General features: G+C 33.2%; 57 protein-coding genes and 2 tRNA genes. 45 read left to right on the top strand and 14 right to left on the bottom strand.

The window, feature by feature from the left end; translation table 11 throughout:
- Window positions 1-45: 45 nt before the first annotated feature.
- The 15 genes from DXU93_RS14310 to DXU93_RS14240 all read left to right on the top strand — a co-directional run bounded on the left by DXU93_RS14310 (window position 46) and on the right by DXU93_RS14240 (window position 15,007).
- Entirely contained in the window at window positions 46-1,869 is a 1,824-nt protein-coding gene (locus DXU93_RS14310; RefSeq protein WP_116881991.1) for an ABC transporter ATP-binding protein, read from the top strand.
- Between the two features lie 195 nt (window positions 1,870-2,064).
- Window positions 2,065-3,009, top strand: a complete 945-nt coding sequence (locus DXU93_RS14305) for a DUF6089 family protein (RefSeq protein WP_123776150.1) — start codon at window positions 2,065-2,067, stop codon at window positions 3,007-3,009.
- A gap of 80 nt (window positions 3,010-3,089) precedes the next feature.
- On the top strand, window positions 3,090-4,112 hold the full coding sequence (locus DXU93_RS14300; protein ID WP_116881989.1) for a quinone-dependent dihydroorotate dehydrogenase: 1,023 nt from the start codon (window positions 3,090-3,092) through the stop codon (window positions 4,110-4,112).
- Between the two features lie 21 nt (window positions 4,113-4,133).
- Window positions 4,134-4,988 (top strand): hydroxymethylglutaryl-CoA lyase, encoded by an 855-nt coding sequence (locus tag DXU93_RS14295; RefSeq protein ID WP_116881988.1) that lies wholly within the window; start codon window positions 4,134-4,136, stop codon window positions 4,986-4,988.
- A 9-nt stretch (window positions 4,989-4,997) separates the two neighbouring features.
- A complete protein-coding gene (locus tag DXU93_RS14290; RefSeq protein ID WP_116881987.1) occupies window positions 4,998-5,687 on the top strand; it encodes a GIN domain-containing protein in 690 nt (229 codons plus the stop codon).
- Window positions 5,684-6,400 carry a hypothetical protein gene (locus DXU93_RS14285; protein ID WP_116881986.1) on the top strand — a complete coding sequence of 239 codons (717 nt, stop codon included), beginning with the start codon at window positions 5,684-5,686 and terminating at the stop codon, window positions 6,398-6,400. Before DXU93_RS14290 ends, DXU93_RS14285 begins: the two co-directional genes overlap by 4 nt.
- On the top strand, window positions 6,397-6,831 hold the full coding sequence (locus DXU93_RS14280; RefSeq protein WP_116881985.1) for a hypothetical protein: 435 nt from the start codon (window positions 6,397-6,399) through the stop codon (window positions 6,829-6,831). The genes DXU93_RS14285 and DXU93_RS14280 overlap by 4 nt, the downstream gene beginning before the upstream one ends.
- Window positions 6,828-7,400, top strand: coding sequence for a glutamine amidotransferase-related protein (locus DXU93_RS14275; RefSeq protein WP_116881984.1), 573 nt, complete (start codon window positions 6,828-6,830; stop codon window positions 7,398-7,400). The genes DXU93_RS14280 and DXU93_RS14275 overlap by 4 nt, the downstream gene beginning before the upstream one ends.
- 29 nt (window positions 7,401-7,429) lie before the next feature.
- Complete coding sequence (locus DXU93_RS14270; RefSeq protein WP_116881983.1) at window positions 7,430-8,662, top strand: nucleoside recognition domain-containing protein; 1,233 nt, start codon at window positions 7,430-7,432, stop codon at window positions 8,660-8,662.
- Window positions 8,662-9,237, top strand: a complete 576-nt coding sequence (locus DXU93_RS14265; RefSeq protein WP_116881982.1) for a hypothetical protein — start codon at window positions 8,662-8,664, stop codon at window positions 9,235-9,237. Before DXU93_RS14270 ends, DXU93_RS14265 begins: the two co-directional genes overlap by 1 nt.
- 202 nt (window positions 9,238-9,439) lie before the next feature.
- On the top strand, window positions 9,440-10,918 hold the full coding sequence (locus tag DXU93_RS14260) for a potassium/proton antiporter (protein ID WP_116881981.1): 1,479 nt from the start codon (window positions 9,440-9,442) through the stop codon (window positions 10,916-10,918).
- 131 nt (window positions 10,919-11,049) lie between these two features.
- A complete protein-coding gene (ettA, locus tag DXU93_RS14255; protein WP_116881980.1) occupies window positions 11,050-12,738 on the top strand; it encodes an energy-dependent translational throttle protein EttA in 1,689 nt (562 codons plus the stop codon).
- Between the two features lie 110 nt (window positions 12,739-12,848).
- A complete protein-coding gene (locus DXU93_RS14250; RefSeq protein WP_116881979.1) occupies window positions 12,849-13,202 on the top strand; it encodes a four helix bundle protein in 354 nt (117 codons plus the stop codon).
- Between the two features lie 119 nt (window positions 13,203-13,321).
- On the top strand, window positions 13,322-14,776 hold the full coding sequence (locus DXU93_RS14245) for an aminoacyl-histidine dipeptidase (RefSeq protein WP_116881978.1): 1,455 nt from the start codon (window positions 13,322-13,324) through the stop codon (window positions 14,774-14,776).
- A 15-nt stretch (window positions 14,777-14,791) separates the two neighbouring features.
- Window positions 14,792-15,007 (top strand): DUF3820 family protein, encoded by a 216-nt coding sequence (locus tag DXU93_RS14240; RefSeq protein ID WP_116881977.1) that lies wholly within the window; start codon window positions 14,792-14,794, stop codon window positions 15,005-15,007.
- A gap of 265 nt (window positions 15,008-15,272) precedes the next feature.
- On the opposite strand, the gene DXU93_RS14235 is transcribed toward DXU93_RS14240, so the two are convergent.
- The 9 genes from DXU93_RS14235 to prmC form a co-directional block, all read right to left on the bottom strand.
- The gene (locus tag DXU93_RS14235) at window positions 15,273-16,154 is read right to left on the bottom strand and encodes an FKBP-type peptidyl-prolyl cis-trans isomerase (protein WP_116881976.1); all 882 of its coding nucleotides are present in this window, start codon (window positions 16,152-16,154) and stop codon (window positions 15,273-15,275) included.
- Between the two features lies 1 nt (window position 16,155).
- Window positions 16,156-16,680, bottom strand: coding sequence for an FKBP-type peptidyl-prolyl cis-trans isomerase (locus DXU93_RS14230; protein ID WP_116881975.1), 525 nt, complete (start codon window positions 16,678-16,680; stop codon window positions 16,156-16,158).
- Window positions 16,681-16,690: 10 nt separating this feature from the next.
- On the bottom strand, window positions 16,691-17,701 hold the full coding sequence (locus DXU93_RS14225) for a DHH family phosphoesterase (RefSeq protein WP_116881974.1): 1,011 nt from the start codon (window positions 17,699-17,701) through the stop codon (window positions 16,691-16,693).
- 20 nt (window positions 17,702-17,721) lie between these two features.
- The gene (locus tag DXU93_RS14220) at window positions 17,722-18,189 is read right to left on the bottom strand and encodes a hypothetical protein (protein WP_116881973.1); all 468 of its coding nucleotides are present in this window, start codon (window positions 18,187-18,189) and stop codon (window positions 17,722-17,724) included.
- A 3-nt stretch (window positions 18,190-18,192) separates the two neighbouring features.
- Window positions 18,193-19,059, bottom strand: coding sequence for a hypothetical protein (locus DXU93_RS14215; protein WP_116881972.1), 867 nt, complete (start codon window positions 19,057-19,059; stop codon window positions 18,193-18,195).
- A 130-nt stretch (window positions 19,060-19,189) separates the two neighbouring features.
- Window positions 19,190-20,062 carry a 4-hydroxy-tetrahydrodipicolinate synthase gene (gene dapA, locus DXU93_RS14210; protein ID WP_116881971.1) on the bottom strand — a complete coding sequence of 291 codons (873 nt, stop codon included), beginning with the start codon at window positions 20,060-20,062 and terminating at the stop codon, window positions 19,190-19,192.
- Window positions 20,062-20,508, bottom strand: coding sequence for a DUF6913 domain-containing protein (locus DXU93_RS14205; protein ID WP_116881970.1), 447 nt, complete (start codon window positions 20,506-20,508; stop codon window positions 20,062-20,064). Before DXU93_RS14205 ends, dapA begins: the two co-directional genes overlap by 1 nt.
- Window positions 20,501-22,513, bottom strand: coding sequence for an NAD-dependent DNA ligase LigA (gene ligA / locus DXU93_RS14200; RefSeq protein WP_116881969.1), 2,013 nt, complete (start codon window positions 22,511-22,513; stop codon window positions 20,501-20,503). Before ligA ends, DXU93_RS14205 begins: the two co-directional genes overlap by 8 nt.
- Before the next feature lie 47 nt (window positions 22,514-22,560).
- Complete coding sequence (gene prmC / locus DXU93_RS14195; protein ID WP_116881968.1) at window positions 22,561-23,409, bottom strand: peptide chain release factor N(5)-glutamine methyltransferase; 849 nt, start codon at window positions 23,407-23,409, stop codon at window positions 22,561-22,563.
- Between the two features lie 110 nt (window positions 23,410-23,519).
- On the opposite strand from prmC, the gene DXU93_RS14190 reads away from it, so the two are divergent.
- The 4 genes from DXU93_RS14190 to DXU93_RS14175 all read left to right on the top strand — a co-directional run bounded on the left by DXU93_RS14190 (window position 23,520) and on the right by DXU93_RS14175 (window position 27,949).
- Window positions 23,520-24,362: a transketolase gene (locus DXU93_RS14190; protein WP_116881967.1), complete on the top strand. Its 843-nt coding sequence runs from the start codon at window positions 23,520-23,522 to the stop codon at window positions 24,360-24,362.
- A 68-nt stretch (window positions 24,363-24,430) separates the two neighbouring features.
- Entirely contained in the window at window positions 24,431-25,783 is a 1,353-nt protein-coding gene (locus DXU93_RS14185) for a vWA domain-containing protein (protein WP_116881966.1), read from the top strand.
- The gene (locus DXU93_RS14180) at window positions 25,783-26,739 is read left to right on the top strand and encodes a transketolase family protein (RefSeq protein ID WP_116881965.1); all 957 of its coding nucleotides are present in this window, start codon (window positions 25,783-25,785) and stop codon (window positions 26,737-26,739) included. Before DXU93_RS14185 ends, DXU93_RS14180 begins: the two co-directional genes overlap by 1 nt.
- 7 nt (window positions 26,740-26,746) lie before the next feature.
- Window positions 26,747-27,949 carry an aspartate aminotransferase family protein gene (locus DXU93_RS14175; RefSeq protein ID WP_116881964.1) on the top strand — a complete coding sequence of 401 codons (1,203 nt, stop codon included), beginning with the start codon at window positions 26,747-26,749 and terminating at the stop codon, window positions 27,947-27,949.
- 55 nt (window positions 27,950-28,004) lie between these two features.
- On the opposite strand, the gene DXU93_RS14170 is transcribed toward DXU93_RS14175, so the two are convergent.
- Window positions 28,005-28,700 carry a Crp/Fnr family transcriptional regulator gene (locus tag DXU93_RS14170; RefSeq protein ID WP_116881963.1) on the bottom strand — a complete coding sequence of 232 codons (696 nt, stop codon included), beginning with the start codon at window positions 28,698-28,700 and terminating at the stop codon, window positions 28,005-28,007.
- Between the two features lie 497 nt (window positions 28,701-29,197).
- Between DXU93_RS14170 and DXU93_RS14165 the strand changes: the two genes are divergently transcribed.
- Both DXU93_RS14165 and DXU93_RS14160 read left to right on the top strand, forming a co-directional pair.
- Window positions 29,198-29,614: a hypothetical protein gene (locus tag DXU93_RS14165; protein ID WP_116881962.1), complete on the top strand. Its 417-nt coding sequence runs from the start codon at window positions 29,198-29,200 to the stop codon at window positions 29,612-29,614.
- Window positions 29,615-29,625: 11 nt separating this feature from the next.
- Complete coding sequence (locus DXU93_RS14160; RefSeq protein ID WP_116881961.1) at window positions 29,626-31,674, top strand: PKD domain-containing protein; 2,049 nt, start codon at window positions 29,626-29,628, stop codon at window positions 31,672-31,674.
- A 131-nt stretch (window positions 31,675-31,805) separates the two neighbouring features.
- Here DXU93_RS14160 and DXU93_RS14155 read toward each other — a convergent pair whose 3' ends face one another.
- Complete coding sequence (locus DXU93_RS14155) at window positions 31,806-32,750, bottom strand: glycosyltransferase family 9 protein (RefSeq protein ID WP_240623470.1); 945 nt, start codon at window positions 32,748-32,750, stop codon at window positions 31,806-31,808.
- Between the two features lie 378 nt (window positions 32,751-33,128).
- On the opposite strand from DXU93_RS14155, the gene proC reads away from it, so the two are divergent.
- The 4 genes from proC (at window position 33,129) to DXU93_RS14135 (ending at window position 36,699) form a co-directional block, all read left to right on the top strand.
- Window positions 33,129-33,938 (top strand): pyrroline-5-carboxylate reductase, encoded by an 810-nt coding sequence (proC, locus tag DXU93_RS14150; protein ID WP_116881959.1) that lies wholly within the window; start codon window positions 33,129-33,131, stop codon window positions 33,936-33,938.
- A 55-nt stretch (window positions 33,939-33,993) separates the two neighbouring features.
- Window positions 33,994-34,767, top strand: a complete 774-nt coding sequence (proB, locus tag DXU93_RS14145) for a glutamate 5-kinase (protein WP_116881958.1) — start codon at window positions 33,994-33,996, stop codon at window positions 34,765-34,767.
- 43 nt (window positions 34,768-34,810) lie between these two features.
- Window positions 34,811-36,010, top strand: coding sequence for a glutamate-5-semialdehyde dehydrogenase (locus tag DXU93_RS14140; RefSeq protein ID WP_240623469.1), 1,200 nt, complete (start codon window positions 34,811-34,813; stop codon window positions 36,008-36,010).
- A gap of 302 nt (window positions 36,011-36,312) precedes the next feature.
- Window positions 36,313-36,699 carry a hypothetical protein gene (locus tag DXU93_RS14135; protein ID WP_116881956.1) on the top strand — a complete coding sequence of 129 codons (387 nt, stop codon included), beginning with the start codon at window positions 36,313-36,315 and terminating at the stop codon, window positions 36,697-36,699.
- Window positions 36,700-36,706: 7 nt separating this feature from the next.
- Here DXU93_RS14135 and DXU93_RS14130 read toward each other — a convergent pair whose 3' ends face one another.
- Window positions 36,707-37,219 carry a shikimate kinase gene (locus tag DXU93_RS14130; RefSeq protein WP_116881955.1) on the bottom strand — a complete coding sequence of 171 codons (513 nt, stop codon included), beginning with the start codon at window positions 37,217-37,219 and terminating at the stop codon, window positions 36,707-36,709.
- A 290-nt stretch (window positions 37,220-37,509) separates the two neighbouring features.
- On the opposite strand from DXU93_RS14130, the gene DXU93_RS14125 reads away from it, so the two are divergent.
- The 4 genes from DXU93_RS14125 (at window position 37,510) to DXU93_RS14105 (ending at window position 41,101) form a co-directional block, all read left to right on the top strand.
- Window positions 37,510-37,585, top strand: a tRNA-Lys gene (locus DXU93_RS14125).
- Between the two features lie 53 nt (window positions 37,586-37,638).
- Window positions 37,639-37,711: transfer RNA gene (locus DXU93_RS14120), tRNA-Lys, on the top strand.
- A gap of 454 nt (window positions 37,712-38,165) precedes the next feature.
- A complete protein-coding gene (locus DXU93_RS14110) occupies window positions 38,166-39,443 on the top strand; it encodes a site-specific integrase (protein ID WP_116881953.1) in 1,278 nt (425 codons plus the stop codon).
- 167 nt (window positions 39,444-39,610) lie between these two features.
- Complete coding sequence (locus DXU93_RS14105) at window positions 39,611-41,101, top strand: hypothetical protein (RefSeq protein ID WP_116881952.1); 1,491 nt, start codon at window positions 39,611-39,613, stop codon at window positions 41,099-41,101.
- A gap of 1 nt (window position 41,102) precedes the next feature.
- On the opposite strand, the gene DXU93_RS14100 is transcribed toward DXU93_RS14105, so the two are convergent.
- Window positions 41,103-41,303 carry a hypothetical protein gene (locus DXU93_RS14100; protein WP_116881951.1) on the bottom strand — a complete coding sequence of 67 codons (201 nt, stop codon included), beginning with the start codon at window positions 41,301-41,303 and terminating at the stop codon, window positions 41,103-41,105.
- Between the two features lie 700 nt (window positions 41,304-42,003).
- Between DXU93_RS14100 and DXU93_RS14095 the strand changes: the two genes are divergently transcribed.
- From DXU93_RS14095 to DXU93_RS14025, 16 genes are all read left to right on the top strand, one after another.
- Window positions 42,004-42,288, top strand: coding sequence for a helix-turn-helix domain-containing protein (locus DXU93_RS14095; protein ID WP_116881950.1), 285 nt, complete (start codon window positions 42,004-42,006; stop codon window positions 42,286-42,288).
- Window positions 42,289-42,290: 2 nt separating this feature from the next.
- Window positions 42,291-43,121 (top strand): transcriptional regulator, encoded by an 831-nt coding sequence (locus DXU93_RS14090; protein WP_240623468.1) that lies wholly within the window; start codon window positions 42,291-42,293, stop codon window positions 43,119-43,121.
- Window positions 43,122-43,201: 80 nt separating this feature from the next.
- On the top strand, window positions 43,202-43,828 hold the full coding sequence (locus tag DXU93_RS14085; protein ID WP_116881949.1) for a P-loop NTPase family protein: 627 nt from the start codon (window positions 43,202-43,204) through the stop codon (window positions 43,826-43,828).
- Between the two features lie 73 nt (window positions 43,829-43,901).
- Window positions 43,902-44,831 carry a peptidoglycan recognition protein family protein gene (locus DXU93_RS14080; protein WP_116881948.1) on the top strand — a complete coding sequence of 310 codons (930 nt, stop codon included), beginning with the start codon at window positions 43,902-43,904 and terminating at the stop codon, window positions 44,829-44,831.
- Window positions 44,832-44,954: 123 nt separating this feature from the next.
- Window positions 44,955-46,412, top strand: a complete 1,458-nt coding sequence (locus tag DXU93_RS15240; protein ID WP_262510733.1) for an RNA-binding domain-containing protein — start codon at window positions 44,955-44,957, stop codon at window positions 46,410-46,412.
- 390 nt (window positions 46,413-46,802) lie between these two features.
- Entirely contained in the window at window positions 46,803-47,321 is a 519-nt protein-coding gene (locus DXU93_RS14070) for a hypothetical protein (RefSeq protein ID WP_116881946.1), read from the top strand.
- A gap of 187 nt (window positions 47,322-47,508) precedes the next feature.
- Window positions 47,509-48,357 (top strand): DUF2616 domain-containing protein, encoded by an 849-nt coding sequence (locus tag DXU93_RS14065; protein WP_116881945.1) that lies wholly within the window; start codon window positions 47,509-47,511, stop codon window positions 48,355-48,357.
- A gap of 127 nt (window positions 48,358-48,484) precedes the next feature.
- A complete protein-coding gene (locus DXU93_RS14060) occupies window positions 48,485-51,781 on the top strand; it encodes an Eco57I restriction-modification methylase domain-containing protein (protein WP_116881944.1) in 3,297 nt (1,098 codons plus the stop codon).
- A 3-nt stretch (window positions 51,782-51,784) separates the two neighbouring features.
- Window positions 51,785-52,321, top strand: coding sequence for a hypothetical protein (locus DXU93_RS14055; RefSeq protein WP_116881943.1), 537 nt, complete (start codon window positions 51,785-51,787; stop codon window positions 52,319-52,321).
- Window positions 52,322-52,383: 62 nt separating this feature from the next.
- A complete protein-coding gene (locus DXU93_RS14050) occupies window positions 52,384-53,394 on the top strand; it encodes a DUF2971 domain-containing protein (RefSeq protein ID WP_116881942.1) in 1,011 nt (336 codons plus the stop codon).
- An 11-nt stretch (window positions 53,395-53,405) separates the two neighbouring features.
- Window positions 53,406-53,729 (top strand): hypothetical protein, encoded by a 324-nt coding sequence (locus tag DXU93_RS14045; RefSeq protein ID WP_116881941.1) that lies wholly within the window; start codon window positions 53,406-53,408, stop codon window positions 53,727-53,729.
- Between the two features lie 93 nt (window positions 53,730-53,822).
- Window positions 53,823-53,990 (top strand): hypothetical protein, encoded by a 168-nt coding sequence (locus DXU93_RS15090; protein ID WP_165851429.1) that lies wholly within the window; start codon window positions 53,823-53,825, stop codon window positions 53,988-53,990.
- Between the two features lie 330 nt (window positions 53,991-54,320).
- The gene (gene tnpA / locus DXU93_RS14040; protein WP_116881940.1) at window positions 54,321-54,587 is read left to right on the top strand and encodes an IS66 family insertion sequence element accessory protein TnpA; all 267 of its coding nucleotides are present in this window, start codon (window positions 54,321-54,323) and stop codon (window positions 54,585-54,587) included.
- Window positions 54,584-54,937, top strand: a complete 354-nt coding sequence (gene tnpB / locus DXU93_RS14035; RefSeq protein ID WP_116881939.1) for an IS66 family insertion sequence element accessory protein TnpB — start codon at window positions 54,584-54,586, stop codon at window positions 54,935-54,937. Before tnpA ends, tnpB begins: the two co-directional genes overlap by 4 nt.
- 38 nt (window positions 54,938-54,975) lie before the next feature.
- Entirely contained in the window at window positions 54,976-56,634 is a 1,659-nt protein-coding gene (gene tnpC, locus DXU93_RS14030) for an IS66 family transposase (RefSeq protein WP_205679275.1), read from the top strand.
- Window positions 56,635-56,976 (top strand): M48 family metallopeptidase, encoded by a 342-nt coding sequence (locus DXU93_RS14025; protein ID WP_116881938.1) that lies wholly within the window; start codon window positions 56,635-56,637, stop codon window positions 56,974-56,976. It begins immediately after the preceding gene.
- Window positions 56,977-57,136: 160 nt separating this feature from the next.
- On the opposite strand, the gene DXU93_RS14020 is transcribed toward DXU93_RS14025, so the two are convergent.
- Window positions 57,137-57,571 (bottom strand): hypothetical protein, encoded by a 435-nt coding sequence (locus tag DXU93_RS14020; RefSeq protein WP_116881937.1) that lies wholly within the window; start codon window positions 57,569-57,571, stop codon window positions 57,137-57,139.
- Between the last annotated feature and the right edge of the window lie 100 nt (window positions 57,572-57,671).

Genomic DNA, 57,671 nt, shown 5'->3' with positions numbered 1-57,671 from the left:
GTTCTTACATTAACTTTGTGGTCAAATTATTTTTACCGAACAAGAATGCTTAAGCCAAAGAATAAAAAGAAAGAACGTGTAAAATTAAGTAAAGAGTCAGTTCAAAAGGCAAAAAAAATATTTAGCTATTTAAAACCTTACCGAGCTCATTTTGCACTTGGATGGATTTTCTTAGTTATTTCATCATCTGCATCCCTACTCTTCCCTTATCTTTTAGGCCAGTTACTAGGTAGTGACTTACCTTCTGATACAGCCAGTCCAAATAATCAAGAAATTTTAGAAGGTATAAATTTAGACAACATTAATAGTGTTGCTTTACTTTTATTAGCCTTACTCATTATTCAAGGAGTTTCTTCTTTTTTCAGGGTTGTCATTTTTACAAAAGTAACGGAGCGCACAATGCGTGATATCCGAAAAGATGCTTTCGACAAATTGATATACATGCCTATGGAGTTTTTCAACAAAAATAAAGTTGGAGAAATCACTAGTAGAATCTCTGCAGACATTACCTTAATCCAAGACACCTTAAGAACTACAATCGCCGAACTATTTCGCCAAGTGATCACGATCATTGGTTCAATCATTTTCTTAATGGTTGTAAGTTGGAGATTAGCCTTAATTATGTTAGCTACTGTACCTGTAATGGCAATAATCGCAGTGATATTTGGCCGATTCATTAAAAAATTAAGTAAAAAAGCGCAAGACTACTCTGCAGTCTCAAACTCTATTATAGAAGAAAGTTTAATGGGAATAACCAATGTAAAAACCTTTACAAATGAGTTGTTCATGATCATTAAATACAGAAAATCTATTGAAACAATTAAAAAGCTAAACATCAAAAGTGGAAACTGGAGAGGCCTATTCATCACTTTTATCATTACATGTATGTTTGGAGCAATCATATTTATCATCTGGCAAGGACTCCATATGACACTTGGACCTGATGCAACATTAGACCGTGGCGATTTCTTTTCTTTTGTCATGTTTACAGTATTTATGGGAGCTAGTATTGGATCTATTCCAGACCTTTATGCTTCCATGCAAAAAGCTGTGGGTTCAACAGAGCATTTAATGAATATTATCGCTGAAAAGACTGAAGAAGACATTCACAAAGGAGAAAAATCAACGGAAATCAAAGGAGATGTCGCGTTTAATAACGTTTCATTCCACTACCCACAAAGAAAAGACATTCAAGTCCTAAACAAACTTTCATTCACAGCTAAAAAAGGAGAAAAAATAGCCCTTGTCGGTGCTTCTGGAGCAGGAAAATCAACGATTGCTTCATTGTTACAAAGATTTTACGAGCCTACATCTGGACTATATACTTTAGACGGAATCAATGTAAAAGACTTGGAATTAAAACATCTTCGTGAAAACATGGCTCTTGTTCCACAGGAGGTAATTCTATTTAGTGGATCCATAAAAGACAACATTTTATTTGGAAAGCAAGATGCGACAGACCAAGAAGTTGAAAATGCTGCAAAGAAAGCCAACGCCCTAGAATTTATTCAATCATTTCCAGATGGATTTGACACAGAAGTTGGGGATCGTGGAATCCAGCTTTCAGGAGGACAAAAACAAAGAATAGCTATTGCAAGAGCTATCTTGAAAGATCCAACTATTTTAATTTTAGACGAAGCAACATCAGCACTTGATGCAGAATCTGAAAGTTTAGTTCAAGAAGCTTTAGATCGATTGATGGAAAATAGAACATCATTCATTATTGCTCACAGATTATCCACCATCCGCAAAGCCAACACTATTTTGGTTATGGAAAAAGGAAAAGTTGTAGAACAAGGAACACACGAAGAATTGATTTCAAAACCAAACGGTGTTTATGCGAATTTAAATGAACTTCAAATCAATTAATTTTGTAAATAAGCTCACGAATAAAATTATCAGTTAAACTAAAACGAAGAGCTAAATGAAACAGAAAGGTCTAGCGTAATCAACTTAGTTTCAATTAAAATAACATTAGCTGAATAAAAATTTAATTTGATTATTTTATCATACTTACTATATTTGTATAATTATTACACATTAGAATTGATTAACAAAACAAATATGAGATACCTAATATTGACTATTTTCTCTCTTGCTACGCTATTTTCGTATAGTCAAAGCAATGGTGGTTTTGGTAATTCTAACAATTGGTCCTTAAATAAATCAGAAATTTTCTTCTCTGTAGGAGCTACACAATTCTTGGGTGATTTAGGAGGATTAAATAGAGAAGGAACACAAAACTCAATTGCAGATTTAGATTGGTCAAGTACGCGTTATGGTGCAGGTTTTGGTTATCGATTTAGATTCCATCCTAGATTCGCAACCTCTACACAATTATACGCAGGAATGCTATCAGGAAATGATGCAAATACTGATGAAATCATTAGAAGAAGCAGAAACCTATCTTTCAGATCCATAGTTGTAGAACTTAGTCAAAGATTAGAATATATTATTTATGCTAAAGAAGAAGGTGGAGCTAGATACAATTCCTATGGCACTAAAGGGCGTGGAACTAAAGCAGACATTTTTTATGTTTTCTCTGGAGTTTCTGGTTTCTTTTTCAATCCACAAACAAAAATTAATGGCAGTTGGACAGATTTAAGACCGCTTAGAACTGAAGGTCAAGGACTACCTAACGGTGCTGAAGAATACAAAAGAACAAGTTTATCTATTCCTTTTGGAGTTGGATTTAAATTTGCTATTGGTAAATATTGGAGACTTGGAATAGAAGTTTCTTATAACAAAACATTTACAGATTATATAGATGATGTAAGTACAGTGTATTACGACCCAGAAACCCTTCAAGACAAAGTTGGTGGCAATGCTGTTTACGCTGCTAATCCTTCAATAGAGAACCACACATGGTTTACAGAAGGACAACAAAGAGGGAACCCAGAAGACAATGATGCTTATATGTTTTCGAACATCACCATCATTAGAAATATTACATATCCAAAACCAAAAGGTATGTCTAGAACTCGTTGGAATGGTCGAACAAAGTTCTAGAAAAAATGGATTGAAAAAATTTTAAGGTGAGTCAAAGGCTCACCTTTTTTTATTGCTATTTTTGTGCAAACAAAAGAATTATGTATTCCATTATTAAACGCGTTTTCTTTCTTTTCGACCCAGAAAAGATTCATTATATTACTTTCAAACTTATTAAAAACACACTTGCCATTCCAGGAGTTAAATCGCTTTGGAAAAAACTTTATGTTGTAGAAGACAAAAGGTTGGAAAGAGAATTATTTGGTTTAAAATTTAAAAACCCAGTAGGTTTAGCTGCAGGTTTCGATAAAAATGGAAAACTATTCAATGAATTGGAATATACTGGATTCGGTTTTATTGAAGTTGGAACGGTAACTCCCCTACCTCAAGAAGGTAATCCAAAAAAACGCCTTTTCCGATTGGTAGAAGATGAAGCGATTATCAACCGTATGGGTTTTAACAATGATGGAATTGAAGCCCTTGTTGAAAAGTTAAAAAACAGAAAATCGGATCTATTGATTGGAGGTAATATTGGTAAAAACAAAGTGACACCCAATGAAAATGCAATTGACGATTATGTTAAATGTTTTGATGCACTTTATAAATATGTAGATTACTTTGTTGTCAATGTAAGCTCTCCAAATACACCAAACTTAAGAGCACTTCAAGATAAAGAACCATTAACAGCTTTGTTAAATACTCTTAAAGTTTTAAATGATAGTAAGGAAATTCAACGACCAATTTTATTAAAAATTGCTCCTGATTTAACAGATGATCAACTAGATGATATCATTGAAATTATTGATACCACAAAAATAGATGGAGTAATCGCTACTAACACAACAATTGACCGTTCTGGATTAAAAACAAATGACGTTGAATCTATTGGAGCTGGTGGACTATCAGGGAAACCACTAACAAAAAGATCTACTGAAGTGGTTCGTTATTTACACACAAATTCGAAAGGTAGTTTTCCAATTATTGGAGTTGGTGGAATCCATTCTGCAGAAGATGCAATGGAGAAATTCGAGGCTGGTGCATCACTTGTTCAAATCTATTCTGGGTTTATTTATGAAGGACCAAGTCTTGTTCGAAAGATTAATGAGGCTATCTTAAAATCATAAGCTTTTTGTATATTCGTGAATATGGAAAATCTGAAAATAATCGAATGTCCAAGGGACGCAATGCAAGGAATTAAAGAATTTATTCCAACAACTACAAAAATCAATTATCTCAACGAACTTTTAAAGGTTGGTTTCGACACGATAGATTTCGGGAGTTTTGTCTCGCCAAAGGCTATTCCACAAATGAGAGATACAGCTATGGTACTGGAAAAACTAGACCTTTCTAAAACAAGATCAAAATTACTAAGTATTGTAGCCAATGAAAGAGGAGCCAGTGACGCTGCTGAATTTGAGCAAATTAATTACCTAGGTTATCCTTTTTCTATATCCGAAACTTTTCAGCAACGCAATACCAACACTTCTATTGAGGGTAGTTTAGGAAGACTTGAATCCATTCAAAATGTAGCAATAAACTCAAATAAAAAATTGGTTGTATATCTTTCCATGGGATTTGGAAATCCTTATGGTGATGAATGGAATGCGGATACAGTAACAAAATGGGCTTTACGTCTAAATCAAGAACTTGGTATTGAAATTTTAGCTCTTTCTGATACTATTGGTATTTCAAACCCTGGAATAATAAAAAGTGTACTCAACAATACACTTCCAGAAGTACCTAACGCTGAAATTGGTGTTCATCTTCATACCACACCTGATACTTATGAAGAGAAAATAAAATCTGCTTATGACGCAGGTTGTAGAAGGTTTGATGGAGCAATTAGAGGTTTTGGTGGATGTCCAATGGCCAAAGATGATTTAGTAGGAAATATGCCAACTGAAAAAATGGTAAAATACTTTGATGAACACAAGATCAGAACAGATTTAAATTTAGAAATGCTTGACAAAGCCGTTCAACAAAGTAATTACGTATTTTAAATAGCGATTATGAAAGGGATCTTAATATTTATAGTTAGTTTCATCATTTTATCAAACTCCTTTGCTCAAGAATCAACGGTTTATGAATTATCTAAATTCGAAAAACTTGTGGTTATTGGAAACTTCCCTGTTCAAATTATCAACTCTTCTGAGAAGGAAGCAATTGTTGACAAAGATGATAATGATGTTAATCTTGAAAACTTAACTTTTTCTTATTCTCAAAATACACTTACCATTAAGTATAGTGGAAGTTTTGTGGAAGAAATAGGGATTAACTTAACATTGTATTATGCTGGTAATATAAGCACTATTGAAGCAAGAAGAGGCGCTCAAATTAAAGTAAAAAATGCAGGTGAATTTAACTCTACTGTTTCTTACCTAGCTGATGCTGGAGGAAAGTTGGAAATTAATGAAGTTTATGCCCCATTGATAAAATCAAATGTTACTAAAGGTGGTTCTATCAGTATCAATGGAAAAACGCCAATATTTGAACCAACAATAAAAGCAGGTGGAACAATTGCAGCTGTTCGTCTGAGAGCGGACGAAGTTAATGCTAACGTTACCTTCGGAGGTGAAATTATTTGCGCTCCTATTCAAAGTTTAAACGCAAATGTTACAAGTGGTGGAATCATTAACTATAATGGACATCCTAAAGTCAACAAGAATATTAAATTAGGAGGAACTATTGAAAAACTATGATAAAACAATTTGCTTTCATATTGTCCTTATTTCTACTATTTTCTTGTACTGAAAACAGGGAAGAATCTGTAGAAAAATCAGTAAAAACAGATAAAAGTAACAATCATAAAGTTCAACAACAAAACACTTCAAAAGAAGAAGTTGAGTCTATAAAAAAAAATGATTCATCTCAAGAAAAAGATACAATTAAAGACAGCGGCTTATTTACCATAGGTGGTTTTCAAGACAAAAAGTATTATGAATTATTGATTGAAACTCACTTGTGTAATCCTAAACTTAATGATTCTGTTGCCAATAGTTCTACTCCTTGTAGCTCCCGATTTTTTAAATTTTTTCCTTACAATCACAACAGACGAATAGAAGATGCTTTTATGCTTCAAGTTCGAGCTGGAGTAAATAATTACCCTTATCGAAGATTATTAATTTTCGTAAGAGAAAAAGGAAAATTAGTATTAATGAACGGTATTGTTGGTTACTTAGTTGAACGTATTTCACAAAACAGTGGAGTTGACGATTTAATTGTTGCTGTTTTTGATGACCTTGGTAACAATAACTTTGATCGATATGATGTACTTTTAAAATACAAAGACGGAAAATATCATTTTGTTGAGGCTATTGGTGATTTGGAAGGTGAATTCAAATCAAAAAAACTTAAAGAGACCGCCTCGAAAGCCATTAAGGAAAGAATTGACGAAAAACAACTCATCTTTTGAAAACACTATTTTACATCATCATTACCTTACTTTTTACTTCTTGCATTTCGGAAGCAACATTGCAAAGTGAATTTCCTATTCAAATATTAAATGGACATAGTGCAAAAGTATGGGTAATGAAAAACTCTGATCGTCCAGGAGATAAAGAGTTCTCAGCAATGGAAGAATACAGAAAAACACTTACATTTCACTTAAACAATACATTTAGAGAACAAGAACTCATCAATTTAGGCAGTAATAAAGGTAAAAAAGGAAAATATAATGTTGAATTGGACCAATATGGGGATTTTAACCTTATCCTTGACTATGAAGGTTTCGGAAAACAGCGTTACATAATTAAAGAAGCTAGTAATTTTAAACTTTGGCTGTATAAATTGGATGGTAGTAAAACGACATGGCAGTTTGGAGGACTAAAAGCACCTAAAATATGATTTTGATTGTTGATTGTGGTTACTCTTTTATTTATAAACTAGAAGATCTAGTTGACCAATACATCGACTATAAAACAATTTCAATTTACGATATCACACCTGAGGAATTAAAAGCTATAAACCCTCTTGCGGTTATAATTTCACATGCACACATTTCGATTCACGAAACCAATGTAGAGAAGTACATTGAAAAAATAAAAATCACGCTTACGCTGGATGTTCCTGTTCTAGGTATTGGAGTTGGACACCATTTGCTGGGTGTTTGTTTTGATGCAAGACCTGCCTATGAACCCTATAGAAACGAAACAGTAGCCGTTGGAATTATCGATACTGATGGTATTTTTGACAAATTACCCCAAGAAGTACAGTTCATTAAAGACAATGCAGGAACAATCTCAATTCCTCCAGGATTTCAACTTTTAGCAAGTTCCGATTACAGCATTAACGAAGCCATGAAAAAAAACGGGGAAGACATTTATGGTGTTCAGTTTCTTCCTGAAGTTTCTGGAAATTTAGGGGCCGTTGTTATTGATAACTTTGTGAATATTTCATTGGCCAAATCAAATTGATTCACACTATTTTTTAGAACTTAGCAGCTATGTTATTGAATAGACTGTGGATTGGATTATTTTTATCAGCCTTAGCTGTTGGACTTGGGAAATTGTTCTTTTTTGGAGACATGATGATTTTCAAGGAAATGGTGGATGCCTTATTTGAAAGCGCTGAATTGGCGTTTAAAATTGCATTATTCCTAACAGGAGCTCTATGCTTGTGGATGGGATTCATGGAGATTGGTGAAAAAGGTGGGGCCATCCGTGCCTTAACCAAAGTCGTTTCTCCATTGTTTGGGAAACTTTTTCCTGACATTCCGAAAGATCACCCAGCAGTTGGTTCCATGATGATGAACTTCAGCGCAAACATGCTTGGACTGGACAATGCCGCTACTCCACTAGGATTAAAAGCTATGGGACAGTTACAAGAATTAAATCCTAAAAAGGATACGGCTTCCAATGCACAAATCATGTTTTTGGTGCTCAACACTTCAGGATTAACCATTATTCCTGTGAGTATTTTAGCCTACAGAAGCGGCGCAGGATCTGTTTCTCCATCTGAAGTATTTTTACCAATTTTATTTTCCACTTTTTTCGCTTCATTAATCGGACTAATCGTGGTTTCTATTAAACAAAAAATCAATTTACTTAACAAAACGATATTGGCTTATTTAGGCACACTCACACTTTTTATTGTGGGGTTATTGCTTTTACTCTACAACAATCCTGAGTTGGTAGAACCAGTATCAAATGTTGGAGGTAACCTCCTCCTCTTTTCTGTGATTATTGTCTTTTTAGGACTAGGAATTAGAAAGAAAATCAATGTATATGAAGTATTCATTGACGGGGCAAAAGGAGGTTTCGATGTAGCGATAAAAATTGTGCCTTACCTTGTTGCCATACTTGTTGCTATTGGAGTATTCAAAGCTTCCGGAGCGATGGAAATGATGTTTGACGGCGTTCGTTATCTTTTAAAATTAGCCTCTGTAGCCAACACAGAATTTATTGAAGCATTGCCAACTGCATTTATGAAACCATTTAGTGGTGGAGCAGCACGTGGAATGATGTTGGAAACATTTGCAACACATGGTGTCGATTCTTTTATCGGTAAAATGTCTGCTACTTTCCAAGGTTCAACAGAAACTACTTTTTATGTGTTAGCGGTTTACTTTGGTTCAGTTGGAATTAAGAAAACAAGATATGCTGCAGGAGTTGGATTAATTGCTGATTTAGCCGGAATTATTGCAGCCATATTTATTTCATTCCTATTCTACACCTAATGAAAAAACCCATTGGAGAAATAAAACCAGAAGATGCTATTCCATTATTTGTTCGCATAAAACAATTAATTTTAGGGAAAACGAAACCCGATGGTTTCACTCGACTCATGTTTTCTTTTGCTTTATTTTCATGGTGTTTATTGGCCTTATGGAACGCCGTTAGCTATTTTGTACTTTTAAGTTCTAAAGTTATTCAACAAAATAAAGGGTTTTCTGTTCATGAGGTGATTATAAAAAATGGTCAAAATCTTGGATTTAATGGAGAGGAATTTTTAGGTTCCATCACCAACTTTTATTTTAATAATTTATTTATTTGGCTTTTAATTTTAATCGGAATAATATTAATGTATAGAAAATTAAAACTATACCCTTTTATTCTACTCGGAGGATTGGCCATTCATTTTATTTATATGTTTTTTGTTTTGGGATTTCAATACTTCATTGAGGATATTTCTTTTTTTGACAAAATCCTCTATCTCATCCTATTCTTAGTCACTTTAATTCATTCATTTTTAATGAATAAAGAACAAAGTAAAAAGGGGGAAATCACTCCAATTGAGCAAAACGAGTTATAAATTATTTATTTTTTTACATTTTATTAGAGTCAAGCATAATTCCATAATGACAAATTTTTCAGCATCCTAATTTTGTTATTTTTGCAATTAAATTGATTTTAAAAACCAATTTGACTTTGAAAAAAGGGAAAGCTATAAAGAAACTCACCTGAGATTTTATAGGCATTGATTGATTTGAAGTTAAATACAAGTAATACATTGTATGATTCTAACAATTGAAAACATTCTTCTCATAGGTTCTTTCCTCCTATTTATCAGTATAGTTATCGGTAAAACATCTTCTAGATTTGGTGTTCCGACCTTACTTCTATTCTTAACAATAGGTATGATGGCAGGTTCTGAAGGAATCGTTGGAATTAAATTTGACGATCCTCAAATTGCTCAATTTATTGGAATTGTTTCACTAAACTTCATCTTGTTTTCTGGGGGACTCGACACTAATTGGAAAACCGTAAAGCCCATTTTGAAAGAAGGTATAGCTCTTTCTACTGTTGGTGTATTTTTGACTGCCATGTCAGTTGGTTTATTTGTAAATTGGCTTACAGACTTCTCATTATTCGAAAGTTTATTGCTTGGAGCCATTGTTTCCTCAACAGATGCAGCTGCGGTTTTCTCAATATTACGTTCTAAAAACATTGCACTAAAAGCTAATTTAAGACCAACATTAGAGCTAGAAAGTGGAAGTAATGACCCTATGGCTTATGTTCTTACAATTTCGTTCTTAACTCTTGTTACCAATCCAGAGCAAAGTTTAGCTTCTATCCTTCCTATGTTCTTACTCCAAATGATTTTAGGTGGAATTTTAGGATTTGCTTTTGGAGTATTAAGTAAAAACATAATCAATAATATCAAACTAGGATTTGAAGGACTTTACCCTGTTCTGATGATTGCAATGATGTTCATCACTTTTTCGGCAACAGATGCACTTGGGGGGAATGGATTTCTTGCTATTTATATTTGTGCAGTTTACTTAGGGAATCAAGATTTAATATCCAAAAAGACCATCTTAAATATGTATGATGGTTTAGCGTGGTTGATGCAAATCATACTATTCCTTACGCTTGGACTTCTGGTTTTCCCTTCACATGTGGTTCCATTTATGGGAATTGGTTTATTGATTTCTTTATTCTTAATTTTTATTGCTCGACCACTTGCTGTTTTTATCAGTTTGCTACCTTTCAAAATGAAACTAAAAAGAAGATTTTACATTTCATGGGTTGGTTTAAGAGGGGCTGTTCCGATTGTTTTTGCCACCTATCCTCTTATTGCAGGAATTGATAAAGCAAATATCATTTTTAATATTGTGTTCTTTATTTCTGTAACTTCAGTTCTTTTACAAGGAACGACACTGAGTATTTTTGCAAAATGGTTAAAAGTTGATTTACCTGACGGTAAAAAAATCATAACTGAGCATGATCGTTTTATTACCAATTCTCCGAAAGCCGTAATGCATGAAGTTTACGTGACATCAGATTGTAAAATGATAGGAAGTAAAATCGTTAAACTTGGTTTTCCAAAATCAGCTGTAATAACCATGATTAAAAGAAATGATCATTATATAACACCAGATGGATCAACGAAAATTGAACCAAATGATATCTTGGTAGTCTTATCAGATAATAATGAAGATTTTGAATTGGTAAGTCAATGCTTGAAACAAAAAGTTGTTAATCCTAAATAAGCCCTGTTTTTCATTATAAAACGTAAGGGTTTCCTTTTTATTCTCCTCCCATAAATGGGCTAAAACATCGTTTCCTACTTTAAGCAAAAAATCATTTAAAATCCTTACATTTGGAACCTTAAATATTCAATATGTCAGACGATAAAAAAATCATTTTTTCAATGATGGGCGTGAGTAAATCAACGCCAGCAGGAAAACAAATTATAAAAGATATTTCGTTATCATTTTACTATGGTGCGAAAATCGGAATCATCGGTTTAAATGGTTCTGGTAAATCTACTGTAATGAAAATCATTGCAGGATTAGATAAATCATTCATTGGTGATCTTTCTATTTCAGATGGATATACTGTTGGTTACTTACCGCAGGAACCAGAATTAGATCCTACAAAAACCGTAAAGGAGATTGTAATGGAGGGAGTTCAAGGAACTGTTGATATTCTTAAAGAATATGAAGAAATCAACAATGCATTTATGGACGAAGCTGTATTGAATGATCCAGATAAAATGGAGAAATTAATTGCCCGACAAGGAAAAGTTCAAGATCAAATTGATGCTTTAGATGCTTGGGAGTTAGACAATCAATTAGACCGTGCAATGGATGCATTACGTTGTCCACCAAACGATCAATCTGTTGAACATTTATCTGGTGGAGAGCGCAGAAGAGTTGCCTTGACTCGTTTGTTACTTCAGAAACCAGATATTTTACTCTTGGATGAGCCAACCAACCACTTGGATGCAGAATCTATACACTGGTTAGAGCAGCACTTACAACAATACAAAGGAACAGTAATCGCCGTAACTCACGACCGATACTTCTTAGACAATGTTGCTGGATGGATTTTAGAGCTTGACCGTGGAGAAGGAATTCCATGGAAAGGAAATTACTCTACTTGGCTTGAGCAAAAATCGAAAAGACTAGAGCAAGAAGACAAACAAGCTTCGAAAAGAAAGAAAATGTTGGATAGTGAGTTGGAATGGGTTCGTATGAATCCAAAAGGCCGACATGCGAAAAACAAAGCGCGTTTGAGTAACTATGACAAGTTAATGTCAGAGGATACAAAAGCCAAAGAAATGAACTTGGAGATTCCTATTCCAAACGGACCTCGTTTAGGTAACAATGTAATTGATGCTGTAAATGTTGCGAAATCATTCGGTGACAAACTTTTATATGATGACTTAAACTTCAGTTTACCACCAAATGGTATTGTTGGAATTGTTGGTCCAAACGGTGCTGGTAAAACAACGATCTTTAAAATGATCATGGATGAATTACAGCCTGATGCTGGAGAATTCAAAGTTGGTGAAACTGTAAAATTAGGTTATGTAGATCAAGCCCACGAAGACTTAGATCCTGAAAAATCAATTTATGAAGTTGTTTCTGGAGGTACTGATGTAATGGAAATTGGAAATCAGAAAGTAAATTCAAGAGCATATATTTCGAAGTTTGCATTTTCTGGTTCAGACCAAAATAAAAAAGTTGGAGTTTTGTCTGGAGGTGAAAGAAATAGATTACACTTGGCCCTTACTTTAAAAACAGAAGCCAACGTATTATTATTGGATGAGCCAACAAATGATATTGATATCAACACATTGCGTGCATTAGAGGAAGGTATTATGAACTTTGCTGGTTGTGTGGTTGTAATATCTCACGATAGATGGTTCTTAGATAGAATTTGTACGCACATCTTGGCTTTTGAAGGAGATTCTAAAATTTACTCTTTCGAAGGAAGTTTCTCTGAATACGAAGAAAATAAAAAGAAACGTCTAGGTGATCATACACCAAAAAGATTAAAGTACAGAAAGTTAACAAATGATTAAGCAGGTAATTTATTAGTTATCAAGTTTTCAAGTTCAGTAGTTCTCAAGTGGAGCACTAGATAACTTGATAAACTTGATAACTTTTTAACTAACTTGAAAACTAAAAAAAAATGAGAATATTTCAATTTGAAGAAATCCGAAGCTGGCAGAAAGCAAAAGAACTAACAATTGGAGTATATCAATGTTTTTCAGATAGTAAAGATTATGGAATTAAGGATCAAATTCAACGTGCATCAGTTTCAGTAATGAATAATATTGCCGAGGGTTTTGAAAGACAAACCAATAAAGAATTTATACGTTATTTATACATTTCTAAAGGTTCATGTGGAGAGGTTCGATCAATGCTGTACTTAGCTAAAGAGTTCAAATATATTACAGACGAAGAATTTGAAAAGCTATACAACTTAAGCTTAGATGCAACCCGACTAATTTCAGCCTTTATTAAAAAATTAAACGAAAAATAAACAAACTTGAAAACTAAAGAGATTCAGAACTAACCAACTTGAAAACGTGATAACAAACGAACTTGATAACTAACCAACTTGATAACTTGAAAACTTTTTAACTAAAAAAATAAAAAAACATGTCAAACGAAGTAAAAGCACTAGCACCAAAAGAAATATGGGAAAATTTTGCGAACTTGAATGAAGTACCACGTCCAAGTAAAAAAGAGGAACGTGTGATCCAATTCATGGTTGATTTTGGTAAAAGCATAGGTTTAGAAACCACTACTGACAAGATAGGTAATATCATCATAAAAAAACCAGCAACTGAAGGTATGGAAGACCGTCAAACGGTAATTCTACAGTCTCATGTTGATATGGTTCACCAGAAAAACAACGACACAGATTTCGATTTCGACAAAGAAGGAATTAAAATGTATGTAGATGGTGACTGGGTAAAAGCTAAAGGAACAACATTAGGAGCAGATAACGGAATTGGAGTTGCAACAATCATGGGGTTATTGGCTAGTTCAGATATTCCGCATCCAGCATTAGAAGCTATGTTCACTGTTGATGAAGAAACAGGAATGACTGGAGCTAAAGAATTGGACCCTTCTTTTTATGAAGGAACAATTTTATTGAATCTTGATACAGAAGATGACGATGAAATTAGTATCGGTTGTGCTGGAGGAATTGACACCAATACTTCTTACGATTACGAAACAGTTGACTCTGACAAAGACGCAAAAGCATTCAAAGTTGAGATTAAAGGTTTGAAAGGTGGACACTCTGGAATGGATATCGATTCTGGTCGTGCAAATGCCAACAAATTAATGGCGCGTTTCTTAATTGAAGCAGATGAAAACTTAAATCTTCACGAATTTAATGGTGGAGGATTAAGAAATGCCATTCCAAGAGAGGCAGTTGCAATTGTATCAATGTCCGCAACCGATGTAGATGCATTCAAACAACATTTAAAAACTTCTGAGGCTACTTTTCAAGAGGAATACAAACCTGTTGAAACAAGCATTGAAATTAGCTTAAGCGAAGTTGACACACCTGCTAAAATGGTAGCTAATCATGAGAAAAAAGCTATGCTTTACACGATCAATGCCGTCCATAATGGTGTTTTCAAAATGAGCTTAAACTTTGACAATCTTGTGGAAACTTCAAGCTCTTTAGCACAAGTAATCATTAAAGATGGTAAGTTTGAGTCAAAATCATTACAAAGAAGTAGTGTTGAATCTACTAAAGCAGATGTAGCAAGAACTATTCGCAGTGTATTTGATTTATTAGGTGCGGATGTTGAACAAACTGGTGATTATCCTGGATGGGAACCAAATCCAGATTCAGCAATCTTAAAAACAATGCGTGAAATGTATGAAAAACGTTTCAATGAAAAACCAAATGTTATGGCTTGTCACGCAGGTTTAGAATGTGGTATTCTAGGAAAACATCTTCCAGGTGTTGATATGATATCTTTTGGACCAACAATCATGCACCCACACTCTCCTGATGAAAAAGTATCTATCAGTTCTGTTCAGAAGTTCTGGGGATTCTTATTGGAAGTATTGAAGGAAACACCAAAAAAATAATTCATTGATTTAAAAATGAATAATCAACAAGAATTAATTGATTTAGCAAATATGAGAATGCCCTTTGGAAAATTCAAAGGGCTTCTCCTTGTTGAAGTACCAGAACCATATTACGTTTGGTACAACTCAAAAGGTTTTCCAAAAGGAAAGCTAGGAAATCAAATGCAATTGATGTATGAAATAAAAGTTAACGGATTAGAACACTTAATCCGACCTTTGGTACGGAAGTAATTGAAAAACAATAACGCTAAACAAAAATTCGTCCTTCCCTATCACTCTCCTCACTAGCGCATTTTCTAATTTAAAAACAAGGCACATTGATTTTATCACGATTTTTTCAGCAAAAAGTCGCGCTAAAATATAAAACCAACCCAATAAAAAAGTTTAAATTTAATTACAATTGCCCTGATTTAGATAATAGTTTTATTTGGAATCTATCAGCCTAAAATATTCTGTCTACAGCTTATAGACTTAGACACATCGCTCTACTCCTACTTCACTCGACTTTTGCCACTTGAACATCATAAAAAATGGACTCACCCGGACCAACCATTTCAGCCAATCCTGCCTTTCCAAAAGCTTCTTCTGACGGGACTAAAATCAATAGTCTATCTCCTTCTCGTGCCGTTTTTAAAGCTTTATTCAATCCTGAAATACTATTTCCATCATCAATTGTCATTTCAAATGGCGCGCCTCTTTGGTAACTGTTGTCGTATCTCGGTTTACTTTCTGAACTCACCCAATAATTTATTAATACCTTGTCTTTGGTTTGAATAGAATCTCCTGGATTTTTTAATTGATCATATTTCCATATTTTAACTCCATCAACAATTGAAGTAGGTTCCATTTTCTCTAAAACACGCATAGAAATAATGTTATTCGCATTTGGAGGAACAATTCCCTTGATTCCTTTTTCTCCTCTTGCGTATTTAGCAGGCAAGAAAATATCAACATCATCTCCTACACGTAATTCTTTCAATGCAATATCCCAACCTGAAGTTTGCTGATTCCATCCTACAAGAAATGGAATACTTTTCTTTTTCACCCTATGATTTCCGTCATAAACTGTTCCGTCTTCCAACTTAGCACGGTAATCGATTAAAACAACATCGTCTTTCTTGATTTGCTCTCCATTTCCTTTCTTAAAGTAGGTGATTTTAATTCCATTATTCAATTTCAAAGTGTCACTCGGCTCTTCGACTACCGTTTCAACTGGCTCAATTTCCGATTCATCATGCGATATTTTAACCGTATCCTCTTCAGATTTTGATGTATATTTTTTCGATGTTTGATCTGAATTTGAATCTGAATCAACACCTTTAATATCACATGAAGAAATAAGCAATCCTAAAAATACAATCCAAGCTAAATTTCGCATACTAATATATTTTAACCAATTCTAAATCAACCACCAACACTTCTAAAGGTGGAATTTTATTATAATCTCCTAATAATCCATGAGCTAAATGACTTGGAATAATCAACTTAGCCTTGTCACCTTCAGAAAGGTATTTAATCCCTTCCATTACGCCAGTTTCTATATCAGATTTATCGACTTTAAATGTACTTACTTCATCCTCCTCCGTTTTATAAATCAAGGAATCACTCAGCATGCTCACTTCAAATTTCACATCGACTTTATCTCCTTCAACGGCATTTTCACCTTCCTGGTCTTCATAAACCCAATATCTCAATCCTGAGCCTGTTTCAGTAGTTTTCCAACTTTTTTTTCGATCTAAGAATAAACGAATATTGATTTCATCTTCCTGTGTAAACTGCTTGTTCATCCTTGTGGAATGTTCAACAGACCATTGGGGAATCTCTTGACGCTCTTTTGGTTCATCGCCACAAGAAGCAAGTAAAAAGCATAAACTCCCGATTAAAATAATATTCTTCGACATCATAAAATACAATCTAATTAAACTCAGGCAAAACACGCTTCACTTCGGCAATTGCTTCAGCCATGTTTCCGTCCCATTTACCTCCAGCAGCATTGGCGTGTCCACCACCTCCAAAGTAGGTATTTGCCATCACATTTACAGGATTATCCTGTCCTTTAGAACGAAATGAAATTTTAATTATTCCATCACCTTCTGACAAAAATATTGATTTTTTAATGCCTTGGATTGATAAACCAACATTTACTAGTCCTTCTGTGTCTCCTTTAACATAATTAAACTTTTCTAATTCTGATTTTTCAAGAGAAATAATCGCTGTATCTAGTTCTTTCAAAATTTCCATCTTTTCATTGATCGCATAACTTCTCAATTTTAATTTGTCAAAAGTATTGGTGTCAAAAACTGCTTCATGAACTTTGTATGGCATAACACCTCCTTTCATCAATTTTGAAATAACCTCGTGCGTATGTGCAGTTACACTTGGAAATCTAAAGGAACCGCTGTCGGTCATAATACCACAATATAACGCTTCACCAATTTTGACATCCAATTGATCCAAATCTCCCCTAGCATCAATAAAATCTACAATCATTTGTGCTGTGGAACAAGACGCTGGTTCTGAAAACAAAACATCAAATTCATCACTGGGATTTAAGTGATGGTCAATCATAATTTTAAATGCCCTGCTTTCAATCATCATTTCCTTCATGACACCTACTCTACTCATCGCATTGAAATCAAGACAAAAAATAATATCCGCACTTAGAATTTCTTTTTCGACAAGATCAAATTGAGTTTCAGCATCGATGATTTCATCCACACCATTCATCCAATTTAAAAAATAAGGAGAAGGGTCTGGGTGACAAACTTTAACATTATAATTCAACTTCTTTAAGTAATGATAAAGTCCTAAAGAGCTCCCAATTGAATCTCCATCAGGAGATTTATGGGCTACAATTACTATTTGTTTTGTTGGTGATAAAACTCCGTTAATTTGAGCTAATTTTTGCTCATTAAAAATATGCATATAAAATTGATTAATGATTTTTAAAGTTTTTGCTCCTCAATAAGAATAAAAACACAATCTGTAAAGTTAGTAACTTCTTCGCCATTCAAGAGTAAACGAATAGATAAAATCTTCATTCGCTTTGTTGCAATTTCGATACTTGGCTCTGATGACATTTGACTGTCATACAAAATGACTTCACTATTTTTTTTCTTTCCTTTTTTTTTATCTACAACAACCTCCTCATTCAAAGTTATTTTATAAGCAACATTATAATTTCTCCCTTTAGAGTCTCGAGTAAATACCTGAATTCTATTATTCGATTTTGGCTGGACAATAAAAAAATACTCAAAATCATCAAGCTCTTTCATTTCTATCACCTTAGATTGACTACTCAAATTCCATGAATCATTTTTACTGTAAACATCTTCTATTTTCAAACATTGTGAATGACTATAGTTAAATGAAGTCAAGAATAGTACGAGCAAAAGTAAAGTTTGGTGTTTCATTGCTTATTTTGTTGAAATAAATGAGGTTCGTATTTTATCAACGATGGATTGCATAGATTTAAAAGTCTCTGGTGTAAACGTACAAACTGTTCCACCATGCAGAATCACCTTTGATTCTTTATTTTCAATTTCCAAATCATGATAATTACAATTCAGCTTTTCATAAGATCTTTCTAATTTTTTCAATTGATTATAATATTTAGAATCTTTTTTAGTTGAATTTATTCTCAATAAATTTTTAAGAATATATCGTTGATCAATAATGTATTCTTTTAGATTCTCATTGGAATAAACGGAATCTTCAGAATGAAAAAAGATATACATTGATTCAATCCAATAACCATTCATCATTAATGTAAAATCATTGGAATCAACTTTCGATTGAACTGAATTATAAAGTGTTGTATAATATTTTAAATTCTCATTCCAATAATTATCAGATAGAACTGCTTCAACTATATCATGCTCTTCTTTTTTACTTTCAAGATTAAAATCAAGTCCTAACTGACCTGATAATTCTTCTAAAGCAGATCTGTAATTAATCATATTATCATTCGATTGTTGGAATCGAACCAAATAAGCTAGGTCAGATAAATAAACTCCAAAGTTTAAAAGCTGTTTTGGTTTTTTATCATAGACGGTAAGCTTATTAAGAATATCAGGATTGAAAATAGAGGTAAGATTTGACAAGATACTCAATTGTTCATCTGGTGATGGTATGGCGTAAAAAATTTGTTTATTGGTATCTAAATTTATAATATTTTCAACTTCCAACTCAGTCACTTGAGAATCATTAACAGTACTTGGTTCTTCTTCACAAGCAAAAAGGACAAAAATCAATAAAAAATATAATGAATGTGTAGGTTTCATTTTAGTTGGGTTAAGACTGTTTCCAAAAATACAAATATTATTTACAGCGACCTAAACCAAATATGTTAAAAACATAAAGGCATCTTAACAACAAGTTAAAATGCCTCTATTCATTAATGCTTAATTTAATCTAATCGATCTCAGACAATTGACTTTTAATCTTCTCTTTCAACGTTGTTGATATTGTTGTTAAAGGCAATCTCACGGTATCGGTACCAATTTCAAGTAACTCTAAACAGTATTTAATTCCAGAAGGATTCCCCTCAGCAAAAAAAGCATTTGTGATATCCAACAATTGGAAATGAATTTTCTGTGCGTTCACTAAATCACCTTCCAAAGTAGCCTTCATCATTTCAGAAAATTGCTGAGGTAAAGCATTGGCTACAACAGAAATAACACCATTTCCACCCATTGCTGTAAAAGGCATTGTTAAAGCATCCTCTCCAGATAACACTGCAAAATCAGCTGGTGCATTCTTTAAAATCTGCATTACTTGATCAACATCTCCTGAAGCTTCTTTTACTGCTACAATGTTTTCTACTTTCGCTAATTCTAATGTAGTTTCCGCAGTCATATTACTTCCCGTTCTTCCAGGAACGTTGTACAAGATAATTGGCTTAGTGGATACTTCTGCAATTGCTTTAAAATGTGCAATAATTCCTTTTTGACTTGGTTTATTATAATGTGGGGAAGCACTTAAATAACCGTCTACTTTATCATTATTGAAAGCTTTAATTTCTTCAACCAAAGCCGCAGTATTGTTATCCGCTATTCCCAAAACAATAGGTAATCTACCATTATTTTGATCAATTACGATCTCCAAAACTTGATCCTTTTCTTCCTTTGTTAAAGTTGCTGTTTCACCTGTGGTACCTTGAACAACTAAAAAATCTGTTCCATTATCCACTTGGTGATCTACTAATTTTCTAAGTGCTGTTTCATCTACAGCTCCTTCCCGTGTAAATGGTGTAACCAAGGCTACTCCTACCCCTTTAAATTGCATTATAATTGTATTTTAGTTAAATAATTATTTATTTCTTTAAACAGTTTCCCATCTTTCAATTGGGATTTTCTAAATGATAAATCAAAATTTGGCAACTCTTCTTGCTCCATCCCTATGCTTGTGAGTTTACTCAACTTCAAAAGTTTAAATAACAATTTGTTTTCTTTCTCTATTGCAGCAATCAAAACACCATGCGATAAATTAAGTATTTGTCTAACTTTCTCGTTTTTTAATTTCCCGAAAATTGAAAAATCATGTTTAGAAACGAAGAAGGCATTTTTAAGTTGAGGTAAAGCTTCTTTTTTCTTTTGATTTGGATGAAGAATGATGTAAGAATATTGAACCTCCAACTCAATATTTCTTTGTAAATCATTGATTAATTTTTTAAACGCTGCTTCTCCATCCCATATCGAAACAACCACAATATTTTTAATACCACTATCCATTAATCATTGCGATAAATTGATCTTCACTTACTAATTCTATTCCTAGTTTTTCTGCTTTCTCTAATTTTGAAGGCCCCATGTTTTCACCGGCCACAATAAAGGATGTTTTAGAAGATATACTTCCAACATTCTTCCCTCCATTTGCTTCAATGGCAGCTTTAAGTTCTTTTCTTGATAAAGTCTGAAAAACGCCCGAAACTACAATTGATTTACCTGCTAAAATAGCACTATCGAGCTCCTTTTCTTCAATCTCAAAGTTTAATCCTGCAGCCTTTAATCCTTCAATAATCTTTTGATTATCCTCTACTAAAAAGTGTTGTTGAATTGATATTGCGATCTTCTCTCCTACCTCATCAATAGCAAGTAAATCATCAAAACTGGCATGCATTATTGCATCAATATTTTTTAATGATTTAGCGATTTTTTTAGCTACTGTTTCGCCAACATGTCTAATACCCAATGCAAATAAAACGCGTTCAAATGGAATCTTCTTCGAGTCTTCTAATCCTTTCAATAGATTATTGGCCGACTTATCACCCATGCGTTCAAGTCCAGCAATTTGTTCAAAACTTAAAGTATAAAGATCTGCACTATTACGTATCATCCCTTCTGCAAATAATTGCTCTACTGTTTCAGCTCCAATTCCCTCAATATCCATTGCTTTACGTGAAATAAAATGGATAATTCTACCTGTTATTTGAGGTGGACAACCAGTGTCATTTAAACAATAGTAATGTGCTTCACCTGCAATTCTTTTTAAAGGCGTATCACATTCTGGACAATTTGAAATAAAGGAAATTTTCTTGGCATCATCTGCCCTTTGTTTAATGTCAACACCAACAATTTTCGGAATAATTTCACCTCCTTTTTCAACATAGACCACATCTTTTTCATGTAAGTCCAATTTATTCATTTGATCTTCATTATATAAAGATGCTCTACGTACAATTGTACCTCCCAAAGCCACTGGTGAAAGATTCGCGACTGGAGTAATCGCCCCTGTTCGTCCAACTTGGTAGCTTACACTTTCCAAATTTGAACTCGCTTGCTCTGTTTTAAACTTATAAGCAATTGCCCAACGTGGAGATTTTGCTGTATTTCCTAACTCTTCTTGCTGACTGTAATCATCAACTTTTATTACAACTCCATCTATTTCAAAAGGAAGTTCAGCTCTTTTTTCATCCCAAAAATGAATAAAGTCCATAATTCCCTCAATTGAATTTGTCTTTTTTAAATAATTCTTTTCAGGTAGTGGAATTTTAAATCCCCATTTTCCAGCATTCAAAACACTTTCATAATGTCCATCAGCGGCTAAATCGGTTCCATAAACTCCATATAAAAAACAGTCCAACCCTCTGTCAGCTACAATTTTAGAATTTTGAAGTTTTAAAGTTCCAGATGCTGAATTTCTAGGATTTGCAAAAAGTTCCTCCCCATTCTCTTCTCTTTTTTGATTTAAGGAATTAAAAGATGACAAAGGAAAAAATATCTCTCCTCTAATTTCAAAAGTTTCAGGGAAATCACCGTTTAAACGTAATGGAATTGTACGAATGGTTTTCACATTTGAAGAAACATCCTCTCCTTTTGTTCCATCACCTCGCGTAACAGCCCGTTTGAAAGCTCCGTTTTCATAACGAATTCCTATCGCTACACCATCATATTTCAATTCACAAACGTAATTAATTTGTCCAGACACCAATTTTTTAACACGATTCTCCCATTCCACAATTTCCTCTTCTGAATACGAATTAGAAAGAGAAAGCATGGGATATTCATGTTGAACAGTATTGAATTTTTTAGTGATATCACCACCTACTCTTTTTGTTGGACTATTAGAAGCTGCTAATTCAGGAAACTTTTCTTCTAAATCCTGTAACTCTTTCAATTTCAAATCATATTCGTAATCTGATATTTCTGAAAGACTCAATACATAATATTGATGATTATAGTGATTTAACGATTTTGATAAATCTTCAATCCTTTTCGCCGCTTCTTGTTTGTTCATTTGATGTGGGGTAATGATTATTGAATAAATATATTAAAGCTATAAAATTAAAATTGTGCGTGAATCATTCTATCTTTTCCTTGCAAATCTTTCCTTATTTCAACTTGAGAAAAACCATTTGAAATTAATAATTTTTCTACATCTTTTGCCATCTCTTCATGAACTTCAAAAAATAAACTTCCTTTAGGAACTAAATGCGTTTTGGCATAAAGTGTAATCGCTCTATAAAAAAGTAAGGGATTATCGTTGGGAACAAATAATGCTGTATCAGGTTCATAATCGACAACATGATCATTCATTTCGTCTTTTTCTTCGATAGGAATATATGGTGGATTAGATACAATAACATCCCATTTATACCTTGAATAAGCTTCTAATTTTAATGCATTGGCAAAATCAAATTTCACATCTAGTTTCAATTGTTCAGCGTTTTCCCTTGCCAAATCAATTGCATTCTGAATAACATCCACCCCAAAAACATTACTTTTTGGAATTTCGTCCTTTACGGTTAAAGCGATACAACCAGACCCCGTTCCTACATCTAATAATTTTGGACTATCATATTTCCACATTTTAGAAATCCATAAAGCAAGCTCCTCGGTTTCTGGACGTGGAATTAAAGCCCTTGAATCAACTTTTAATTTTAAATCGTTAAAATACATATGACCTAAAACATATTGTACAGGCTTACCACTGTTAATTTTTTCAATTGCTTTTTCCAATTTTTGTACAACATCTTCTGCTACTTCTTGTTTCCGATTCAACAAAAGATCTGTCCCATCTTGGTTCATGTAATGCATCATGAACATTTTGGAAATATGTCTTTTTTCTCTATCACTAAATACATCGTTTAGTTTTTCACCAAAACGATTCATCATTTCGTTAACAGTATACATCGCATTCTAGATTTTGTGTAAAAGTAGTAATAAATTAAGGGCTATATCTACTTAAATATTCTAAATTAGGCTTAGTTTTGTAATTCAAAATTAATTTGTCACAATTAGCTATGGAAATTGAAAAAATGGAGCAATACGCTTCACAAACGAGAAGAGATATTGTAAGAATGGTTGCCGCTGTAAGTTCAGGACACCCAGGAGGTTCATTAGGATGTGCCGATTTTTTTACAGTAATGTACCACAAAATCATGAAACACAATCCTGAGAAATTCACAATGGATGGAAAAGGAGAAGATTTGTTTTTCCTTTCAAATGGACACATTTCGCCGGTTTGGTATAGTACTTTAGCCCGCGCAAATTACTTTCCAGTATCAGAATTGGCTACTTTTAGAAAATTAAATTCTCGTTTACAAGGACACCCAAGTGTAGACCATCACCTACCAGGAATAAGAGCCGCTTCTGGTTCACTAGGACAAGGTTTATCTATGGCCATTGGTGCAGCCGAAACGAAAAAACTTAATAAGGATGATCGTTTTGTTTATGTTTTAATGGGAGATGGTGAATTGCAAGAAGGTCAAATTTGGGAAGCAGCAATGTATGCAGCAGCAAAAAATGTAGACAATATAATTGCGTCAGTAGACTACAATGGTAGACAAATTGATGGAGATGTTGAAGACGTTCTTTCTTTAGGTGACTTAAAACAGAAGTGGCAAGCTTTTGGTTGGGAAACATTAGTTGTTGATGGACACAATATGGAAGAACTTATTACTACCTATGAAAAAGCTCAATCTTTATCAGGAAAAGGAAAACCTGTAATGGTATTGTTAAAAACTGAAATGGGGCAAGGTGTTGATTTCATGACAGGAACACACAAATGGCATGGAGCAGCTCCAAATGCTGAACAATTAGAAAATGCTTTAAGTCAATTGGAAGAAACTTTAGGAGATTACTAAACTGATCGAAAAAAGTTTCAGGGAATTAAAACAAAACGAGAAGTTTTGAAAACGATAAGCAGTTGAGAATGAAAAAAATTATACTTGCATTATTCATTAGTCTTGCTGGATATTCTTATTCACAAGAAGAATTAACGCGTATACTTTTTGTACTCGATGCTTCAAACTCCATGAATAAAAAATGGGGAAACGAGGCCAGATTTACAACTGCAAAACGAATTATTTCTAATTCTGTTGATAGTTTAAGAGGTGTTCCAAACCTAGAAATTGCTTTACGAGTATATGGACATCAATCACCGATAACTGCAAATTACCAAGATTGCGCAGACACCAAATTGGAGGTTCCATTTGCTGCAAATAATCACACAGCAGTTTTAAATAAACTGAAAACCATACGCGCTAAAGGAACCACTCCAATAGCACGTTCATTGGAACAAGCCGCAAGTGATTTTCCAGATAAATCATCTAGAAACGTAATTATTTTAATTACTGATGGTGTAGAAGCATGTGATGACGAACCCTGTGTAATAGCTGACAAACTTAGAGCCAAAGGTGTAACGATTAGTCCTTTTGTAATTGGTTTAGGGATGGACATGTCATATTTATCACATTTTGATTGCTACGGTAATTATAAATCTGCAGAAGACCCTGTGTCATTTGAAGCTGTTTTAAAAAATGTGGTCAACAAAGCATTGGTCAACACAACAGTTCAAATCAATTTAAACACGGTTGGTGGTCAACCTTTAGAAACTGATGTAACCATGTTTTTATATGAAGCAGGAACTCAAAACCTCAGATATACATATAAGCATACCTTAAATGAAGAAGGGTTGCCCGATACACTGATTTTAGACCCATCAACTGAATATGACTTATATGTTAAAACATTACCCGAACAAGTAAAGAAAGGAATAAAAATACATAGAAATACCCACAACACTATTGAATTACCAGCTCCTCAAGGAAGGGTGAAAATTGAATTCAAACAACCTACCCGATATAATTTCGTGGACAGTCGCGTAATGCAAATCAATAGTGAAAAGACTTTAAATGTTCAGAAGATTGATGAGTTACAACAATACATTGTAGGAAAATACAAAGTTGAAATATTAACATTACCGAGAAGGTACAAGACCATTGAGGTTACGCAAAGTAGAACAACAACAGTTTCTGTTGAAGCTCCTGGAGTTGTTAATTTCAATGCCTATAAAGTTGTCACAGGACAAATATTTGAAATTAAAGCAAGTAATCAATTTGAATGGGTTTGTGACCTTAGTGAAGATAGCACTAAAAACACTTTTATATTACAACCTGGTAAATACAAGGTTGTTTATAGACAGAAAAGTCTGAAATCAACAAATTATTCAAAACAACAAGATTTCAGTGTATATACGAACAAAACAGTAACGATAAATTTATAATGGAAAAGAATATCAAAATTTTAGGCGAAAAAGACACACGTTCTGGATTTGGAGAAGGCTTACATGAATTAGGTAAATCTCATCCAAATGTAGTTGCATTATGTGCAGATTTGACAGGATCATTAAAAATGAATGCTTTTGAAAATGACTTTTCAGAACGATTTTTTCAAGTAGGAATTTCTGAAGCAAATATGATTAGTATGGCGGCAGGAATGACCATTGGTGGAAAGGTGCCTTATACTGGTACTTTTGCAAACTTTTCTACAGGTAGAGTTTATGACCAAATCAGACAATCTGTTGCTTACTCAGGCAAAAATGTTAAGATTTGTGCATCTCACGCTGGTTTAACATTGGGAGAAGATGGAGCTACACACCAGATTTTAGAAGATATTGGAATGATGAAAATGTTACCTAATATGACGGTGATTGTTCCAGCTGATTTCAATCAAACAAAACAAGCTACAAAAGCTATTGCTGATTTAGATAGTCCTGTTTACTTACGTTTTGGTCGTCCTAAAGTTCCAATTTTTGTTGCTGATGATGCAGAGTTTGTAATCGGTAAAGCAGATACTATTTTCGAAGGGAAAGATGTTTCTATCATTGCATGTGGACACATGGTTTACAAAGCAATTGAAGCCGCTCAAGAATTAGCTAAAGAAGGAATTGATGCTGAAGTAATCAACATGCATACCATTAAACCTATCGATGCTAAGGCTATTTTAGCAACCGCAAAAAAAACTGGTTGTGTCGTTACTGCTGAAGAACACATGATCAATGGAGGATTAGGTGATTCAGTTGCACAAATTTTAAGTAGAAACACGCCTACTCCACAGGAATATGTTGGAGTAAATGATACATTTGGTGAAAGTGCTACACCTGCAGAATTAATGACAAAATACAACATCGATACAGCTGATGTAATTGCTGCCGCGAAGAAAGCGATTTCAAGAAAATAATTTTCCCATGAGTATTTTATCTGCTGAAGAAAAGTTTAAAAACCTTCAAGGTCAAACTTCGCCTTTTCCATTTTTAATTGATGTTGATTACGCTAAAGGAAGCTATATTTACGATAAAAATGGAAAGGCTTATTTGGATATGATTGCTGGAGTGGCTGTGAACAATATTGGACACAATCACCCTGAAGTGGTACAAGCCTTAAAAACTCAAATCGACAGGCATTTGCACGTAATGGTGTATGGAGAATTCATTCAAGATGCACCCTTAGAAATGGCTGAACGATTGGTTGAGATGTTACCTGAGCAGCTAAACTCTGTTTACGCTGTAAACTCGGGAACAGAAGCCAATGAAGCCGCAATAAAACTAGCAAAACGAATCACTGGAAGAAGAGAAATCATTTCCTGTTTCGGTGCATATCACGGTAGTACAAATGGGAGTTTAAGCCTTTCAAGTAACGCAGTAAAGAAGAATCCATTCGAACCTTTACTTCCAGAGGTCAATCACATTCGTCATAATTCAATCGAAGATTTATCGAAAATCACAGAACAAACTGCAGGTGTTTTTATTGAAACGATTCAAGGAGACGCAGGAGTTAGACAAGCTTCTACTAATTACCTAAAAGCATTAAAAGCGCGCTGTGAGGAAACTGGAGCACAATTAATATATGACGAAGTACAATGTGGATTAGGTAGATCTGGATTAAATTTCGCCTTTGAACACTCGGGAGTCGTACCTGATATTCTTACTCTTGGAAAAGCCTTAGGCGGAGGAATGCCCATAGGTGCTTTAGTGAGTCATAAGGAAAAAATGGACCTATTTAGTCACGACCCTATTCTGGGGCATATCACTACATTTGGAGGACACCCAGTGGTTTGTGCCGCTGCCGCAGCAGGATTAAAGGTTTTATCTGAAATTGATTATCAGCAGATAGAATTAATTGGTCAACAAATCGAAGATGAGCTACTAAAATTAGAGGAAGTAAAAGCAATACGTAGGGTTGGTTATATGTTTGCCTTTGATATGGAAAGCCCAGAATTGGTTAATCAAATCGTTACAGGTTGCTTAGAAAAAGGACTACTCTCTTTTTGGTTTTTATCTCATCCTGATAGTTTCAGATTGAGTCCACCTTTAACTTTAAGTAAAGAAGAAGCTGATATCGCAATTGCGATTGTTAAAGAAGTAATCATTGGTATTCGACAATTAAAATAATGAAAGTTTAAAACAAAAAAATCCGTCTAATGACGGATTTTTTGTTGATAAAAGATTAGTTCAAAAGTTTATCATCTCTGACTAAAATCGAATTTCTTTCAAGATGAATCACTCCCTCATGTTTCAATTCATTTAATATTGTTGTAACTTTCTGTCTAGAAATCCCCGTATAATCAGCAATTTCTTGATGTGTTAAATTGTGTTTAATCAACATTTCATATCCCACAGCTTTTCCAACATCTATAGACATTTCTCTAAGAAAGTCAATAATTCTTTCTTTAGATTTTTTAAGCATCACAGATTCCAATCGATCATTTAATTTTTTAAAATTAGATAAAACAGTATTGATAACTTTTGTATGTAACTCTTGATTTCTTTCAAAAAGTGCTTTAAGTTCACCTATTGGTAAAGCTAAGACTTCAGTTTCCTTATCCATGACTACAGCATAATCAAGATAATGGCTATAAGCTTCTCCATTCAAAGCTGAATGTTCTCCATAGTAATCACCTGGATATAAAATTCTTTTTAAACATGATTTATCCGGACTTATTTTATTTATAATTTTCACTCTACCTTTAGCAACAAAGTAAATGTTATGAATTGGATCCCCCAATTCGAATAAGAACTCCTTCTTTTTAACGTAAAGCGGACTTAAAATGCTTGTCAAGGTTAATTTCTGATCAGCAGACAAATCTTCAAAAAGTTCAATTTTATTAACCAAGTTTAAATTCGCATTTTTATCGTTTACCATATTATAATTTGTTATTGTTTATTTTTTTTTATTGTAAGAATCTAGTAATTAAAACAGTGATTTTCCAAATTAGTTCAGAAAAACATAATTTTAGAGGTAATTTTGATAAGTTTAGATGGCTTTTTACAGAAAAGTATCCATGAAATGTTACCTAACATACTAAAACGTTTCAAAAATCATGTAGTTGTGAATTTTAATTCGAATTGTTTAAAAAGGTATTTTTAGCGTGTTAAATGTAAACTTTATCGATCAAATAGTTACCTACCTCAAAATCAACACTTCTAATTAAACCTAAAATTCTAAAACATCTTTTTTCGATTGCTTAAGAAAAAATGAAATCATTTTATTTTAGAATAATTTATAATTCTATGCAACCAATATAGAAAGAAATAAGTCTAACCAACAGGATAGGGTTAATAAATAGTTTACAATGAACAAAACGGAAAATCCCTTTTATTTAACTTTACCTAGAATATTAATTATAAAATAAATAACTCATGAACAAGTTGCTAACACTTTCGATTATGATTCTATTTTCCTTAGGATTAAACGCCCAACAACCTGTAATTTCAGATACAGACGGTAAACTTCAATATGAAGCTATTGTAAAAGACAAGAAAGACAAGAAAAACGATGTGTTTTTTAAATTCTATGAAGTTAAGGTTAAAAACATTTCAAACGAAACGGTGACATTTACACCTGTTTTAAATTACATCAACAACAATGGTCAAGCTGTTAACTCTTCAAATCATGATGGTGTAAAACCAATTACTTTAGCTCCAGGTGAATCTATTGGTGGGCATCAAGAAAATACACCGGGATTATATTTATTCAAAGAGTTTATGGTTGGAAATAGCGGTAAAAAAGCTTCTGACGCATCTAATTCATTGAAGTCAATTACAATTAACTATTAAAACATAGAACTATGAAGATATTAATTACACTTTTACTTATCACAGTATCATTTTGGTCGTATTCACAATGTACTGTGACTATTGAAACGCAATCAGACTCTTTAGACTGTGGGGATTGTTTTGATTTAACAGCTGTTGGGGTTGCTCAAGATACATTACTAGGAGAAGACTTTAACTCTGGTGCATTAGGACCAGGTTGGTTTACTTCTCAAACGCTAATGTATACCAACCCTTGTGGACCAACTCCAGATGGTACCCCAGCTGGATGGTTTGGTGATCAACAAGCACACCCAAGAGAATTAGAAACAAATGACTATGATTTGAGTTGTGGTGGTGACATTTGTTTCGAAATGAAATATGCAACTCAAGGTGGTAGTGGTAGTTGTGAAGGACCTGATTTAACAGGTGAAGGTGTAGACCTTCAATACTCTATCGACGGTGGTGTAACATGGGTAAGTATTCATTATGAAGCAGTACTAAACAACGGAACAGATCCAATCCAAACTCAATGGACTCAGTATTGTCATACTATTCCAGCTGCTGCGATGACAACTTCAACACGTTTCAGATGGATTCAAACAGGTACTAGTGGTGCTGGAAATGACCACTGGGGACTTGATAACATTGCTGTATTAGGAACTATTTGTGGTACTTATTACTATGACTGGAACGTTGATGGAACAACAGATCCTGCAGACACAAATGATTGTATTATTCAAAATGTTCAAACTTACGACGTAGTATTTACTGATGGTATTTCTGATTCTTGTTTTGCAAGTATTGACATGTATGGTGTAATTGATCCAAACCTTCCAAATGATACTTCATTCTGTGGATTGATTGATACTGCAATCGTATCTAATCCTATTGGAGGATCGGGAGATTATGACTATGTATGGAACAATGGTGATACAGATAGTATTTATGAAGGTCCTACAATCGGAAACTATTATGTTGATATTGTTGATGTCAACTATCCTGGCTGTACTGCTAGTGATTCGATTTTATTCCAAAACTATCCTTTTGCAGATGTTGATTTTGATGCATCTCCTTTATGTCAAGGATCATTAACAAACTTTACTGACATGTCTACACTTCCTCCTGGATTCAATATTGACAATTGGAGTTGGAATTTTGATAACCAAGGAAATACATCTACAGACCAAAACCCAAGTTACGAATTTACTGGTGTTGGTACTTATAATGTAAAACTAACTGTTGAAACAGAATTTGGATGTGTTACTGATACAACAATCGAATTGTTTATCGAGCCTTCTCCGTATGCAAACTTTACTTACCCTCCAGTTTGTCAAGGTGAAGAAATTCAATTTACAAATACTTCAATTGGTAACTTTGTGAACTCAAAATGGTTCTTTGAAACTGGAACAGATACTGTATACTCTACAGATGCTAGTTATACGTTCCCTTCTAGTGGAACTTTCGATGTAACTTTAACTATTGAAGACGCTAATGGTGATTGTACAAATACTAATACAATACCTGTAACAGTTCTACCTGCTCCAGATGTTTCATTTGTTGCAGATCCAATTTCTGGCGAACCAGTACTTGATGTATCATTCTTCAATGATCCAAGTAACCTTGTAAGTAATTATTGGGATTTTGCAGATGGAAATAATACGACAGAATTGAATGATACAATATTCCATTCATTTACCGATGCTGGTGTTTACACAGTAACTCACACAGGTGTTGATGCAAACGGATGTACGAACACTTATTCAACGGATATTTTTGTTGATTTTCCAGAAGTTCAATTTGAAATTCCAAACATTGTTACGCCAAATAACGATGGAGTTAACGACGGATTCTACATCAATTATAAAGCAGCATATGAAACAATTACAGAGTTTGAGATTAATATCTTAAACAGATGGGGTACTTCTCTTAGAACTTATAATGAACCAGACTTTGTTTGGGATGGTAAGTCTAAGTCAGGAACCCAAGTAGCGGATGGAACTTATTTCTATAAGATTACATTCAAAACTTTAAAAGGAAAAACATACAATGAACATGGATTTGTTCAAGTGGTGAATAACTAATCCACTAAAAATTTCAAAAAAAGGGACTTCGACTGAAGTCCCTTTTTTTATGCATTGAATTTTGAACACAATAATAACCTATCCAACTGAAAGTAGATTAATATCTTTAAATGAAAATATTCTAGTGAATTTTAAGCGATGCTTTCTTCATTAATTACGATCGATTTCCCACATTTAAAATGGCCTAATGGACATTTAGTAAATCCATGATTACCGCATGGTCTGCAATCAAGACCTAAAGGAGTTTCAATTACCTTTGCATCATCTGCTAAAGGTCCAAAGCCGAATTTAGGAACAGTTGAACAAAAGAAAGCACGTGTTGGTGCATTCATCGCAGAAGCAATATGTAAAGGACCGGAATCATTAACATAATTCATTGTAGCATCTTTCATTAAGGCAGCACTTTGCATTAAAGTAAGTTTTCCGGCTAGATTATGCACCCCTCCAGGAAACTCTTTTTGAATGTCATCACATAAATCATGATCATCTGGACCTCCAAGTAATTTAACCTCTCCTTTTTGAAGTAACAAATTTATCAATTCAGTCCACCCTGATGCTGGTAGTTTCTTGGTTGCCCAAACTGAGGCCGGTGCTAAACAGAAATATGTTTCAGATTTATAATCTTCCACAAGTTCCATGTCATTACTCGAAGGAAAGAGTTCTGGTCTAACTAATTTTTGAGCACCATGATGAGCAATTAAACTCAAATTTCTTTCCACTTCATGATTTTCACCCTCTAAAGAATGTTTAACAGTTTTAGTATACATTGATCGAAATGCATTTTTATCGAATCCGATTCGCCTTTTCGTTTTCGCAAATAGAGTAACTAAACCTGCATTGGTATATCGTTGAAGCGTTATAACTTCATCGTATATAACTTTCCGAATATTTTTAATATTGCGCAATAGACTTCTATACTTCCCTCCTTTTTTATCCCAAATAAATATTTTATTGATTTTAGAATTATTTATGAGGAGAGATTCGTTTCCTTTACGCACCAATACATCAATTCTTGCTTCTGGATAAATCCTTTTCAATTCAGCTACAATGGGTGTGGCTAAAATAACATCTCCCAAAAAGGCAGTTTGTATAATCAGAAAATTTTGCACGTCCCAAATATAGTAAAGAAGGATCTAAAACGATCGAGGAAACATTTCTTTTCAACGTGCAATTGAAAAATAATGTTATTTCCAAAAAATGTAACTAATGATGCAGCAACTAATTCATAATATTTATTATCTTATTAGCTAAATAGATTTGAGCAATTTTTGTTGATATGACAAATTATCATGTTAGATTGACACTGGCGCCAAAACAACTGTATATCAGACATATACAAGTAATTAAATAGTAATTTGGTTTGGTTTAAAAGTTAAATATTGAAATAATAGAGAATAGAACAATTGTTGCACAATTCTTAAAAGTTTAGAAAATTAAATAAATAAATAAAATACATGAAAGTATTAGTAATCGGTGGTGGTAATATGGGACTCACCTACTCAGAAGGAATGTCAAGATCACCATTGTTGAACAAAAGAAAGTTAATGATTCAGGATTTAAGTCCAGAAACCCTTTCTAATTTAAGAGAGAATCCTGATTTTGATGTGTATGACAAAATTGAAGATTGTTTGCCACAAGCAGACATTATTTTCGTTGCTGTTAAGCCTTATCATTGCGTTGAGCTATTTGAGGTAATGAAAGATATGGTTAATGATCAGCAAATAATTGTTTCATTAATGGCAGGAGTAACCATTGATTTCATAAAAGATCACTTGGGGATATCTAAAGTAGTAAGAACAATGCCTAATTTACCGGCAAAGGTTGGAAAAGGAATTACCTCTTTTACAGAATCTCATGAAGTTTCTCGCGTAGAATTATTAATGGTTAGAAACCTTCTTGACACTACAGGAACTTCGATCCATGTTGAAACTGAAAAATTCATTGATAAATCTACAGGGATTTCTGGAAGTGGACCAGCATACGTTTTCTATTTTATGAATTCAATGTTGGAGGCTGCTAAAAATATGGGATTCTCTGATAACGACTCAAGAGTATTAGTGAGTTCAACATTTGAAGGAGCTGTCACATTGTTTAATGAATCAAATATTTCACCTCAAAAATGGATGGACAGGGTTGCTTCTAAAGGGGGAACAACTCAAGCAGCATTAGATTCAATGGAAGACAACAATGTTGAAGAGCTTATTAAAGAGGCCGCATACGCAGCATTTAATAGAGCTGTGGAATTGGGTAACGATCCTGAATAATAAACAACGTAGTAAAAACAATTCAAATTATATATTAATAAATACAAATTAAGTTTTGCGTAAATTCAAAAAAAGAGTAGTAATAAAAGTAGGTACAAACGTAATGACCAACACTAGCAATCGCATTGTTGGACCGATTTTAAAAAATCTGGTTCGTCAAATCGCCTATTTATATGAACGTGATATCATCACGATTTTAGTTTCTTCTGGTTCTGCGATTGCAGGGAAGGAAGTTTTAGGAGATTGTTCAGCAACTGATCCAACAACAAGAAGACAAGTATTTTCATCTGTTGGTCAGCCACGATTGATGCGCCATTATTATTCCATGTTTCATGATTTTGGAATGCGATGTGCTCAAGTTTTGGCTACTAAGCGCGATTTTGCTCCAGGTCAATATCGTGACAATATGATCAATTGTTATGAAGCTTTATTAGCAGAGGAAATTATTCCGATTGCAAATGAAGATGATGCAGTATCATTAACCACATCTATGTTTACAGACAATGATGAATTGGCCAGTTTGGTTGCCGAACTTGTAGATGCTGATATGTTAATCATGCTTACTGATACTGATGGTCTATACACAGGACATCCAGATGATGATGACTCTGAGTTACTTCACCATGTAGAAGGAGATCAAGACGTTGAAAAATATGTACAAACATCTGAAAAAGGTGAAGGAGAAGGCCGTGGAGGAATGGGGTCTAAACTAAGGATTGCCAAATCTACAGCCAATAAAGAAATCCCTACTTACATTGCCAATGGTAAAGAAGACAATATTATTATAGACATTTTAGAAGGTAAAACAGTAGGTACGAAATTCGTCTAACCTACATACAATTACAAACTTATTTAAATATACAACCACAAACATGAAATTTTTAGATACAGAAACAAAAAACAATGTACTACAATCGATGATAAATATTATCGATAAGAAGAGAGATGAAATCTTAGCTGAAAACAAAAAGGATCTTGATGCATTTGAAAGAGATGACCAAGCTTTATACGATCGATTAGTTGTTAATCAGGGAAAAATAGATGGAATGATTACAGCTATTCGTCAGGTAAAGGGTCAAGATGATCCTGTAGGAAAGAAAATTTCTGAATTAAAACTTGACAATGGTTTAGAGGTCATCAACAAAACAGATCCATTCGGTACAATTATGATTATATACGAATCAAGGCCGGATGTAACCATAGAAGCAGCAGTTTTGGCTTTTAAAGCCAACAACAAAATATTATTAAAAGGTGGACGAGAGGCTTACAACAGTAACAAAGTTTTGGTAAAATGTTGGCATGAAGCACTTCAACAAAACAATCTTGATAAAGATTGGATTAAAATGCTAGAAATGAACAGGGATGAAACCCAGGAATTCTTAAGAAACCCGACAGAGAAATTAGATTTAATCGTTCCTCGAGGAGGAGAAAGGTTAATTGATTTTGTAAAACAACATGCTAAATGTGCAGTTTTGATATCAGGAAGGGGAAATAATTTTATGTACATTTCACCGGAGGCAGATTGGAACAAAACAATTAAAGTTTTACTCAATGCCAAAACAGATAAAACATCTGCTTGTAACGCATTGGATAACATTTTAATTGATAAGAATATTCCAAATTATGAGGAGAAATTAAAAGACCTAAAATCAATCCTTACTGAAAAAGGTGTTGAAATCATAGTTGACAATAAAACGAAAAAAGTATTGTCTGACCTTGAGGAAATGGAAAGTGTAAAGGTTTGGAAAGAAGAATTCCTTGCCATGAAGATATTGATAGGTACTGCAGAAGATTCAAAAGAAGCCATTGAGTTAATTAATGAGCACTCAGGAAAACACTCTGCTATTATCATGACTGAGGATAAAAATGATGCTATAGCATTTATGGAGCAAATTGACAGTGCTGCAGTATATCAAAACGCTTCTTCACGATTTACGGATGGTGGAGCAATGGGTGTTGGTGCAGAGCTAGCAATTAGTACAGATAAACTACACCATAGAGGACCATTAGGGTTAAAACAATTGACAACCAATAAGTATTACGTATTTGGAGATGGTCAAACAAGAGATTAAGTTCGATTAATTTCTAACTTTTAGTGTAAGCCACAAGGAATATTAGAAAATGTTCTTTGTGGCTTTTTTATCGTTGTTAAAATAGAATTCTTCATTTTAACATTAGTTATTTCCGGAGTTATAAAGGATAAAAAAGTCTTTTTCTCACATCTACTCAACACTTTAAACAAGTTATTCACGTATCTAACTCCGTAATTCATCATTTTATATAAAACCAAAAATACAATTTTAAGCGAAAGCTATGCACACTTTTTAATATTAAATTATATATTTGCTTAAGCAACTATTTAGAAAAACTTTATATGACAAATGAAAAGATATACGTTAGTGATATCGCTAAAATCGAATTTAAAGATGATGGCATATTTCATTATGTTCTAAAGCCTAGCGACAAAACTTATGACCTTCAGGAAGTATTAAATCAGAAATTATTTTTCGATAAACTTACAGGTGGAAAGAGATATAAACTACTGATAGATACTAGACAAACATTAGCAATTGAAACAGATGAATCATTTGAAAACCACATCAATAACTTAGAATTAAACCCTAATATTTTTGCCTTAGTTTATAATTCTCTACCTATGCAAATCTCATTACGTCGTTTATTCTCCAAAAATGTACCCAATAAGAAGTATTTTAAGGACTATGATGAAGCTTACAAGTGGCTAAAGGATTATGAATTATAAAAGTTAGCTATAAATTTAATTCCTCAACCAAATTCTCAACACTTTGTCTATCTCTTAAAAAAACAAATCGTGCTTGATTATAGTACATTTCTCTCTCGTTAAGCTTATTTTCTATAAACAACAACAATTCCTCATCGTTTAACTCTTTTAAAAGAGGCCTATTCCCCTTACCGTTTACCAAACGATGATAAAGTTCCTTTGGCGGTCGTTTCAAATAACATGTCACACCACTTTTATTCATCAATTCCATGTTTCCATTAAAACAAGGCAACCCACCTCCTACTGATATAATTGCATTATTTTCTTCACTGATGATACTTTCTAGCATCTTGGTTTCTTCTTTTCTAAAAGTAGTCTCACCATATTTATTAAAAAATTCATTAATTGAAATTTTAAACTTGCTTTCGATTTTTTGATCTATATCTACGAAGGTATATTCAAGCTTTTTGGCGATTTTTTTTCCAAGAGTAGTTTTACCTACTCCCATAAATCCAATTAGAAAAACTAAGTTTTTTTGCATAACTCCAAATATATAGAAAGTAAAGGTTATTTGAACACCTAATACAGGTTACATTTGAATGAGAAGTACAATTCTTAAAATAGAGTAATATTCACCTGAAGATAAAAAAATGAAAATAATATGAATTGATTAGAGCTTATAAATCAGTGAGTTTAAAATAAAACCAAAAAATTATTAAAAAAAATCACGTTTCAGGCTTGTTAGTTTAAATAAACCCACTATATTTGCACCCGCGTTAGCGATATAATTTAAAAAACAAAAACAACGGTTTTTGTAAATAGAAATAACATGATTCCGTAGCTCAGCTGGTAGAGCATTACACTTTTAATGTAAGGGTCCTGAGTTCGAACCTCAGCGGGATCACCAATCAAAAATCATTTCTAATCAATTTGATTTTTATTTTTTTTTGAAATATTTACGATTCCGTAGCTCAGCTGGTAGAGCATTACACTTTTAATGTAAGGGTCCTGAGTTCGAACCTCAGCGGGATCACAAAAAGCCTCTCATTCGAGAGGCTTTTTTTGTTATACACCTCCAAATCCTATGAAAAACCCCGTAAACAGGGCGTTTTCCAATTTACCACAAAAGCAATCAAAATCAATTAAACACATAAATCTCGTGGTCTATGTGGTGGTCAAAATTTGTAATAAATTTAGACCACCAGATTTTAAGTTAAAAAGTGATTTTTTACCTGAATTTAAGAGTGATTTTTTGATCATTTAGAATCCAATTCTAAACCTCAAAAAATTAGTACTTCAAAAACACCAAAATTCAACACAATCATTTTACAACTGGTGGTCAACTGGTGGTCAAAAACGGTCCTCAAGAATACTTGACCACCAAAGTCACCAAATCTCAATTATACCATTGGGTACAAAGGGAATAAATAACTTAAATTCTTTAGCTGAATGAACCATTAATTTGGAAACATTTAAAATTTATAGTTATGAGTAGAAACCAAAAATTTAACGTGCATTTCTTCCTTAATAAAAGAAGAAAAAAAGATGGAAAAACACAGTTGTATATCCGTATTTTTATTGACCAAAAAAGAGCTGAAATTGCAACCACTTATTATGTCCCAATTTCATCCTGGAATGAAAATAAACGTGAAGTCAAAAATTCATATGCAAAAGCAACTTTTATTAATGGGTATATTAATAGAACTATTAACGAGATAACTCAAATATTCATTAAGGAATCATCTCAACGTGATGCCATTTCAAGTGTTGAATTAAAAGATATTTATCTGGGGAAGCAGAATGGAGAAATTCAATTAAAAACAATTCTCGAAGCCTTCAACTATCACAACACTAGAATGGAGGAAGAAGTAAAGATTGGAAAAGTTGTAAAGAAAACTCACGCACGATACATCATTACCAAAAACAAAGTTCGCTCTTTTATGAAAAAGCAATACAAAGTCAAAGATATGCCACTCCCCGATCTTCGTTTACGCTTTGTTACAGAGTTCGAACACTACCTTCTAACTAAAGAGAATTTACAAGTAAACACTGCACATAAATACATCAAGAATCTCAAGAAGATTATGAACATGGCAGTTGGACTTGACTGGATTCCATCAAATCCCTTTAATAATTTCCGTTGCAGTTACACTCCTCCAAAAAGGGAGGTTCTTACCCAAGAGGAATTAAACAAATTAATGTCGAAGAAAATATCTATTGAACGACTTGAAGAAGTCCGAGACGTATTCATCTTTTGCTGTTACACTGGTTTTTCATATTCTGATATTCACAACTTTGAATACGATGCAGTAACAACAGGAATTGATGGTGAAGCATGGCTATCAACAGAAAGACAAAAAACGGGAACAAAAGAAAGTGTTCCCTTGCTTCCAGTCGCTCTAGAAATCATCAATAAGTACAGAGAGAATGAACATTGTATTTCAAGCAACAAACTTCTACCTGTAAACAGTAACCAATGTTATAATGCATACCTAAAAGAGCTTGCAGACATTTGTGGAATAGAAAAACGTATAACTTCACATATTGCTCGTCATACCTTCGCTACAACCGTCACGCTTGCCAATGGTGTACCTATTGAGACCGTGAGCAAAATGTTGGGTCACTCTTCCATTCGTACAACCCAAGTCTACGCTAAAGTAATTGAGCAAAAGGTATCAGAAGATATGCTAAACCTTAAAGACAAATTATTTGGAGAAAAAGCAGAACCTCCAAAAAAAGACAACCAAAAGTCTATTACCGGATAAAACTTCAACTTAAACACCAGGCTAAGCTTGGTGTTTTTTTTATATGCTGTAAAACTCCATTCGTCTAAACGACAAATCTCAATTTGTCTAATTAATAAAATATTTTTAAATTCAAATCCTTAAATTAAGTATGATTTACTTTTTTTTAGTCATGAAACACGCTAGATATGCAAGATTTATTCAACAAAATCATTTCATATCATGATCTTATTAATGGTGACTTAACCCCGAATAAATTAAGGCCTACTGCTATTGCTAATTTTTTAAAATCGGAACAGCTCACATGTAAGGACATGATAGTTGGGCACTACAGAGGACACAAAGTTGTTAGTCAAATAAAAGTATCTTCTGCCAATCCTATTGCTCACAAATTCTATACAAACAAGAATTCTATTCAGCACCAAGTATATTTTAATTCTAAATACCAAGGCATTCTCGAATCAATAAATAATACTGCTTTTAAAAGTATGACAATACTTGAAAAAATAGTCTATGAAACACCAATTTCAATGCCTACTGTAACAGACTGGAATGAAATTGAAAACGACCGCTTGAGGTATTGTTATTTCAATCAACTTCTTGAAAATTTAAAAACCGAACATATTTACGAGATCAGACAGATCACTTTGATTGATGATGAAGAAACTTGTAAAAAGAAAATCTCAAAACTTCACAGATTGCTTAATAGCTTTTTGATTGAATTAACTGATCGCTATAAAATTAAACAAGCTGATTTAACACTTCAACTTAAGCACGAATACACCAACAGAGATTGCGCAATTCTAATCTATATTTCCATCGTTGAAATATTGGATCATACTTATAAGTCTTTCAAAAGGTATTTGGACCTTAGTTTAAACATTCCGTTTTCATCAAAACTCATTAACAATACAAACTTCATTACTAAAACGAGGCTGATTGAAAGAAAGCTTAATGCGCTAACAGTTGATGAAGAATTGAAAGATATACTAAATGCTGAACTGAAGAATATTCTAAAATTTCAAAACACCAAAAGAATTTCTTACAATGATTATCAATATTATACTGTTGTATTTAAGTCTTTGAAACGTTTTTTCCTCAAAAGGAAAATTAAAGAACTTGATCAAGAAAAAATTGTGACCTACCTTATCTCCATTAACTTTAAAAACAAATCATTTTTTGACTACCTAATAGAATCTATTATTTCTGCTTCTAATGATTTTGAAGAACTTGAAGAAAGAAATAATTTTCTACAGGTAAAGACGAAAGAATTTGAACAATTAAAAGTCTTAACCTCTGGTGATCAAGAAAATTGTAGTCTAATAAATAAACTTCTAAATTGGTTAGCATTAGAAATTAAACACATTGAATCTGATATCATTTCCAAACAAAACCAATTAAATGAATTCAATACCGACTCAATAAAATTAATAAGTACACTCAACATTAATGAAATCGCACTTTTATTTCGATTGCTAAACGAATTAGACATCTTTGAACCTGAAAAGAGAGTTAGGGTTGCTGCTTGGATCAAGCAATCAATTACAAACAAAGACAATCGAATCTATTCTCAATCAAGTCTTAGGAATAATATGTATAATCCTTCTACTGCAAGTATTGACAGAATCAAGAAATTTGCTATCGAATTAAAAAGGACCATTGATAGGCTTGACGAATGAATTAATTTAAAGGATAATTTCCGTGAACAATTGCTTTAGTTTCTTTTAATTCTTCTGTCCATCCTTCCATTTGAGACAACTCACTCTCGTCCTTTGAGAGCAATTCCTCAATAGTTTTGATGTCATAATATACCATGAAGATAATAAGCTTATCTACCTGAGACATTGTTAACGGATACTTAAGTAATTCTACTTTTAACATGATTTCTTATTGTAGTAATGTAGCATGAGCCCAGTCCTGCAGCATTCTGGGCACCTCCAAATGCCCTCTCCTCATACATTCTTGAGCCCATGCCATAGCAGGGCGTCAAGACTATTTATGAGGAGATATAAAATTGGAGGTTTTAGAATCCCATAATAGCTTCTACGCTACAATATATTTAATATGTCTATTTTCTTATTCTATATCCTATTCATTTTTTGATTTCACCCTAAAAAGGGCTTTTCATCGTTACAAATCTAAGTCAATTGCCACTATTTTCAAACAAATTTAATGGACAATCACACGTTTTACAAAAACATCAGTGTTTATAGTACTTTCAGAGGGGGTTGCAAGGGGGTTGCAAAAAGTATGATTTTTGGGTAATTATTCAACTCAACTAACTCTCTAAAATACTGATATAATGAATCTTAAAACTCTAAAAGACAAAATGCAACCCCCCTCTAAAAAACCATGCTTTAAAAACCCGATTTTTAATAGGATTTGATTCAATTTAGTGTGTTCTAGTCCCTTTTTTCGTAAAAAAATCCGTTTTTGAAAGTCAAAAATAAATTGAAAAAATATTTTCCTTCTATACCCCCTATAAAGTGGAGGGTTGCACTTCATTCTGCAACCCCTCTGCAACCCAAAAAATCAAAAAACTTTTTTTCTATTTGTAGAGAATCTTAAAAACCAATGTCTTATGAGTATCTCAGTAGTAACAAAAGAAGATCTACAAGAATTAAAAGAGTACATCTCTGAATCAGTAACATCAATTTTAAAAGAACATTTAAGCAACACCGTAGAAGAACCTGATATCGTATTATTAAAATCACATCAAGTTCAACGCATGCTAAAGATCTCTCCAGGTACTTTGCAAAACATGCGCGTAAATGGTACACTTCCGTTCTCTAAAGTTGGAGGTGTCATTTTCTATGACAAGCAGGACATCCTTAACATCATTGAGGACAACAAGCAAAATGTGTAGTCATGGCAGAAGTGAATTACATACACCACATGGAAAATACGTTGGTCAAATTTGCAAATGATCAACGTGTTACTCCGTGGCATATTAGCTTGTACCTATCGCTATTCCAAATATGGAACAGTACTCATTTCAAAAAAGAAATTAGCATACACCGGAATGAATTGATGCATCTCTCCAAAATAGGTTCTGCTAATACATATTCGAAATGTTTAAAACAGTTAAGTGACTGGAAGTATATCAAATACACCCCTTCCAAAAGTCGATTTACAGCTTCAAAAGTTCACATGTACAGATTTGATACAACACGTGATACAACATCTAATACAACACCTGATACATCATGTGATACAACAAGTGATACATCATCTGATAATACATCTGTACCTCTCGTGCGACCTTACACAAACAATATAAAACATATAATAAACTATAACAAACAATATAAAACTAAAGAAGGGGAAGAAAAAAAATCTTCCCCACCTCTATCCAAAAATAAAAAGGATAAATCTTCTTTTCGTAAGGACGAATTGCATTCGTCCGATATGTCAAAAAAAACATCACCCACCAAACGAAAAAAATTCGTTCCTCCAGAACTCAAAGAAGTCAAAACATTTTTTCACGAGAACAAATCTTCCTACCAGGTTGCGGAAATGTTTTTCAATCATTTCGAGTCAAACGGCTGGATGGTCGGTGGTCGTTCAAAAATGAAAAACTGGAAAGCTGCAGCTCGAAACTGGATTTCACGAAACGAACAATACCAAACACAGAACCAAAGTCCGGCACAACAACGTTTGCATGTCAACGAGAACAAAGATTATTCAGAACCATTGTAAAATTTTAGAAGATAAAAAGCTCAAGCTAGAGCGAGATCCGACAGCTGTAGGGATTTATCTCGTTCCAAAAAAAACAAACTATGAAAAAACCATACACAATCAAAAATAGAATGAGACACTTCAAATTCCATGACACTTTGCATTTCCTCCAAAAATTCGGAAAGCAAAAGTATGGCCAACAATTTCGTTTTCACAGCGAGGACATTAAAATTCTTCACAAGCTCATCATTTACATGATCCATGAAGATATACAGTGCAAAAAATATGAAATTGATTTAACCAAAGGAATTTTGCTAACGGGTCCGGTCGGTTGCGGAAAAACCTCATGGATGCATATAATTCAAACCATAATTCTACCCGAACAAAACTTCCAAGTAAAATCCACCAGGGACATTGCATTTGAATTCAACCAAAATGGCTTTGACACCATCCAAACCTATGGAAAAAATAGACAACGCCCCTTATGCCTAGATGATATCGGAGTTGAACAAAACATAAAATTTTACGGAAACGAATGCAACACCATTGCCGAGATTCTATTGCAGCGTTACGACCTTCTGGTGAATCACCAAATCGTCACCCACGCCACAACAAACCTCACAGCAAAAGAAATAGAAAACCTCTATGGAAAACGTGTCCGTTCAAGACTACGAAAAATGTTCAACCTCATCTCCTTCCCACCCGAAACAAAAGACAAACGCAAGTAGGGACGTTTTGCAAAACGTCCAAAAACAGTAAGGACGAATTGCATTCGTCCAAAAATTATAAAATAATTTTTCTATGAAAACATTGAAGCTTAGTTCAAAAGGCCCACTAGTAAAACAACTCCAACTCCTACTCAACATCCTACCCGATGGAATCTTTGGACCCCAAACCCATCAAGCTGTTTTGTTCTTCCAAAAATCACAAAACATAACCGTTGACGGAATCGTAGGACCAGTAACCTGGTCACTACTCTACGACGGTTGGGAAATACTCAATAACCCAAATAATGAAGAAGAAATTTATTCAGAATACTACCTCCCAAACCACGGTTACCACAATCAACCAACAGAAAAAAAACACATTTTCTTGCACCATACAGCAGGTTGGCAAAACCCATATCGCGTAATTGATGACTGGGGAGAAAGACCACACAAAATAGCAACGGAATTTGTTATAGGCGGACAATCCATTCACAATGACAACACAGAACACGATGGAAAAATACTCAAGGCCATACCGAACAATTGTTGGGCTTGGCATCTTGGAATCGGACATCAACCACTCCACAGAGAAAGCATAGGAATTGAATTATGCAGCTTTGGTAGATTAACAAAAGGCTACTTTGAGAAAGAAGAAAACGGAAAACCAAAAATCATTAAAAGAGATAAAAATACATACTTCACTTATGTTGGTCAAGAAGTTAATCCAGAACAAGTTGAAGAACTAAACAAACCATTCAAAGAGTTTTCTTATTACCACAAATACTCTGAGAAGCAAATAAAGGCACTAAAAACACTTCTTCTCCATTTAGCAAACAAACACTCCATCGATATCAGAGAAGGCCTTCCTAACTTCATCAGAAAAGAAGGAGTTAAAGCTTTTGATTTTATTGGAACGAAAAAGTGTATTAATTCTCCTGGTATTTGGTCGCATTCGAACGTAATTAGCTACAAAGATGATATTGCTCCGCAAGAAGGGTTAGTTGAAATGTTGTTGGGATTGTGAAATTCATTTCGACAATAATATATTATATTTGAAACTATACAAACTTAGAACACTTCACAGTATATAAGTAAAGGGAATTATAATAAAATGAAGAGCGATCCTAGGATGAAGAAATAGGAATTAATAAACAAATTAAATGACTTAGAGTGGGAAGACTTTGAAGTAAAGGAAGCGAAAGCAGAAATCCCTAAATCTTCTTGGGAAACTGTTAGTGCGTTCTCAAATACAGCTGGTGGTTGGCTTGTTTTCGGAGTTAAGGAAATTGGAAAAAAATTCGAAATTCAAGGAGTAACAAATCCTGAAAAAATAGAGCAAGACTTTCTTGCAACAATGAGAAATGGACAGAAATTTAATGCTATACTTCATCCCCAAGCCACAAAGTACAAAATTGAAGATAAGATTGTTATAGCTTTTTATATTCCTGTTTCTGATAAGAAACCCATTTACTTTAATAGCCAGTCAAATACATTCATTAGAAGAGGGAGTGCTGATCAGAAAGCGACTTCTGAGGAAAGAGATGCGATGTACCGTGATCAAACTTTTGGAACTAAAACATCCGAACTTGCAAAAGGCACTTCAAGAACAGATTTAGATGATAAGTCCATTCGTCAATACCGTGACTACATGTCACGATTTAACCCGGGTATTAGTTACAATCGTTATGATGAAGAAGAGTTGCTTTCAAAGATGCGAGTGATTGATAAAACAACTGGCCAGTGTACCTATGGAGGATTATTGTTTTTTGGTAAACGAGACGCTATTGAAACTCATTTTCCTGATTTTAGAATTGATTTATTAGAGATTCCTGGCTCTTCCTACGAAGACGCTAGCTCCCGCTATACATTTCGCCTAAGCGAAGATGACTATCAAAACTTATGGGAATGCTACTTTGAATGTTTTACACGACTTAAGAAGAATGTAGATGTTGAGTTCAAAGTATCAAGTGAAGGCTTTGGTGAAGAACTCTCTCCCGGTCTATTGGCCATGAGAGAAGCATTGGTTAACTTATTAATGCATGCAGACTACTTTTCACCTGCTTCTTCTCGTATCAGGATTTTTGAAAGTAACATTGAATTTTATAATCCGGGTGGTCTTCCGAAACCAATTGAAGAATTAAAAGAGAAAGATTTATCGATTCCACGTAACCCAATTATTTCTAAGTTGTTTAGAATGGTTAGATTAGCCGAAAATGCTGGCTTCGGATTTGATAAAATTGATTCCAACTGGAAGGAATACAACAATTCAGAACCTATTTATGACATATCATTTGATTCGACAATTGTAAGATTGATAACGGGAGTTGTAGATGAGGTTAATGTTGAAAATGTCGGAAGAAATTCGGGAGAAGTTCGGGAGAAGTTCGGAAGAAATTCGGAAGAAATTCGGAAGAAATTTGGGAAAGGTGTTGAAGAAACATTCAAGCTTATTGTTAAAGAACCATATATTACTGCTAAAGAAATCGCAGAACATATTGATAAGACAGCTAGAACAGTTGAAAATTATATTGACAAACTTAAAAGCGCCGATATTATCGAACGAAAGGGATCCACTAAGGCGGGTTTTTGGAAAGTTAAACAATAGTTTAGCATGTGGAGCGAAAGGTTCTTTTATATGTTATTAGAAAAAACAAAGAGGGAATGAACGAGCGTTCTATCCCCTCTTTTACTTCAACCTAACCACCTAAATCGAGACTAAAGTATAGGTTTTTTAGATAAGTGTCAAAGGATTAATAATGTTTGAAGTGGATTAGAGTTATTTGATTTATTTTTCTATAACCCACTAATTTAAAACACCTTAAATTTCACTAACTTATTTAGGAAATGTCAGAATCAGATTATAAACTTCTCATTTAACTCCAATTAAACAATCTAAACAAGACAACATAAAAGAGAACTTGTTTTGTTCAAACTAAATTATTATTTTGAACAGAACACTTTAAACTACCTAAACCTTAAACCAACTATTTATAAAATGGTAAAAACACAAACAAATTTAATCCAAGCAGACTATAACGCAGAAAGTTTAAGGCACATAATTATCGGCTTAAAAAATTCTATTAAAACAATAGAAGCAATATATTCATTTGATGGTATTTGGCTTCTTGAAAAATCTGAACCAGTTTTTGGCATGGCCTTTATTGCTTTTCAAAATTATATAAACACAAGCATCAAAGATCTATTTGATAGTACAGCAAACAAAATCACTTACTATAAAATAGGTCCAAGACTTGAAAGATTTGAAAGAAGTAATGCTGAGTTAATTATCGGCCTTGCAAATTACTTAAAACATAAAGATGAAGGTAAATTACATTCGGGTACCAAAAATATACTTAATGCATTTAATTTAGAAACCAGTGAAATGATAGAAGAATCCCCCATTTTTAAAGGATTAGATATTCTAGATGAAAAATGGGACCTAATTAAAATTTATGAAATGATTATTGATTGGAGGAAAGAACTATTCGCCCTTTACCTTAAGGAATCTCCCTAACTCTCGCGAGATTACATCTCGTGAGTCCTACAGCCATTAGAGTAAAAGAGAAAACAATATCTACCCTATTTCAAAGTAGTAATGAATAATTAAAATCAATGGTCAGTATGAGGACTTCTACCCAGATGCATAAGTCAAAGACCAAGGTAAAAAGAATACTCTTCTAACAGAAAAACTCTTAAATTAAATGCAAAACAATATCAACGGCAATTTATGTAAATTATGCGGTACTCCAGATCAGGTCAAAAGCCATATTCTACCAAAATTTATATTTAGATGGTTAAAGAAAACCGGAACGGGAAGACTTAGAAATATAGAGAACATAAATCTACCAACAGAAGACGGAATAGTAAAAAAGTTTTTATGTAAACACTGTGAAGATAAATTTAACAGAGCTGAAACTGAATTTGCAAATAATGCTTTCTACCCAGTGATAAATAAAAATACTGCAGAATTCGTTTATGACAAATGGTTTAAATATTTCATTGTATCTATTTTCTGGAGAACTTTAAAAGATTCTATTTATGAGCATGTGGAAAATACAAAATGGCATAATGTCTTATTAAAAATTGAAAAAGTATGGTCCGATTATTTAAACAACGATATCTCTATGAATAACTTTGATGAAATACATTGCATTGCCGGAGTTGATTTACTTGAAGAAAAAAGACATAGTAATTTTGTGATGTATATGTCACGTAGAACAGACGCAGGCATCCCGAACAATGACGATTTTTGCTTTTTCTATGTTAAAATACCTAGATTCATTTTTATAATGCCAATTTATGGAATAGATTTAGACTTGTTCGAAAACTCCAAGATTGAAAACGCTGGAACTTTTGAATTAAAAAATGTAAATATTAATGAAACGATTATTGCTAACTACCTTTTTGATCGTGCCAACGAATTTGAGAATTTAAAAAGTAAAATGTCAGACAAGCAAAAACAAGCATCAAGGAGCTTAACAATTAAACAAGAGAAAAATTGGAAAAATAAGGACTTAGGTGTAATTGATGAGTATTTAAAGAAATTCTAATTAACAATACCCCCCCACCAAACCCCATCAAATCAAAATAAAATTTGTATCTTTTCCCTCTTAAATAAAAAAACGATGAGGTTATTATTGTAACCTGATATATCAATTCGAACCAACTTTATATAAAATGGCATTATTTCAATCTTCGGTCCTAAAGTCACATCTTGCTTTACTTAATGAAAAAGACCTAGAAAAAGCATATAAGAAATACAAAACTTACTTTCACAACACAAAAATTCAAGAAAACATCAAGAAAGCTAAGGAAGAGCAATTTCAAGCCACTTTCTTAAATGAATTGTTTGTGAATGTTTTAGGATATACATTATTTCCCAATCCTAATCCAAACCTTACAACAGAATTTAAAAACGAGAAAAACGCCCGTAAAGCAGATGGTGCAATTCTTAATGATGGAATCGCGGTTGGTGTAATCGAATTAAAAGGAACGAAAACCAAGGATTTAGAAAGTATTCGACAACAAGCTTTTGATTATAAAGCAAACCATAAAGAATGTGTTTATGTCATCACCTCAAACTTCGAAAAGCTGCGTTTCTACATCAGTGACGCTACCGAATATGAAGAGTTTGACTTATTTACACTTTCTCGTGAACGATTCAACTTACTTTATCTATGTCTTCACTATAATCACATAAAGACCAATACACCTTTAAATATTAAAGAAGCGTCTATTGCTGAGGAAGAGGAAATCACAAAGTCTTTTTATCAAGATTATTCAGTTTTTAAACGTGAATTGTATAGAGATTTGGTTCGAAACAATTCTAAAACGGTTAAAGAAAAACTAAGTTCCAATATCAATGAAGAGGAACAACTTGAAATAGCACGTTTAGAGAAGAATGTTAAGCTAACATTGTTTAAGAAATCTCAAAAACTAATTGACCGCTTCCTTTTTGTGTTTTTCGCTGAAGATAGAAACCTTTTACCCTCTAACTCTACCCTGCAAATTCTAAATAAATGGAAAGACGACCAGGACTTTGGTGATGACCGACCATTGTATGATTTATTTAAACAATATTTTAATTTCCTCGATACAGGTAGAAAAGGAACAAAAAGCCGTGCAGAGATTTATGCCTACAATGGTGGTTTATTTAAACCTGACTCAATTCTTGATGCATTAGAAATCGATAACGACTTATTGTACAAATACACATTAAAACTATCAAATTATGATTTTGAAAGTCAAGTTGATGTCAATATTTTAGGTCATATTTTCGAAAACTCTCTAAACGAAATTGAAAGTGTTAATGCAGAAATTGAAGGAGGAGATTTCGACAAACAAACCAGTAAACGTAAGAAAGATGGTGTTTTCTATACACCGAAATACATTACAAAATATATTGTAGAAAATACAGTAGGAAAATTGTGTAATGAAAAGAAAGAGGAATTAGGTTTTGAAGAAGAACAATACTTTAAGGGTCGAAAAAATAGAGCAGATAAAACGCTAAAAAAACTAGTTAATATTCTAGATGATTACCGTGAATGGTTATTGGAATTAACTATTTGTGATCCTGCTTGTGGTTCTGGTGCCTTCTTAAACCAAGCACTTGATTTCTTAATTAAAGAACACAGTTACATTGACGAATTAAAAGCGCGAGTTCTTGGAGGTGGTTTACAATTCCCAGACATTGAAAACACAATTCTAGAAAATAATATTTATGGTGTTGACCTCAATGACGAAAGTGTAGAAATTGCAAAACTTTCCCTTTGGTTAAGAACAGCACAACCCCGAAGAAAACTAAACGACCTAAGCAGTAATGTAAAATGTGGAAATAGTCTGATCGACGATAAAAAAGTAGCGGGAGACAAAGCCTTTAATTGGGAAAAGGAATTTCCCGATGTTTTTGAGAAAGGTGGGTTTGATGTGGTGATTGGGAATCCTCCTTATGTGAGGGTTCAAAATATAGACATAAACTCCAGAAATTATTTTTCTGACAATTATTATACTGCATTTAAAAATTACGACTTATATGTTCTTTTTACAGAAAAAATTAAGGATATATTAAATAGTACTGGTAAGGCTTCATATATAATGCCTAATAAATTTATAACAACAGAATATGGTGAAAAGCTAAAGAAATTTTTATTTGAAAAGAATTTTTTATCCGAATATATAGATTTTTCAAATTTTCAAATATTTGATGATGCTACCACATATACTGGAATCTTCATTTTTGACAATAATTCAAAGCAATCAATAAATTATTTTAAAATCAACAATGATCCATTAAAGTTTTTAAATAGTGTTTCGTTTACTAGTGTAAATTATGAAAATATTAAAGGGAAAAGATGGGTTTTTATGGATGATATTACATCAAAGCTATATCACAAATTAGGGGATTTAGAAAAAATTAAAAATTCAAAAACTGAATTATTTGTAGGCCTTCAAACTAGTGCTGACCCAGTATTTATTTTAGAAATCAAAGGTGATAGACTTTACTCTAAACATACCGGTAAATATTATGATTTTGGAGAAAGTGCCATATTAAAACCTCTCCTTAAAGGTGGAGAAATAAAAAGGTATTCAACTCCAAAACCTAACTATAAATTAATTTTCCCATACATTATTGAAGGAGATGATTTTAGACTACTTTCAGAACAAGAAATGAATTCGAATTATCAAGACATATGGAATTACCTAATAGAATGTAAATTAAAATTAGAAGGTCGTGAAAACGGTAAAATGAAAAATGATAGATGGTATGGTTATGTTTATCTGAAAAACATGACACTGTTCGACAAGCCCAAAATACTCACACAGGTCTTATGCAAACAGTCATCTTTATCAATGGATTTAAATGATAATAATTATTTTGTAGGAGGTGGCACCGCAGGTGGATATGGAATAAGTATTTCAGGAGATTTAAATCCATATTCTTTAATTGCAATTTTGAATTCTCGCCTAGCTCAATGGTATATTAAGCAGTTTGCCTCACCTTTCCAAGGTGGATATTATGCTTATAATAAAGGAACGATAGGTGAGATACCATTACCTAATTCATACAACAATCAAGATAGTCATGAAAAAATTGTATCAAAAATAAAAGAAAAGAATGACGCATATAACGATCTTCTTTTAAGATTTCTAAATTACCTTCAATCTCAATATAGCATAGGTAAATTCTCTCGCAAACTCCAAAACTGGAACGAACTCGATTTTAGTGATTTCATCAAAGAACTCAACAAAGCGATAAACAAAGAAAACCGAGAACGACGTAAAAACGAAGAGGAAGAGATTCCCAAGCTATCCAAAAAAGATGAGTTTGAGTGGATGGAACTTTTCGAAGAAAACAAGAAAAAAGCCGTAGAACTTCAAACGCAAATTGATACAACTGAGAAGGAGATTGATGAGATGGTTTATGAGTTGTATGGGTTGAGTGAAGAGGAGATTAGGATTGTTGAGAATAGCTAGAAGATGGAAAACGAAGAAATCGACTTAGAGAAAATACGAAAAATAATAAAATCAAGTCACGATTCGATTGATGCAGACTATCAAGAAAAATTAGAATCTAAGTTTGTACATTTTTTGGTTTTAGCTGCAAAAAAAAAGGGTGGTACAATCAAGGTTACTAATTTTTTATTAGCAATAAATGGTTTCGATATAAAAGCCAATGAGGCATTAGAAGAGAATAAATTTGATTTGATATTTTTCGGAACTCTAGAAAATAATATCTTCATACTTAAAGAAAATAATAATAGTATTCACATAAAAGAGTACAACAAGCCAATCATTACGAATTTAATCCCTATCTATATTCTTTTAGGTTTATTAGGTCTAGTAGTACTTTGTATTGGAATCTTTCTATTGCCAATTGTTTTAGTTTTATCAATTCCGGTAATTCTGTTTATGGCGATCTTTAAGGAAAATTTGAAGAAACCGTTGTTGTATATTTTTGCCTTGTTAGGAATAGTAATAGCGGTTTTAAGGTATCTAAAAATAGAAATATTTTAGAAAAACAAATTGTTGGAATAATGGTGTCTTATAAATAGTTTTTTAAATAAAGATTGCAGTAAATGAATATAGATGAAAAAATAGAGTTTTATTTAAAAGGTGCTAGAGAGTTTTTTCCACATCTTAAAACCTCAACAGTTTCCTCATTTTTTGGGTCTTCTGAACCAACGTCAGGTGAAATTGAATTTAGAAGTCAATTCATTAATGAAATTGCATTAAAGGAATCTCCACTTCAATTTATCCACTACACAAGCCTTTCAAGTGCGATGAATATTTTAAATTCTGGGAATATTAGACTTTATAATTGTTTGAATTTAAATGACCCATCAGAGATTAATTACTTGCTGAAAAACTCTCCAATTAACTTCACAGAAAAAGAAGTTGAAAAATATAAACGAGAGCACTTTATATTATCGGGGAGTATCTATAAATCTAAGAATGATGAAGAGTTTAATTTATGGAGACTTTATGGAGATCAGGGAAAAGGAATAGGAATAGTTTTTGAAGTAGATAATAAAATTGAAAATTGGACTTCTGTATTTTTACAAACGGTTACTTATGGAGCTAATAAAAGCAATTCGAAAAATATTATTGGCTTTTTACACTTTCATAAAGTATTTAATGAAGAGCATAAATTATTTTCTAATACACCAAGTTTATTTAGTCTATTATCAACTGGAGTTAAAAATGAAATGTGGTCCATTGAAAAAGAATTTAGAATTGTAATTAAACTTTTACTTGACAAACATTCCAATCTTCCTGAAGACTCAATATCTAACAACTCTTTAATCACCTCAAGGTTAAACCATGAACTTAAACCAAATGGAAAAATGGTTTCCTACGTAGAGTTACCTTTGCATTTAAAAAATTACAAATCGAAAGTGGTGGAAACTCCATTCTCTAAGGAAGAAATAGATTTGATTGATTATATACCTAATCTAAAAGTAAAAAAATTGATTCTAGGTCCAAATAGCATATTTAAGAAACGATCTGATTTTTTAGAGTATGAGATGTGGGTTAAGAATAAATGGAAGTACAATTTCGAAGTGGAAAAGTCAAATATTGAGTTTTAAAACAAAGCAATATGAATGAATACATCAAGAACAAAGCGAATGAACTTATTGATGAGCACATTAAACGTGGACTATGGAATACGGAAGAACTCTTATCAAAAATAAGCAGTCAATTATATGAAATTAAATCAGAAAGGGATAAAATTGATATGATTACATTAATTCTAGAAGCGAATGAGTTAAGAAATATAAAACAACAATCAGGTAATTTTAATAATGATAACGGTGCTACTAAAGTCAAGTATCTTGAGATCAACTATTTCTTACATCAAGAATTAGAAGAAATTGGTGTCAGGCCATCTGACAACTTCACAAGCGAAGAAAAAGAGAGGTGAAATGATAAATTAGATGAAATTCTACAAACAATAATTAATGCTAATGAAATTGTTTCTGAACAAGTTGAAGAACTCAAAGCAGAAATTGAGGAGTTGAAACATTTATATGTTTTAGGAAAGAAAAACTGGAAGCAACAACTTGGTGGTAAGTTGACTGGATTGATGATGTCGGGTGTAATTACGGAAGCTTCAGCAAAACCAATTATTGAAAAGGTTTTAAAACCAAGTGCAGATTTTATTGTTGGTAGATTGATGGGGTGAAAAATAAATAATAATTTTAACCCAAGTTAATTAACTTCCTATCCTCTTCTAATTAAGAATATCATTAAAATTGTTATTTTTGAGAGATATCAACCTAGTTAATCAATATTATGAACGACAACTTAACAAGATCTAATATTAGCGACAATGTTAAATCTAATCTAAATCAAACTAAAATAGAATCACTTTTATGTAACACAAAAAGCATTGTAAAAACACACAATGACAACGTCCGAGAAAGAGGTGAAGATTTTAATATCTTCGTAAGCCCCCGACCAACTACATCTTTCATTAGCCACACCAATTTCTGAAATTTGCCAGAAAAAAATTATGGCGATAAAAGAAGAAATGTATAACGAGGTTCAATTATGGAAATCAAGCGGTAAGAGCAAAGGCGATTTTATTTTAGACAAAGATTATTCAAAAGCAAAATTTGAATATTGGATCAACAGGTATAATAAAGAGAAAGTTAAGCCAACAAAATCAAACTTCAAAGAAATCCCAAGCAAAAGTTCCGTTATCGTTCCTGAAATAAAGCATGAAAAAACCTTACAAATAGATCTGCCTTCAGGAATTAAAATCACAGTCTACAAATGATGTTTGGTTTAGATACTTCCACAAAAGTCTTTCTGTATGCCAAGCCATGTGATATGCGCAAAGGGTTTAATGGACTTTTTGGATTAGTACAAAACGAAATGGAATTAAATCCATTAAGCGGTTATATTTTCGTTTTTATTAGCAAAGACCGCAACAAAGTGAAAATACTTTTTTGGGATAAAGATGGTTTGGTTTTGTATTACAAGCGGCTTGAAAAAGGAACTTTTAAACGTCCAACTGCCAATGTTTATGCACCAAATAGTGAGCTTACTCAGGAAGATATTTACATGATTTTACGGGGAATCGACTTTGAGAAAACCAAGAAAAGAAAGCGTTACTTATCCAAGTAAATTGTTGATTACTTTGCTTGATAAAGCTACTAAAAACAATGCTTTTAGCGTATCTTTGGGGCATAGAAAACGAGTTGGAAAACATGTCAAAACAGGAGTTGATTGAGCAACTTTTGACGCTCCAAAAATCCAACCAAAAACTTGAATCTTCCAACCAAAAACTTGAATCTTCTAACCAAAAGCTTGAATCTTCTAACCAAAAGCTTGAATCTTCTAACCAAAAGCTTGAATTTTCTAACCAAAAGCTTGATTTTGTTAATCAAAAGAAAGATCAAGACATTGCTAAGAAAGAAGATGATATCGCTCGACTAAACATCATTGTAGCAAATTTGCAGCGCATGCTTTTTGGTTCTAAAAAGGAACGGTTCATCAATAAGAGCAAAGATCAATTGGCGCTATCATTTGAAGAGTTCGCCTCTCAAGAAGCTTTAGCCGACGATACTCCTGTAAAGGAAAAAATCACTTATGAGCGTAAAAAATCATCTAAACATACTGGTCGAAATAAATTGCCAGAAAACCTTCCAGTAACAGAAGAGTTTATCGAACCAAAAGATTTAACTGAGGACATGGTGAAACTAGGAGAAGAAATTACCGAAATATTGGAATATACACCAGCTCAGTTTTTCAAGCGCCGCATTATCCGCCCTAAATACGTAAACAAAAACACTCAAGAAATCAAAATTGCTGAGCTTCCATCCAGACCCATTGAAAAATGTTTAGCAGGAAACTCAGTTTTAACACACATTTTGGTCAGTAAATATGTAGATCACCTACCGCTTTATCGTCAACAACAAATATTTAAGCGAGCCGATATAGAAATAGCGCCATCTACGATTGATTCTTGGGTGGCGCTAACAGGAAATCTTCTTGTTCCGCTATATGATCGGATGGTAGAATATGTCAAACATCAACGCTACCTTCAAGCCGACGAAACAACTTTAAAAGTATTAGACAAAAACAAAAAAGGTAAAATACACTTGGGTTATCTTTGGGTATATCATGCGGTAGAGTCCAAATTATGTGTTTTTGATTATCAAAAAGGACGTGGAACTGATGCTCCGCGCCAAATGCTCACGGACTATCGTGGCGCATTACAAACTGATGGCTATAAGGTTTACAATCACTATTGTCTGAGTAAAGAAATAAAACACCTAGCTTGTTGGGCTCATGCACGCCGCTATTTTGAAAAAGCATTAATGCAAGACAAAAAGCGTGCTTCATACGTGTTGGAAGAAATCCAAAAACTCTATGCTGTTGAACGTAAAATCGCCGATCTTACCGCTGAAGAACGTCATGAAGTTCGTTTAGAAGAAGCACTTCCGATAATCAATAATCTCGGAAAATGGATGCATCGCGAGCGAAATATGGTATTACCTAAATCACTCATCGGTAAAGCCATTGAATACTGCACCAAGTTATGGTCAAGTCTAATGACTTATCTAGAAAACGGAAATTACCATATCGACAACAACGCAATCGAAAATAAAATACGTCCAGTAGCAATCGGTCGAAAAAACTACCTCTTTGCAGGCTCTCACAATGGTGCCCAAAGAACAGCAATGTTTTATACCTTCTTCGCCAACTGCAAGCTCAATGGCGTAAACCCTGAGAAATGGCTCAATAAAGTGCTAGAAGTAATCGCTGACTATCCATGCAATAAATTACAAGACTTGTTCCCTGAAAATTTGGAGGTGTAGTTGCTCGGGTGGATACGGTTCTATAAAGAAAAGTTAAATAACAAAATTCAACCAATTATTAATCGTTATCAAACACAACTTGGAGTAGAACCAAAGTCTAGAAAAGTCATGGAATTACAAAATCGTTGGGCATCGTGCACCCCAGACGGAAAATTAAATTTTCATTGGAAATGTGCCATGGCTCCGATTGAGGTGCTTCATTATATTGTAGTTCATGAATTAGCACATCTAATTCACCCTAATCATTCTACCGATTTTTGGAATGAAGTAGATAAAATTTTACCCAATTACGACAAGCATGTTAATTGGTTGAAGCTGTATGGTGCTGGGATGGATTTGTAGGATTTATATTCCCAATCCAGCATGTACACAAAGTAACATACTCTAATCCTCAACAATAGAACCAAAAATAATTCATATTAGATTCATTCATGTATTATTATAAGTGATCCAACGATCCATCTACCTTGTTTGTCTCAAACGCCTTAAAAAAACATTTTGATTAATACCGCGATGTTCTAATGTAATAACTAGACGAATAATCACCAGAAATATATTCATTCCCTCCATAATTCAATCCTCCAGCTGAAGCTGCAATCTTATATGAACCACTTGAGAGATTTGTCGTTCTTGATCTACCTTTAGGTATATTTATTTTTATCACAGATGGACCGCTATATCTTACAGTTAGATCATATCCCGTATCATTTTTAATAGTAACAGATGAAGAAGAACTATTTCCATAATTTGTTCTAGAAAAAGAAGGAAGTGCTCCCGTGTTACTTCTTCCAATAATCTCATCTACTTCTAAACTAATAATTTTCTCTTTTATGCGTTTCCTGTCAGGATGATTTGGATAATCATTTAAAAAACTAAGCCATCCTATTGAACTGTTTTTATTTCGTGCATTATGTCCCGTCCTGAAATAGCGATACACTAAAATAGTAGTATAATGACAAAATCAGAAAAGACAGGGTTTCCAAAGCGTACCCAAAAAGATTATTCTCTTTCTTTTAAGCTTCAATTAGTTCAAGAAA

The organism is Brumimicrobium aurantiacum, assembly GCF_003402975.1.
Classification (GTDB): Bacteria; Bacteroidota; Bacteroidia; order Flavobacteriales_D; family Crocinitomicaceae; genus Brumimicrobium; species Brumimicrobium aurantiacum.
This window is presented reverse-complemented; position numbering and strand designations above follow the sequence as displayed.

Excerpts from the sequence above, each read along its gene's own strand:
- DXU93_RS14310 (WP_116881991.1), top strand. The coding sequence starts at position 46 with ATGCTTAAGCCAAAGAATAAAAAGAAAGAACGTGTAAAATTAAGTAAA.
- DXU93_RS14305 (WP_123776150.1), top strand. The coding sequence starts at position 2,065 with ATGAGATACCTAATATTGACTATTTTCTCTCTTGCTACGCTATTTTCG.
- DXU93_RS14300 (WP_116881989.1), top strand. The coding sequence starts at position 3,090 with ATGTATTCCATTATTAAACGCGTTTTCTTTCTTTTCGACCCAGAAAAG.
- DXU93_RS14295 (WP_116881988.1), top strand. The coding sequence starts at position 4,134 with ATGGAAAATCTGAAAATAATCGAATGTCCAAGGGACGCAATGCAAGGA.
- DXU93_RS14290 (WP_116881987.1), top strand. The coding sequence starts at position 4,998 with ATGAAAGGGATCTTAATATTTATAGTTAGTTTCATCATTTTATCAAAC.
- DXU93_RS14285 (WP_116881986.1), top strand. The coding sequence starts at position 5,684 with ATGATAAAACAATTTGCTTTCATATTGTCCTTATTTCTACTATTTTCT.
- DXU93_RS14275 (WP_116881984.1), top strand. The coding sequence starts at position 6,828 with ATGATTTTGATTGTTGATTGTGGTTACTCTTTTATTTATAAACTAGAA.
- DXU93_RS14270 (WP_116881983.1), top strand. The coding sequence starts at position 7,430 with ATGTTATTGAATAGACTGTGGATTGGATTATTTTTATCAGCCTTAGCT.
- DXU93_RS14265 (WP_116881982.1), top strand. The coding sequence starts at position 8,662 with ATGAAAAAACCCATTGGAGAAATAAAACCAGAAGATGCTATTCCATTA.
- DXU93_RS14260 (WP_116881981.1), top strand. The coding sequence starts at position 9,440 with ATGATTCTAACAATTGAAAACATTCTTCTCATAGGTTCTTTCCTCCTA.
- ettA (WP_116881980.1), top strand. The coding sequence starts at position 11,050 with ATGTCAGACGATAAAAAAATCATTTTTTCAATGATGGGCGTGAGTAAA.
- DXU93_RS14250 (WP_116881979.1), top strand. The coding sequence starts at position 12,849 with ATGAGAATATTTCAATTTGAAGAAATCCGAAGCTGGCAGAAAGCAAAA.
- DXU93_RS14245 (WP_116881978.1), top strand. The coding sequence starts at position 13,322 with ATGTCAAACGAAGTAAAAGCACTAGCACCAAAAGAAATATGGGAAAAT.
- DXU93_RS14240 (WP_116881977.1), top strand. The coding sequence starts at position 14,792 with ATGAATAATCAACAAGAATTAATTGATTTAGCAAATATGAGAATGCCC.
- DXU93_RS14235 (WP_116881976.1), bottom strand. The coding sequence starts at position 16,154 with ATGCGAAATTTAGCTTGGATTGTATTTTTAGGATTGCTTATTTCTTCA.
- DXU93_RS14230 (WP_116881975.1), bottom strand. The coding sequence starts at position 16,680 with ATGATGTCGAAGAATATTATTTTAATCGGGAGTTTATGCTTTTTACTT.
- DXU93_RS14225 (WP_116881974.1), bottom strand. The coding sequence starts at position 17,701 with ATGCATATTTTTAATGAGCAAAAATTAGCTCAAATTAACGGAGTTTTA.
- DXU93_RS14220 (WP_116881973.1), bottom strand. The coding sequence starts at position 18,189 with ATGAAACACCAAACTTTACTTTTGCTCGTACTATTCTTGACTTCATTT.
- DXU93_RS14215 (WP_116881972.1), bottom strand. The coding sequence starts at position 19,059 with ATGAAACCTACACATTCATTATATTTTTTATTGATTTTTGTCCTTTTT.
- dapA (WP_116881971.1), bottom strand. The coding sequence starts at position 20,062 with ATGCAATTTAAAGGGGTAGGAGTAGCCTTGGTTACACCATTTACACGG.
- DXU93_RS14205 (WP_116881970.1), bottom strand. The coding sequence starts at position 20,508 with ATGGATAGTGGTATTAAAAATATTGTGGTTGTTTCGATATGGGATGGA.
- ligA (WP_116881969.1), bottom strand. The coding sequence starts at position 22,513 with ATGAACAAACAAGAAGCGGCGAAAAGGATTGAAGATTTATCAAAATCG.
- prmC (WP_116881968.1), bottom strand. The coding sequence starts at position 23,409 with ATGTATACTGTTAACGAAATGATGAATCGTTTTGGTGAAAAACTAAAC.
- DXU93_RS14190 (WP_116881967.1), top strand. The coding sequence starts at position 23,520 with ATGGAAATTGAAAAAATGGAGCAATACGCTTCACAAACGAGAAGAGAT.
- DXU93_RS14185 (WP_116881966.1), top strand. The coding sequence starts at position 24,431 with ATGAAAAAAATTATACTTGCATTATTCATTAGTCTTGCTGGATATTCT.
- DXU93_RS14180 (WP_116881965.1), top strand. The coding sequence starts at position 25,783 with ATGGAAAAGAATATCAAAATTTTAGGCGAAAAAGACACACGTTCTGGA.
- DXU93_RS14175 (WP_116881964.1), top strand. The coding sequence starts at position 26,747 with ATGAGTATTTTATCTGCTGAAGAAAAGTTTAAAAACCTTCAAGGTCAA.
- DXU93_RS14170 (WP_116881963.1), bottom strand. The coding sequence starts at position 28,700 with ATGGTAAACGATAAAAATGCGAATTTAAACTTGGTTAATAAAATTGAA.
- DXU93_RS14165 (WP_116881962.1), top strand. The coding sequence starts at position 29,198 with ATGAACAAGTTGCTAACACTTTCGATTATGATTCTATTTTCCTTAGGA.
- DXU93_RS14160 (WP_116881961.1), top strand. The coding sequence starts at position 29,626 with ATGAAGATATTAATTACACTTTTACTTATCACAGTATCATTTTGGTCG.
- proC (WP_116881959.1), top strand. The coding sequence starts at position 33,129 with ATGAAAGTATTAGTAATCGGTGGTGGTAATATGGGACTCACCTACTCA.
- DXU93_RS14140 (WP_240623469.1), top strand. The coding sequence starts at position 34,811 with ATGAAATTTTTAGATACAGAAACAAAAAACAATGTACTACAATCGATG.
- DXU93_RS14135 (WP_116881956.1), top strand. The coding sequence starts at position 36,313 with ATGACAAATGAAAAGATATACGTTAGTGATATCGCTAAAATCGAATTT.
- DXU93_RS14130 (WP_116881955.1), bottom strand. The coding sequence starts at position 37,219 with ATGCAAAAAAACTTAGTTTTTCTAATTGGATTTATGGGAGTAGGTAAA.
- DXU93_RS14110 (WP_116881953.1), top strand. The coding sequence starts at position 38,166 with ATGAGTAGAAACCAAAAATTTAACGTGCATTTCTTCCTTAATAAAAGA.
- DXU93_RS14105 (WP_116881952.1), top strand. The coding sequence starts at position 39,611 with ATGCAAGATTTATTCAACAAAATCATTTCATATCATGATCTTATTAAT.
- DXU93_RS14100 (WP_116881951.1), bottom strand. The coding sequence starts at position 41,303 with ATGTTAAAAGTAGAATTACTTAAGTATCCGTTAACAATGTCTCAGGTA.
- DXU93_RS14095 (WP_116881950.1), top strand. The coding sequence starts at position 42,004 with ATGAGTATCTCAGTAGTAACAAAAGAAGATCTACAAGAATTAAAAGAG.
- DXU93_RS14090 (WP_240623468.1), top strand. The coding sequence starts at position 42,291 with ATGGCAGAAGTGAATTACATACACCACATGGAAAATACGTTGGTCAAA.
- DXU93_RS14085 (WP_116881949.1), top strand. The coding sequence starts at position 43,202 with ATGAAAAAACCATACACAATCAAAAATAGAATGAGACACTTCAAATTC.
- DXU93_RS14080 (WP_116881948.1), top strand. The coding sequence starts at position 43,902 with ATGAAAACATTGAAGCTTAGTTCAAAAGGCCCACTAGTAAAACAACTC.
- DXU93_RS14070 (WP_116881946.1), top strand. The coding sequence starts at position 46,803 with ATGGTAAAAACACAAACAAATTTAATCCAAGCAGACTATAACGCAGAA.
- DXU93_RS14065 (WP_116881945.1), top strand. The coding sequence starts at position 47,509 with ATGCAAAACAATATCAACGGCAATTTATGTAAATTATGCGGTACTCCA.
- DXU93_RS14060 (WP_116881944.1), top strand. The coding sequence starts at position 48,485 with ATGGCATTATTTCAATCTTCGGTCCTAAAGTCACATCTTGCTTTACTT.
- DXU93_RS14055 (WP_116881943.1), top strand. The coding sequence starts at position 51,785 with ATGGAAAACGAAGAAATCGACTTAGAGAAAATACGAAAAATAATAAAA.
- DXU93_RS14050 (WP_116881942.1), top strand. The coding sequence starts at position 52,384 with ATGAATATAGATGAAAAAATAGAGTTTTATTTAAAAGGTGCTAGAGAG.
- DXU93_RS14045 (WP_116881941.1), top strand. The coding sequence starts at position 53,406 with ATGAATGAATACATCAAGAACAAAGCGAATGAACTTATTGATGAGCAC.
- tnpA (WP_116881940.1), top strand. The coding sequence starts at position 54,321 with ATGGCGATAAAAGAAGAAATGTATAACGAGGTTCAATTATGGAAATCA.
- tnpB (WP_116881939.1), top strand. The coding sequence starts at position 54,584 with ATGATGTTTGGTTTAGATACTTCCACAAAAGTCTTTCTGTATGCCAAG.
- tnpC (WP_205679275.1), top strand. The coding sequence starts at position 54,976 with ATGCTTTTAGCGTATCTTTGGGGCATAGAAAACGAGTTGGAAAACATG.